Genomic DNA, 57671 nt, shown 5'->3' with positions numbered 1-57671 from the left:
CGTCGCTTCTGGCGGCGACGAGGATCTGCCTGTAGCGCTTCAGCTCTTCCCAATCGACGCGGGCCTTGGCAAGCGGATGGTCCTTGCCGCAAACCAGCTTGAGCGGGACCCATCCGATCGTCTGGAAGCCAAGCTCCGTCGGCAAGACCTCCTGACGCCACATCACCCCGATATCGGCTTTCCCCGCGAGGACCAGCCGGCTCACATCCTCCATCAGCGGAAACAGGATTTCGAGCTCAACATGGGGGAAGTGCCGCGCGAAATCGGCAAAGAGCGCCCCCAGAGCGTGCTCCGGGTAAAGTTCGTCGATCGCGATGACAAGCCGCTTCTCGACATGAGCCTCGAAGCTGCGCGCGACGCCGATGAGGTGTTCGCTGCGATCGAGCACGACCTTGGCCTCGCGCAGCAATCTTTCGCCCGCCGGAGTGAGCACGGGATTGCGCCCAGCCCTGCTGAACAGAGCGACGCCGAGATCCTCCTCGAGATTCGAGACCTGCGTGCTCACGGCTGATTGCGCTTTGCGAAGCGCGCGCGCTGCCCCGGAGAACGAGCCATGCTCCGCTGCCGCGACGAAGGCCCGAAGTTGGTCCAGCGAAACCGTCATCTATCTGATTATCAGATACGATCCAACTTGATGCAATCGAAATGACAGATAGAGAACGCGGCCATCAATCCTAGTGAAGGCCCCTTAGCACATGCGCTCCGTTCGAGACCGAATCCGCCACGCACTCATGTTCGAGGCGATCGGATTAGCCATTGTCATTCCAGCGGGAGCCTATCTGTTCGGCCTGCCGGCGGGCCATATGGGCGTCATCGGCGTCGGCAGCGCAACCGTCGCTACGATCTGGAACTTCCTCTTCAACCTGGGCTTTGACCATGCGATGCAGCGTATGGTCGGCCATACCCATAAGGGTATCGGCACGCGCATCCTCCATGTCGCGTTGTTCGAGGGCGGACTTCTGATGATCCTGCTGCCCCCGATCGCCTGGTATCTCGGCATTACCCTGATGCAGGCCTTTGTGATGGATATCGCGATCGTCGTCTTCTACGTCGTCTACGCCTTCAGCTTCAACCTGGCCTATGATCGGGTCTTCCCGATCCCGGCGAGCCCGGCCTATGCCATGTGACGCTGAGACTGTCGTCGCGGCGTCAGCTCATCATGGCGGCCGCGCGCTGGACCGCGGGCCTCATCTCCAGCCGGAGACGAAGCCCGCCCGATGACGAGTGCGAGGACCCGTATCGCTGATAAATCCGCTGCTGCGGGCGAGCCGGATCGGGGTGCCGTTCAGGCTGCTTCCGGCCCGGCTCGAACAGCCCCTTCACTTGGCTCTGTGCCTGAGGGTTGGCGCTAACCGCCAATCTTGAAGGAATAGGTCGTGCTCAATCCGAACGAGAACTGGTCGCGCGCGCCAATGGTGCGGACGATCGGCGAGCGCGCGGCATCCTGGAGCAGGCGGTCATAGCGGGCATAGGCCGTGGTCTTCCAGACGTCCGACCATGCATATTCGAGTGCCGCCGCGAGGCCCGCCGATTTGACGCCTCCCGACGGGCTGTAGGCGGCGAGGATGCCGTTAGCCTGCGATTCCTCCGGCGTCACACCGAAATTCCTGCGCATGTACGCCTGGTTGCCGAAGGACAGGCGCGGACCACCCGAGAGCGTGAAGCGGCCGATCGGTTGAACCCAGTCGACGAAGATATCGGCGACGATGCCATGATGGCCGTGGAAGCCCTGCCGTACCTCGATACGAGTCCGTAGCCGGTCCTCGATCGGCCAGAACTCGGCGAAGGCGCCAGCCTCGATCGTCCAGGGCACGTCTCGCATGCCGAACAGTTTTCGATCCGAGCCGGAATAGCGACCCGACTTCAGGTCGCCGACGACGCCCATGCTGAAGCGGCTCGTCTCATACAGGGCGAAGTCCAGCCCCTCGTCGGGTGCGCTGAACCCTTCCGGCTCGCCAACCCGCCGCCAGCTCAGCGACGGCGTGCCCGACGGTCCGTAGGCCTTTGCGCCGTCATATTTGGGACCGATCTGACCCGAGCCGCCGAGCGTCACGATCCAGCCGGAGGCCGGAGTGGGGTTCAGCAGCGCCGGAGCCGGATCGGCCGCGACAGCAACCTGGGATCCAGCGACCAGGCACAGACCGGCGACGGCAAGCTTAGGGTAGGCGGGCACAATCGTCGCTCCTGCAGGACACCCAATCGCTTGCCATATCTGAACTCTGTCGCAAACCGGTAAAGATCGAACCCAGCGTCACTCGACGATTTTTCTGCCGAGTTTCACGTCCAGTTTCTTAATGCGGTGCCACAGGCTGCGCTCGGCAATGCCGAGGAGCCGCGCGGCCTGGACCTGGACGCCGTCCGTACGCCGCAGCGCCTCGATGATGAAGCCGCGCTCGAGCCGCTCGAGTTCGGCATCGAGATCGTTCGGGAGGCGATCGCGCTCGGCGCGCCGCGCGCCACCTTCAAACAAGTCGCGAGGCAGATCCGGGACGTCGATGGTCGGGGACTTCGCGACGATCACGGCGCGCTCGACGCAATTATGCAGCTCACGGATATTACCGGGCCAGTCATGGCCGTCCATCGCCGAGAGAGCGGCCGGGGTAAAGCCGGTCACGCGCTTGCCCATCGCCTCGGCCAGCGTCGCGAGGAAATGGGCGGCGAGGATCGGGATGTCCTCGCGCCGCTCACGCAGGGCAGGCAACTGGATCGGGAAGACGTTGAGCCGATAGAACAGGTCCTCCCGGAACTCGCCGGACGCAACCGCCTGGCGCATGTCCCTATGGGTTGCCGCGATCAGCCGGACATCCACCGTCTGGCTGCGGGTGCCGCCGACAGGTTCGAAGCTGCGCTCCTGAACCGCACGCAACAGCTTCGCCTGAACGGCGATCGGCATATCGCCGATCTCGTCGAGGAAGAGCGTTCCGCCATCGGCGGCGGCGAAGCGGCCGACGCGGTTGGCCAGCGCTCCGGTAAAGGCACCTTTCACATGACCGAAGAGCTCGCTTTCGAGCAATGTCTCGGGGATGGCAGCGCAATTGATCGCGACAAAGGGCTTGTTCCGGCGCGGACTGTTGAAATGGATCGCGCGTGCGACGACCTCCTTGCCGGTGCCGCTTTCTCCGTTGAGCATAACCGTGGCGCGCGTCTCACAGACCTCGGTGACCTGCTCGATCACCCTTCTGAAGGGCGGGCTTGTTCCGATCAGATTTTCGAAGCTGTAACGGCCCTCGAGTTCGCCCCGCAGCCGCTCATTGTCGCGCACCACCTCGGCCAGCCGCAAGGCGCGGCGAATGACGGCTGCGACATCCTCCATCTCGAACGGCTTGGCGATGTAGTCGAAGGCGCCCTCCTTCACGAGTTCGACAGCATCGCGAACCGTGGCAAAGGCAGTGATGACCACGACCGGAACATCCGGCCAGCGCTTGCGCACCTCCTGTAGCAGGGCGCGCCCATCCATCCCGGGCAGGCGCAGATCAGTCAACACGAGGTCGAACCGTTCCTGCTCCAGACTGGAAAGCGCCTCGCGGGCGTTTTCGACGGCGGTCGCGCGATAGCCGAGATCATCCAGCGCAGCCGCCAGAACATCGGCCAGTCGGGTTTCGTCATCGACGACCAGGATGCTGTGGGTCATCCGGGTGCTCCACGCTCCAGCAAAGGCAATGTAATTGTGAACGAGGCGCCCTGCCCCGGCGGGCTCGCATAATGGGCGCGGCCACCATGCGCAGCAGCGACGGATTGCACCTTCGCGAGGCCAAGCCCCGTGCCCTTCGTCTTGGTGGTGAAGAAGGGATTGAAGATCTCGCCCCTGATCTCGTCCGCCACGCCATCCCCCTGATCGCTGATTGTCAGCGAAATCTCTCCATCGGCCGATGTGAGCTCCGCCGTGATCATTCCGCCGGCGGGCATCGCATCGATCGCGTTCAGGACGAGATTCAGGCCCGCCTGATGGAGCTGGTCCGGGTCGCCCGAGATCAGCCCACCCCCGCTATGATCCCTGATGTCGAGGACGACGTCATGACGGTCAAGCTCCGGCATGGCGATCGAGGCCACCCGATCGATCACCGCGCGGAATGGAAAGACCGTCTTGCTCGGCGCCTTGGGCTGAGCGAAGTCGAGAAAGTCCCGCACCAGCGTCTCGATGCGGCGTACCTCCTCGATCACATAACCAAGCATGCGGTCCTCGGCGGCCCCGAGCTTGGCGCGATTGCGCACCACCTCGGTCGAGGTCTTGATGATACCGAGCGGGTTGCGGACTTCATGGGCAATCACCATCGCCGCTTGCCCAAGGGCCGAGAGCCTGTCGCGACGCCGGAGCTCGGTCTCCAGAGCATGCAGCTTGCCGAGCTGCTCCGCCATACCGTTGAAGCCTGCGGCGAGCTGCGCAATCTCGCGCCCGCCGGTTTCAGGAACCCGTTGCTTGAAATCGCCGGCTGCAATCGCCCGGACGCCGCGCGTCAACGCACGCAGCGGCTTGACCAGGATACCCGACATCGCAGCGCCGACGATGATCGAGATGAGGCTACCTAGCAGGAAGATGCCGATGAAGAGCTGGGATGGTCCAAGCTGCTCGAAGAAGTCGGCACCGCTCGGCAGCCCGATGAATGCGACAGCCGCCAGCTTGCCATCGATACCGCGGAAGGCGGTGTAGACCGCACGATAGGCGCCGCCATCGGCCTCGCGGTCGAAGATCGTATCCTCGCCCTTCGCCAGGCGCTCACGGATCGCATCGGGTACCGTGCGCGTATCGTCCGGATGGGTCAGCATGACGGATTCGAGGCCCGCGCTGGTCTCGGCGAAGAGCCGGACATCCAGCGAGGTCACCACCTTGATGCTGCCGAGATAAGAATCATCGAGCCAGGTGCCGACAAGAACGTAAGCCGGCTTGTCATTGACCTGGACGCTCTGCACGGCGCCGGCCATGAGGTGCTTTTCATCCCCGGTCGTGATCTTGAAGATGCCCTGGCTCGTTTCGGTGGGCAGGACAGCCGAGGACGTGAAGTCGCGCGAGTTGAACAGCATTTCGCGCCGATCGTCATAGATCGCGATCAGGTCATAGCCGACCGAACTGAGCAGCGCGAACTCCCGCTCGATGGCCTTGGGGCGGCGAAGATCGCCATGGACCGAAGTCTCCAGGCGGTGGCCGATGACGCTGGAGACGCGCTGCGCCTCCTGAGTCGCTTCGGTCACCTCGAGCATGAAGAAGCGCGAGGTCTCGCCGAGCCATTGCTCGACATTCGCCTCAAAGGCGGAGGAGATCAGCCGTGCCGCGACATAGGCAGAGGTCAGCATCGCCGGGACGCTGACGAGCAGGAAGCCGATCACAAGCCTCAACCGCAGCGACGTCTTGCGAATTGGCATCAAGCCGTCTCCAGGACAATGGAAGGCTGCGTTCTGCCCAAGCAGGACGTCCGCTCAGGGTCGCCTCGTCCAGGTGTCGTCATCGCAGATAAAACCACCCAGCACGCACCCCTTTACGACGAGTGTCCTCTGTGACTGCAAGCGGATCGTGGTCTTGTAAGTGCGACCATCCTCCGGATTATACCCCTCCCCTGCAAGCAGCCCCGCCGTACCCTCAGGCCTGAAGCCAGTCAGGACCTGGACACCGAGCAGCGAGCGCCCGCGCAAATTGCTGTCGGGGTTTGATCGATCGACCCGCTCCTGCTTGAGCCAGACGATCTTGCCGCAGAGCGCCTGCCCGCAGCGCGCGATCGCAATCTCGGACTCGCCATCGGAATCGCGCCAGCGCCCGACGACCTCGCTCATCGGGTCCGCAGCGGCGGCATGCAGCGACGGCATCGCCACCAATGCGGCGAGAACAAGCATTCTAGCGCTAAGTCTGGCCATCGCCATCCTCCTCATCCTCCCAACCCAAAGCAATGACGCCGGCGACGATCAGGGCGATGCCACCGGCTTGAACGGCATCGATCCGTTCGCCGAGCGCAAGCCAGGCGAGCAGAGGCACCGTGACATAGGCGAGCCCGGTCATCGGAAAGGCGCGGCTGAGCGGCATGTCACGCAGGATCAGCATCCACACGATGAACGTTGCGGCATAGCCGAGCGCCGCCAGCCAGACGCCCGGCAGCGTCGATGCCCTGATCATCATCTGCAGCCCGAAATCCATGTCGGCGAGCCCGTCCGCCCCCCATTTGAAGGCAAGCTGGGTCGCGGTATCGAGCGTAATGAAGACCGTCCAGATCCAAAGCTGGCGCCATGGCACGGGCTGCCGCGAGGTCTCGATCGTGCTCATGCCGCCTGCTCCCTTGCCGCCTGCTCCCTTGCCGGTGTCCGGGGCAGCGCCCGCAGGTCCGGATCGAACCTGTCGAAGGCGAACCAGGGACTGGCCGATTTCAGGGCCCATTGCAGCGCGGCATTCCGGTGCCTGAAGAAGACCGTTGAAGGCACCAGCCGGCTGCCGAAGCGCAGTTTCGACGCATAGGCTGTCTGGCCGGTCTGCAGCCGGGCGATGCCGCGTTCGAGACAGAAACGAACATTCGTCATCCAGCTCACCACATAGAGGTTGTGCTGACGGGCGAGCGGGTAGCGCATGCCGAGGAACTTATCGATCACCCTGTCATTCTCGATCAGCAGCAGATTGAAGGCGGCGAGCGTCTGGCCCACCCAATAGAGAGCAAAGACGGCGCGCTCGCCGAGCGCCGCCGAGACAGCCTTGAAGTAACCCGGGGGGAGCACCTCCAGATCACCGTAGTCGAGGTCGCTCTCGGCCCGCGTCGACTCGTAGAGCTCGGCGATCTCGCTCTCGATACCCTCGAGCCCATGCCGCATCTCGACCCGGATCTCGCCGGCCTTCGCCAGCTTGCGCCGGATATCCTTGCGCGTGGCAGCCGAGAGCGAGGCGAGATAGTCCGCCTCGCCAGCGAAGGGCAGATCGAGGACCGCGAACGGCAGGCTGCCGACACCAGCAAATCCCCGCGACAGCAGCGCATCACGCAGATCCGACGCACCCTGCGCGGCAACATCCTTCCAGGCCACGACATCGGCCCCCACGCTTCGGGCGTGCTGGTCGAGAATTTCGCCCAGCGCGGCGAATGCGGACGCGGATTGATCCGATTCAAGCCCATTGCGCACGCAGGCATGACAGCGTTCGGCATAGGGCGAGCCGACACAGAGCACCTTGAGGCAGACGAGACGCGGCGCCAGCCTGAACACCGCATCTCCGAAGCGCCGGAGCCCACCCTGAAATGGCGTATCAAGCCGATAGGTGAACAGGAAGAACGGCGCGATGGCACTGACGCCAAGGGCATCCTCGACACAGGCCGCGCCCATGGCGATCCCGCTGCCGCTTCCGGCCAGCGCCTGCTCACAGGCGCTGTAATAGGCATGGTTTTCGGCTTCGCCGGGGCAGCAGCGATCCCACGCCTCGGGCGCAATCTCGGCGATCCGTTCGACGATGCGGGCGCGCGGCGCGTTCATTCCGCCGCAACGGCGCAGAGGCTCGCCGGCTCCCGTCGGACCTTGTCTGGAACGGACAGCCGCGCCGCCAGGGCAAGCGAGCGGTCGATCACGACATCGCGCTGCTGGTCGATGGTCACGAGATGATAGCTGTCATTCAGCACGACGGTATCGACGATTCCGCCAAGGCGCCGCTGGATATAGGCCGCATTGGAGAGACCGGAGATGTCGTCCTCGCGCGCCTGCACGACGAGCGCGGGACAGGTGATCTCGCCCATCCGGCGGCGCGTGTCCTTGATCAGCGCCCACATCTGCTGAAGCGAGCCCGCGGGCGTGCCCAGGAGGCCGGCCTGCGAGCTGTCCCCGCCGCCCATCGCCCCCACGATCATCGCGCGGGTGCGCTCATCCTTGACGCCATAGGGCTCGCGCTCGACAAAGCGATAGCGGCGGCCCATGGGCGTGTTGATCAGCAGCTTCAGCAGAAAGCTGTACCAGGGGATCGACCAACCATCATACCAGAGCGTCGGGGCGTAGAGGGCAAGCCCCTGTACGTCGTCGCGGTGGCGTGCCGCGATATGCATCGCCATTACCGCCCCCATCGACAGTCCCCCGACGATGACCGTGTCGCAAATCAGCTTCATCCGTGCGAGCTCGGCTTCTACGCTGGCTGTCCAGTCGCGCCAGCCCGTCGCCAGGAGATCGCCCTCGCTGCCGCAATGCCCCGCCAACTGGGGGCAATGAACGGTGTGACCGGCCCGCGCCAGCGCGCGCGCGACGAGCCGCAGCTCGACTGGCGTGCCCCCCAGGCCATGGATCAGGAGGAACCCGGTCCGGCCACCGGCGAAGCGAAGGCTGTTGTCTTTTGCTGCCACGGAAACGAATCCCTCAGGCGGTGCGGGCGACGATGACGACGCCAAGAGTGATGAGACAGGCGCCGAGCCATTGCCGACGCACGACGCGCTCCTTGAGGAACACGGCGCTGGCAAGCGTGACGCCAAGGAAATTCAGGCTGGCGATCGGGAACGCGATCGAAAGCGGCACTTCGGCAAGAATCCGCAACCAAACCACGACCTCGACGAGGTAGATCAGGATTCCCCAACAGATCCAGCTGTCCCGCAGCGCGGCCAGGACGAGCGCCCGTCCGTGTACGTCGGGCAAACGATCAGCCCCAAGCTTGAAGCAGAGCTGGCCTGCGACATCGCAGATCACCGACAAGGCGAACCAGAGCACGAGCGTCATGGCAGCACCCGGTCGAAGCAATCCAGCAAGACACCGTTCACGCGCGCATTGACCGCCAGCTCGGCGTCCGTGACCGGGCGTCGCGGCGGATGATCGAAATAGGCGAGCGTCGCCCGGAACGGATCGGCGAAGCGTGGCTCGGAATAGTCGCCGCAGATATCGACGCCGACGATCTCGCACTGCTCCGCCAGCCGTTCGATCGCAAGCAGCAGATTCTCGAGCGGCAGCTCGCCCTGATCCCAGTTGGTCGCGGCATCGCCCGGGCCAAGAACATCCTTGTCAATCGTCAACCAGATCCGACGGGTCGGCAGGTTGCGGATCAGCTCATCGAGGAAGTCGCCCCAGTTCTCATTCGCGAGATTGCGCCAGTGCAGTGCCCCGGCCTTCTGCGTGTGCCCGCGTCCATCACGATAGCGGCGCCAGACGCGAGAGGGCGCATGCCGCCATGGGTAGAGTTCAATCCGCCCGTCGGAGACCGCGTCCAGATTGGCGAATTGCCATTCCGGCCTGACCAGGTCGCTGCTGCACGGGCCGATCGTCACGACCCGTTTGACGTGTTCGAGTTCGAGGGCGCGGTTGACCCAGGCGCCGCAATTCACGGTCGCCGGAAACCGCACCCAGTCGGGGTGATTGTCGAAATGCACGACCGTCAGCGGCCGACCGGTCTGCGCAAGCAGGCCGGCCGTCAGATGATGGAAGTCGCCTGATCCGTAGAATGTCACGGAAGCCTCGCCTTCGCGCATGGGTTTCGCGCGCAGTCGCTCGTGCAGCAGGCTCAGCGCCCGCCTGCTTGCGACGATACGCAATGCGCTTCCAAGATCGGTCGCATCGATGCGGGTGGCGGCTCCCGCATCGATGCGCCGGTGCAGCGGCTCCTGAACCGCCGCACTGCCGTCGAGGTCGATCACACGCAACTGCACGTCCGACCTCGCCGTTTTCAAACCCTGGCGACGCGCGTGAACAACTGATCGAGCAGCGCGAGCGCCAGATCGATCTCCGCGTGGGTCATTGTCAGCGCCGGAGCCAGTGTAATGACGTTCTTGTGGTAGCCGCCAATGTCGAGGACGAGCCCGTAGCGCTGGCCGTCGACCACCAGATCGGCCTTCATGCCTTCGTCGCACATCAGGTCGACCAACCGCTTCGACGGGGTGTAGCTGTCATGCGGCTCGCAGATCTCGATGCGCAGCGCCATGCCGAGACCATCGACGTCGCCAACGATCCGGTGCCGGCGCTTCAGTTCCTGGAGGCCTTCGAGGAAATAGGCCCCCTTCTCCATCACCATGGTCTCGTAGTCGTCCTCCTCCATCATCTTCATCGCCTCGAGCGCGACGGCGGTGCCGAGCGGGTTCGCGTTGAAGGTCGAGTGGGTCGAACCTGGCGGGAAGATGGTGGGGTTGATCAGCTCTTCCTTGGCCCAGATGCCGGAGAGCGGGTTCAGCCCGTTGGTGACCGCCTTGCCGAAGACGATCACATCCGGCTGCACGCCGAAATGCTCGATCGACCACAGCTTTCCGGTCCGGTAGAAGCCCATCTGGATCTCGTCGACGACGAGCAGGATGCCGTGCTGATCGAGGACCTTCTTCAGCTCGATGAAGAAATTCGGAGGCGGAATGACGTAGCCGCCGGTGCCCTGAAGCGGCTCGACATAGAAGGCCGCATATTCCGACTGGCCGGCCTTGGGATCCCAGACGCCGTTATACTCGCTCTCGAACAGGCGCGCGAACTGCTTCACGCAATGCACGCCGTATTCTTCCTTGCTCATGCCCTTGGGCGCGCGGAAATGGTAGGGAAACGGCACGAACTGGGCCCGCTCGCCGAAATGGCCGAAGCGCCGGCGGTAACGGTAGGACGAGGTGATGGCGGAGGCACCGAGCGTGCGGCCGTGATAGCCGCCCTCGAAGGCGAACATCAGGCTCTTGCCGTTGCTCGCATTGCGCACGAGCTTCAGTGAATCCTCGACCGCCTGTGCGCCGCCGACATTGAAATGCACCCGGCCCTTGCTGCCGAATTTCGCCTGCGCATCACGGGCGATCATCGCGGCGAGTTCGATCTTCTCGCGGTGGAGATACTGGCTCGCAACTTGCGGCAGAGTGTCGATCTGGCGCTTCAGCGCCGCGTTCAGGCGCGGATTGGCGTAGCCGAAATTGACCGCCGAATACCACATCTGCAGATCGAGGAAGCGATTGCCCTCGGCATCGAACATGTAGGAGCCGTCGCAGCCCGAGAAGATCTTCGGGAACTGCGTGTAATGGACCGTGTCGCCATGGGAGCAGTATTCCGCTTCGAGGGCGAGCAGGCGCGCCTCCTCCTCGGCATGGAGGCTCGTCGGCCGGGATTGCAGACCAGCCAGTACCGGGGAAGCCGGCTCAAGCAAGGCGTATCCGTCATCCATCGATCATATCCTTGAGTTGGTTCTGGGCTCCGCTCGTCACCGGGCTGGCCAGCAGTTCTTCCAGCAGGCCGACGGCCTCGGAAAAATCGGAGAAGGGGTGATGAGGCAGAGCGTTGTCGTGGCAATGCCCGATGAGGCTTTTCTTGGCGAAGACGAGATCCGCCTGGCCGGCGAGACAGAAATCCGAGCGGCCGTCACCGACGAGCAGGGTCAGCGGTCGTCCGAAGCCGTCGGCCACTCGGCATTTGCAGGTGCCGCTCGCGCAATCGCCGGATAGTGCGGCATGCGGCGACGTCAACTGCCAGCGCTCGCCGCCGACCGCAGCGAGGTGATTGGCGATGACGGGCAGTGCGCCGAGCCCGATCCGGCCCAGCACCGCGCGGATCGTGCGGTCAAGGCCGTCGGAGACGACCGTAACCGGGATATCGTGCCGCCGGCAGAGTGCGACGAAGGCGCTGAAGCCGCTATCGATCGCAATCGTCTCGGTGAAGCCGTCGAGCACGGCCGGCAGCACGCGCAGCAATTCGACCTGCCTGGCCATGCATTCGCGGGAGCCGATCCGGCCGGAAACCCAGTCGTCCTCGATAGCCTCCCAGCCCGGTTCCGCGAAACGGGCCAGGATCTGGTCGGTCGTGTCTTCACACGTTATCGTTCCGTCGAAATCGACGATGGCCTGCCACAGCATGCTCGGCGCTCATTTGTAGCTCTCGGTGAATGCCGGTAGCGCAAGCGCTGTGCCATCTCGCAATCAATTGATATTGCTACAAATTCGGACGAATTGTCTGCGCCGTCCGCCCCCCATTCGCGGAGCTTCCATCAAAAATTGGAGCCAAACCGTGCGTCGGCTCATCGGACAGGTAGGCCGATGGCGGCGACCTCATGCAGCGCCGCAACGACGCGGCGTTGCCCGCTTTCTTCACATGAGAAGCCGAGAGGTCCGTCTGGCGGAGGAGGTCATTGCCCCGTCAGCGCGGGGGAGGCCGACATCTCTGCAAGCCCGGAACCGCCCAGTGGTCAGGCGCACGAGGCCGCGCATCGTTACACGGCAGTGCGCGCCATCTGGAGCCCGCTGGCCATCGCTGCCTGCTGCTCCGCGACCACCAGGAGTGACGCGCCGTGTTCCCCGGCGAAGGCTCGTTCTGCTGCGGACCATGCCGGCATGATCCAGGGCTTTTCCGCTGCAGCGCAGGCTGAAGCGATCCGGCCGATATCGCCCCTGTCGGCATCACTGAAGCGATAGCGACCTCTCCCCCGCGTCAGCGAAAGGTCCGAGGGGCCAACGAAAACGCCATCCACGGTCGGCAGGGCGAGAATGGCTTCGACATCGGCAAGCGCCTCGGCCGTCTCGACCATCGGGTAACAGGCGGTTTCGCGGTTATCGTCCTCGAAATAGCTGGCGGACGGCGCGCCATAGCGGACGCTGCGGGCTCCGGCATAACTCCGGGTTCCCAGCATCGGGTATTTCGCCGAACGGCAGATTGCCGTTGCATGCGCCACCGAACCGACATGCGGGATCACGACGCCATTCGCGCCGAAATCGAGCGCCTGCTGGATCGGCTCGGCCTGCGGCCCGGCAACCTTGACCAGAACTTCGAGCTTCAGGGCGCGAGCAAGTGGAATGAGCTTGTCGAGATCCCCAAGCGACAGCGTCCCGTGCTCGACATCGAGAACGAGCGTATCGAATGCCAGGTCCGCCGCGATTTCGACGAAGACCACGTCGGGCGCTGCAAGCCAGCAGCCGATCTTGGGCTGTTTCCGCGTCATCGGATGCTCACCTGACAGAGGCAAAGGGCAGACGGCGGTGGCGCGCCAGCGGGATGCGCGTGCGGGCGAGATCGATCGCGGCAAGATCCAGCCGAGCTGCAACGATGCCTTCGCCCAGGGCGCGCTTGGCGATGACCGCGCCCCATGGTTCGGCGATGAGCGAGTGCCCGTAATTGTAGAGTATCTGCCCATCTTCCTCGAAGGGCCCCTCCTGCCCGGGCGCGAGAATGAAGCACTGGCTCTCGATGGCACGGGCCCGCAGCAGCGGCTCCCAATGCTCCTTGCCGGTGTGCAGGGTAAAGGCTGCCGGCACCGCGATCATGCGGGCGCCAGCGTCGACAAGCGCGCGAAACAATTCGGGGAAACGCAGATCATAGCAGATCGTGCAGCCGACAGTGACGCCGTCGAGATCGAAGGTCACCAGCTCGGATCCCGCGCCGTAGATCTTGCCTTCGTCATAGACCGTGCCATCCGGCGCGGTGATCGCGAAGAGGTGGATCTTGCGATAGCGGGCGACCTCGCGCCCCATGCGGTCGAAGACGAGACTGGTGTTGAAGATGCGGTCTCCGTCACGCTCGTTCAACGAGCCGCCATGGATGTAGACGGCGTGGCGGGCGGCAGCCTCTCGCAGCATGGCATAGGCTTCGCCGCCCGGGCACGGCTCGGCCGCGGCGCGCTGGGCGTCGGCATCGCCGCCATAGAGCGTGAAGCACTCCGGCAGCATGACGAGATCGGGTTTCTCTTCTCGGCAGGCCTGTTCGATCAGGCGCTGTGCGATGGCGATATTGGCGGCCTTGTCCTGGCCGGCATTCATCTGGATCAACGCGACTTTCATCATGTCTCGCTTGTTGGGGACACCTGGCGGACGACAGCGCAGGCGGCCCGCTGGAGGGCGGTTTGCCTGCGCGCCCATCGGTCACTTCTTGAGGCTGACGGCCCAGAGTCTCGGCTTCGGCATGATGGTCGCGGCATAGCCCTGGACGCTCGAGCGCGCCGCGGCGACTTCGACACCGTTATAGAGCATCAGAAACGGCGCCTGCTCGATGAAGAGAGCATGGAGCTTGTCGAACAGGGCCTGACGTTCGCCATCCTTGGTCGACGCCAGGATATCGCGCAGGAGTTCCTCCGCCTGCGGATCGTCCCAGATCCGGTTCGGCCGCTTGTCTTTCGAGCCCATCACCGCGCCATAGGCCAGGGCGGGGTCATAGCGGGCCGAATAGGAGAAGGACTGCATCTGGTAGTTGCCCTTGCTGTAACGATCGAGCTGCGTCGCCCATTCCAGCACCTCGAGCGTCGCGTTGATTCCGGCCGATTGCAGCATCGCCTGGGCGATGACAGCGCTCTCATAAGTGTCGCGCTCGTTCTTGTTCGCCATCAGCACGATCGGCTGGCCGGCATAACCCGCCTCCTTCAGCAGGCGGGCAGCCTTGGCCGGGTCATAGCTATGGAGGCGGGCCTGCTCCTTCGAGTAGAAGCGCGATTCCGTCGGGACGACCGAAGCGTTTGGTTGCCCCAGCCCCTCCGATACGGCCTTGACGAGTTCGCGCGTGTCGATCGCGGCGGCGATGGCCTGACGCATCTTGACGTTGGCCAGCAGCGGATCGCGGGTCTGCAGCAGGATCGTGTTGAGCATCATGGTCGGCGAGGACGAGACCTTGATCTCCGGCCGCGCCTTCAGCTCTGGAATATCGGCTGCCGCCAGCGAAGGCAGGATGTCGATATTGCCACGCAGCAGCGCGGCCTTGGCCGTGGCGTTGTCGGGGATCACCATGAAATTGACGGTATCGACGAGCGCGCGCTTGCCCCCGACATAACCATCCGGCTCGCCGCCGCGATCGGTATAGCCGTCGAACCTGTCAAGGCGGACATATTCACCGCGCTTCCATTCCCCGAACTTGAATGGCCCGGTCCCGACCGGCGCCTTGAACGAGCCGTCAGGGTTGAAGGACGAGCGGGCGACGATCGCAGTCTGCCCGCACTGGTTCCGCGCGATGCCCGCGAGAAAGACAGAACTCGGCCGGTTCAGGGTGAAGACGACGGTGTCCGCATCGGGAGCGGCGATCTCGACCTTGAGTATGTCCGATCCGTTGTACTCTCCCGTGCAGAGCCAGCCCGTCTTCGGGTCCATGTAGCGCTGCCAGTTCCAGACGACATCCGCGGATGTCAGCGTCGTGCCATCGTGGAACTTCACGCCCTTGCGCAGCCTGAGCGTATAGGTCAGCCCATCCGGAGACACCTCGATGCTGTCTGCGAGCAGCGGCTTCGGGGTGCCGTTGGCGGAGTAGCCGACGAGGCCCTCGACCATGTGAAGCACCACGCCATCCGTCGTGTCGTCCCGGTTCACCCCGGGATTGACGCTCCGGATATCGGCATTGAGACGCACGCGCAGAGTGTCGGCCCTCAGCCGTCGACGCCTGAAAACAGGCAGCACCCATCATCAATGCGAGTGCCGTGAAACGCATTCTCATTCATTCCTCCCGTGGATAGAAATGTCAGGCCGCGAGCATCTTCGGCTCGTCGGCGAGGCTGTATTGGGTGAAGCGGCGATCGAGGGCGGGAAGAGCAGCCACCTCCATCACGCCGCTCGCCGGCTCCATCACCACCATCGCGACGGTCGCCGAGAGGTGAGCGTCGCGCAGGCCGGGCCGCGGTGGCCGGCAGACGCTGTAGGGCGTGGCGAAATCGTCGAAGAGCGCAGCCTTAACCTCGGCGGCGGACAGGGTGCCACCGCTCTGATCCAGCAATCGGCGCACACGCCAGTCGCGGTAGACGCTGTCCGGCACGTTGATGAGACCGGTATCCCTGAGCTTGCCGAGCGCAATGGGACTGACCCAGTGATTGGCGTGCACGATCAGCCCGTCGCTCGGATAGATCGCGAAAGCCTCGTCCGGGGCGCATTCGTAATTGACCGCAAACCCCTCTGCGCTCGACAGGATCATGTTGTTCGAGCAGGTCTTCTGCGTCGTCGCGACGGCCCTGATCGCGAAAGCGAGATGGGATTGCTCGAGCACCTTGCGGCGGATCAAGGCAAGCGGCACCCCCTGCTGGCGATAGTCGCGGTCGCTGTCGAGATAATTGGCGGTGATGGCGAGCCCAGCCGCATTCATGCCGGAACGGGCAAGCCCCCCGGCCTCGACGAAGGTCAGGAAATCCGGGCCGTTATCGGGGCGCACCCGCAGCACGATCGCCGTCTCCGCGCATTCGGCGCGCCAGTCCCAGTTCTGGGCGTGGATCAGCCGCCCCGACAGGCTGCGCTCCGGCATGACCACGAGACCGGTGCAGCCATCATCGGCTTCGTCTTGTTCCCGCTGCGGCCTGCTCCGTTCGATGCGGGCCTTGGCGATGACCTCGGTCCTGGCATTGACTATCACGATGTCTTCGAGCGTGACGCCAGCCCCTTCGGCTATCCCGCGCATCTCCTCGATGTAATGGGCTCCGAAGGCCTCGATCTCGCCCGCGAACGCCGTGATCAGTTCGGACTGGGCCGCGGCCGAGTAGCCGAACTCCGCGAGCTGGTCGCCATAGAGCCCGACGCTCCGGCGCACGCGCTCCCTGGCGGCCTCGCCATATTGCCGGCCGCGCTCGCGCGGGGCACCGGAGATGGAGACGAAGGGAAAGGGCGAGGTCGTCATTGGCTTGCTCCTGCTAACGGGTGATCCACACGCCCCAGGCGCGCATCTTGCCGAAGCCGGTGACGCCGATGCCGTCGACGCGGTCGCTCGAGGCTTCGACGAGGGGGGTGTTGTAGAGGCTGACGATCGGTGCCTGGTCGATCATGCGCAGGTGCAGTTCGTCGAAGATCGCCTGGCGTCGGCCGGGATCGAGCTCCGCCGTCGACGAGGACAGCAGCGCGATCGCATGCGGGTCCTCCCACTGGTTGTCAGGATCGACATCCTTGGAGCCGACGATCGTCTTGTAGTTCAGCGAAGGTTCGAGCCGTGCCGTGAAGCGGAAGGACTGAAGCTGGAAATTGCCCTTGCTGTAGCGGTCGAGCTGGGTTGCCCATTCCAGCACCTCGAGATCGACATTGAAGCCCGCCTGCTTGAGCATCGACTGGAGAATGATGGCGGTATCGTAGAGATGGGCGAGCTTCTGCGACGTCTGCAGCTTGATCGGCCGCCCGTCATATCCGGCCTCCTTCAGCAGCCTGCGGGCGAGATCGGGGTCGTAGGCATAACCCTTGCCGTGGACGGCCGTGTGGGCCGAACTCGAGTCCGGGATGGCCGAGGGATTGGGCTTGCCGAGCCCGTCCGTCCTGGTTTCCACCAGCGTCTTGAGATCGATAGCATGGGCTAGCGCGCGTCTGACGCGAATATCGGCGAAGAGCGGATCGCGTGTCTGGACGAGCAGCACGTTCCAGCTCAGCCCCTGTGCGGTCGAGACCCTGACGCCCTTGGCCGCCCTCAGCTCGACCACATCCGAAACATCGGTGACGATCCAGTCGATCTGGCCTGCCCGCAAGGCCGTCCTGCGCGTGGCATCGTCGGGCACCACCATCCAGCGCACCTGATCGACATGGGCGAGGCGCGCGCCGGCATAGCCGCTCATCGGCTCGGAACGCGGTCGGTAGCCGGCAAATTTCTTGAGGAGGATGAACGAGTTCTTGCGCCACTCGGCGAAGGTGAAGGGGCCCGTGCCGACCGGCTGACGCCACTCGCCGTTCGGCCCGACCGAATCCTTGTGCAGGATGCCGGTCAGGCATTGGACATTGGCGACATAGTGCAGGAAGAGCGCCGACGGCGCGGCGAGCCTGAAGACCACCGTGCGGGCATCGGGCGTCTCGATCGCCTCGATCTTGGCGTCCTGCGAACCGTCATACCAACCCCGGCACTGCCATTTCGTCGCCGGGTCCAGCATTCGGTCCCAGCTCCATTTCACGTCCGCCGAGGACATCGGCGCACCGTTATGGAAGGTGATGCCGTCGCGCAGGGTGAAGCTGTAGCTGCGGCCGCCATCGCCGACCGTGTAGGACTCGGCCAGCAACGGCGCGATGGTCAGGTCTTCGCGATAGGCGACCAGAGCCTCGAGCACATGATGGAGGATGGTGTCGCTGTCGCCGCTGCGCCGAACACCCGGCTCGCTGCTCGTGATATCGGTGGAGAGCGCGATGCGCAGCTCGCCACCCTGCTTCGGGACCTGAGCGAGCGCCTGCATCGGGCAGGCGAGCGCGGCCAGGGCCGCAAGCCATGCAACCTTCATGATCTCTCCCTTTCGTTCACGAGCGGCGCCCGGTTTTCCGGTGTCACCGCCCAAATGGCTGGCAGATCGCCGCGCCCTGCCCCCGCTAGAGGTTTTGCCGTTGGGCAAGCGCGCTGGCGAAGAACTCCTTCACCGGGGGGTGCACGAGATGTCCGATATGCTCGACGCCGGGCACGACATCGAAGCGCACCGGGATATCGAGGCTCAGGAAGGCGCGCTCCAGCGAGCGCAGGCGATCGACCCGCGTCACGCCGGTCTCGTTGATGCCCTCCATCCAGTTCGAGGAACTGGGAGCGACGGTGACGTCCCAGGTCTCGATGTCATCGCCGCCGATGACCATCTGGACCGCGACCTTCCGCATCTCGGACAGATCAAGTTCACGTCCGAAGATGCTCTTCAGATCGCCTGTCCCGAGCCACCACGGCTTGTCCGGGTTCGGCAGCGTCACGACGCCGGGAGCGCCGATCGAAACCCCCAGCAGTCGCTCCGGGTGCAGATAGAAGAAGCGGTGCACGAACTGCCCGCCGCCGGAGAAGCCGTGCATCAGCACCTTCTCGGCGTCGAGGCGATAGAGTTCGCCGATCTCCTCGATCATCGCCAGGACCAGGAGGTCGTAACGGATGCCGCGATAGAGGATGCGCTTGTAGTTATGCGTGTCACCCGGCTCCCCGATCCCGCAGGGAAAGAGCGGCACCAGGACGACGCATTGGTTGGCTTCGGCGAAATCGATGAACTGGTCGCGCAGGCTGTCGACCGTGCGGGTGCTGCCATGGATCAGAACGGCCAGCGGATAGCGCTTCGTGCCGTTCTCCTCATAGCCCTCGGGAATATAGCAGCAATAGGAGAAGCGCTGGTCGGCCTGGCAGGCAAAGATCGCCGTCCGTCCGAGCTGGTAATAGGAGAGCTTCTCGCCATGTCCGTTGCGCGTCATAGGTCGTCTTTCTCCGGTCGTCTCAGGCTTGGCTGATCGTCTTGGTGACAAGATAGGCGTCGAGCCCCTCGGTGCCGCCCTCGCGGCCGTCGCCGCTGTCCTTGACCCCGCCGAATGGGGTTTCCGCCGCAGCGATCTCGAAGCGGTTGATGCCGACCATCCCGGCCTCGATCCGTTCGCCGAGCGCCAGGGCCCGTGAGCAGGAGCCTGTGAATGCGTAGGCGGCGAGCCCGACCGGCAGGCCGTTGGCACGACTGATGACCTCGTCCAGATCGCGGAAGCGGGCGATCGGAGCCACCGGTCCGAAGGGCTCCTCGCTCATGATCGCCGCAGCCTCCGGCACATCGGCGAGAACGGTCGGCGCGTAGAAGAAGCCACGATTGCCGATGCGCTCACCGCCGCAGATAAGCCTGGCGCCATGGCGCTGGGCATCCTCGATCAATCCATGCACCGCTTCCAACCGCCTGGCATTGGCAAGCGGCCCCATGCCGATGCCCTGGTCGAGGCCATTGCCGACCTTGATCCGCTGGGCGGCCAAGGCGAAGGCGGTGACGAAGCGATCATGCACCGCCTCGTGGACATAGAACCGTGTCGGCGCGACGCAGACCTGGCCGGCATTGCGGAATTTTCGCTGGGCGCCGAGCGCAGCCACCGCCTCGACATCGACATCATCGAACACCAGGACGGGGGCGTGGCCGCCGAGTTCCAGTGTCGCGCGCTTGGGCCCCTGGGCGGCCAGGGCTGCAACCGCACGCCCACCCGCCGTGGAACCGGTGAACGAGACCTTTCGGATCACCGCTGAGCCGACGAGATGCCGCGAGACCGTTGGCGGATCTCCCAGGACGAGGTTGATCGCGCCCGCCGGCACGCCCGCCTCGACGCAGGCCTCGACCAGGGCAAGGCAGGTCGCCGGGGTTTCTTCCGACGGCTTGATGATGATCGAACAGCCGGCACCCAGCGCACCGGCGATCTTGCGCGCCGGCGTCAGCGCCGGAAAATTCCAGGGCGCGAAGGCGGCAACGGGGCCGATCGGCTCCCGCACCACGATCATCCGGGCGCCGGCCGTGCGGCTTGGAACGACCCGACCATAGGCGCGTCGCCCTTCCTCCGCATACCAGTCGAAGACCTCGGCAGATGCGGCCACCTCGCCGCGCGCCTCGGCGAGAGGCTTGCCCTGCTCACGCGTCATCACCTCGCCAATGGCGTCCTGACGCGCCCGCAGCAATTCGCCGACGCGACGCAGGATACGGCAGCGTTCGAAGACCGAGACCGCGCGCCAGGCAGAAAAGCCCGCCTCGGCAGCCTTCAGCGCGTCGTCGAGATCGGCTGCCGATGCCAGGCGCGCCGTGGCCAGGATGTCGCCGGACGCAGGATCATGGATCTCGATCTGGGCGCCGGAGCCCGCGCGAGCCGCGCCGCCGATATGCAGGGTAATCTCGGGATAGGCGCTCACGTCGCGCAACCTCTTCAAACGGGGATGGGCCGGATCAGGCGATGGTTGCGAGCGCCTTGCGGATGCTGGCGAAGAGGCGGTCGATCTCGTCGGGTTCGATCGTCAGCGGCGGCGACAGCACCAGCAGGTCGGCGCCGGCGCGGACGAGGACACCGTCCTGGAAACAAGCCTCGGCGCATTCCGAACTGCGCTGCCCCGCTCCGCCAGGCCGCGGTTCAAACTCGATCGCGGCCACGAGACCGATAGTGCGGATATCGATGACGTGCGGCGCGCCCTTCAGGGCATGCGCCGCATCCTCCCAGTGGCGCGCGATCCGCCGCGCGCGTTCGAACAGCCCTTCCTCTTCATAGACCTGCAGGGTGGCCAGGCCCGCGGCGCAGGCGAGCGGGTGCCCCGAATATGTATAGCCGTGGAAGAGCTCGATGCTGCCTTCCGGCCCGGTCATGAAGGCCTCGTAAATATGCGGCCCGACAATGGTCGCCCCCATCGGCACGGCGCCATTGGTCAGCCCCTTGGCGCAGGTGATCATGTCGGGAATGACGCCGAAGGCTTCGGCGGCGCAGGAGGCGCCGAGCCGCCCGAAGCCCGAGATCACTTCGTCGAAGATCAGCAGGATGCCGTGCTTGTCGCAGATCTCGCGCAGGCGCCTGAGATAGCCCTTGGGCGGCGGCAGCACGCCGGTCGAGCCCGCAACCGGTTCGACGATGACAGCCGCGATCGTTGACGCATCATGGATCTGCACGAGCCGCTCGAGATCCTCGGCGAGATCAGCGCCGTGATCGGGCTCGCCTCGCGAGAAGGCATTCCTGGCCAGGTCCAGCGTGTGCGGGAGATGGGCGACACCCGGCAGGAGGGGCCCGAAATCGCGGCGATGCCGGCTGATGCCGGCGACCGAGAGCCCGCCGAAGCCCATGCCGTGATAGCCGCGCGCCCGGCCGATCAGGCGGGTACGCCCTGCCTCGCCGCGCTGGCGGTGATAGGCCAGCGCGATCTTGAGCGCGGTGTCGACCGCTTCCGAGCCCGAATTGGAGAAGAAGACATGGTCGAGCCCCTTCGGCATCATGTTGGCGATGCGACTCGCCAGCGTGAAGGCGTCGGGATGCCCCATCTGGAAACAGGAGACGTAGTCGAGCCTGTCGACCTGGGCCTTGATCGCCTCCTTGATCCGCGGATGGCCATGTCCGGCATTCACGCACCAGAGTCCCGCCATGCCGTCGAGGATCCGGCGCCCGTCAGCCGTCAGGTAATAATTGCCCTCGGCTCCGACGAAGAGGCGCGGATCACTCTTGAAACGCCGATTGGCCGTGAACGGCATCCAATGGGCATCGAGGTCATTCGGGCGGGTGGCGGCAGAAGCGAGCAAGATTGAACCTCGGGAACGCTGGATGTTGTTTTGATCTTTTTGCAAAAATAATACAATGTCAAGCAAGCATGATGGCCGCGCTCGGGCCAACCGAATCTCACGAATGCAAAGGCGTGACGCCTTCGGCTCAGCCGCGGGGAAGGAAAGACCGGCTCAGCGCGGCGCGCGCGTCAGATGCTGGCGCATCAGGGTCGCCGCCCAGTTCGTGTCGCCCTGCTCGAGCGCATCCAAGATCGCCAGGTGTTCCCGGCAGGATCGCAGCAACGCCTCCCGATCGAGGCCGCCGTAATCGGCGTACTCGGTCAGGCGCCGCAGGGAGTTCTGCGCCTCCATCGCCTGGACGACGAAGCGATTGCCGGAGCAGGCGGCGAGCATGCCGTGAAAGCCGGCATTGATCTCGAAGAAGCGCTCTGCGGACGGCGTATGGTCGAGATCGGCGATGAAAGCATCATGCGCTGCCCGGCTTCGGGCAAAGGCCGGCTTGTTGACCCGAAAGCTCGGCTCGCACAGCCCCATGCATTCGATCATCATGCGGAAGCGATAGCTTTCCTCCCGCGCCTCAGGCGAAGCGAGCGACGGTACGAAGCTCCAGCCGTGACCGCGGCGCCGCTTGATCAGCCCATCCTCCGCAAGCCGCAGCAGAACCTTGCCGAGCGCGCTCCGGCCGATCTGATAGGTCTGCAGGAGGTCGGTTTCGATGAGGTTCTCGGGCAGGCGGCCAGCCTCGCGATCCCGCAGGATGGCATGAATGATGTCCTCGTCGCGCGCGCTCGGCAGGGAGCGCTCTGCGGCCTCGAGATCCTTGCCGTCCCGCGCAAGAAAAAAGCCCTGGTTCGCGCGCGCTTCGACTGCGCCCTGCTCCGCCAGCAGGCCGAGCGCGGCCCGCACCGGAGTACGTGAAACCTCGAAAGCTCGGGCAATCTCGGCCTCCCGCAGGTGGAAGCCGGCCGACCACTGCTTCTCGGCGGCGCAGGCCAGAATTCGCTTCGCGAGAGCGGTATGGAGATTGCTGGGCTTCCGCGATGTCTGGCGGGGAAGCGAACGCTCATTCATCAAGACGACTCCGTGCGCCGCAGCCCTAGCCGAATTGCATTATTTTTTCAACGAGAACCGAACCCTATCACGACCTCTCGTGCTGCTATCCAGATTGAGCTTCCCCTCTGTCGACCTTACCGGCCGATCCTTGGCACACTCTCGTCGGGTTCGCGACGTGCAGTCTCTCGCGTGTAGGCCTTCAGCGAAGTTCCCATGAAACGCGGCGGCGCATGCTGGCGTTACGGCGCCCGGCTGGCCTTGCCGTCACGCGCGGCGTCGACAACGTCGCGGATGGCGTCGATCACGAGCTGCGGCCGTTCCTTGTGGATCTCGTGGCCGCTGTCGGTGTTCGTGACATGCCTGGCGCCCGGCACGAGTGCAGCGAGCTTTGCCTGCGCCTCCCTCTGCGCCCTGTCGGTGACGTAGCCGAAATCGGAAGGAATGTCGGCAGGCAGCCGGCCATCGGCGATAAGCCCCGGGACGAGCGGTCCCCAGGGGTGATCCGCGCTCAGCACGGTCAAAGGCATCGGTCGGAGCGGCTCGGCAGCGAGCAGTTGATCGAAGCTGAGATTCGCATCGACTCGCTCGATCGCCGGATAGACTTTGAGGGCTTCAGTCAGGTCGCCATCGAGCAGCACGCGTTGGATCGCCCATTCACGAGGGGCCTGCGCTGCCCGAAGCCCCTCTGACAAGGCATCGACGAGCACCATCCCATTCACCTCGTCGGGATAGGTCATCGCATAGAGCCGGCTAACGAGGCCGCCATAGGAATGCCCGACGACCACGAAAGGCGTCGCGATGCCGGCAGCGGTCACCAGCGCATGCAGATCGGCGACTGCTGCCCGCGCGGTGACCGGCTGCGAGACCGGGTCGGTGCGGCTCGGCGCTTCGCCGACCGGAGTTCCCGGCCGGTCGTAGGCGCAGACCCGCGTGAACCCCGCCACTGCGGAAAAGACGTTCACCTTGCCTGGCTCGGACTGGGTCCAATCAGCGGCGGAGGCTCTCGCGCCTGCCACGATGACGACGGCAGGAGCCCCCATGCCACGACATCCGAGGTACATCTTGCGGCTGCCGTCGACGTTGACCACGCCTGAGACATCGCCGCTCTCCGCAAGCGCTGAGCCTGATGAGGCAACAAGGCCGATCATCAGGAGGAGGACGCACTGAGGTGACATTGAACGGGCTCTCCGGCGCGGCATTCGGCATCCCTGACTGGATCAGCGAGCCCACACGGCAAACGCTCGGCCACGGAGGTTAGGCAGCGACGGCTTGCGACGCAAACGAGGGCCTTCCGAAGCAGAACTTCGGCTTCGCCTCACTGGCTGCATTCCAGGCAGCCTCGCCGAACGTGTCGAGATCGACCTTGGAGAGCCCTTACTCCAGCATGCACGCAGGCCGGCCGATTTGGCCGGTGCACCGAGGACGTTTCAAGAGGCAGATCAGGTCGGCTTCGTGCATTCAGAGCCCATCCCAACTCTCGGCACCTCCACCCGATCAGTCCGGTTCCGATCGCTGCAGGGGTAAGGCCGCTCGGGCGCAGGAACAGGCGGCGATCCCGGACGCGCGGTCATCAAGTTGGGATGTACGGTCATGGTGCCTGGCAACGATATCCCCTTAGTTTCAATCGAAGTTTCCCCTTGTCCCACGCCCGTAGCGACTGCGGCATGCCCCAAAGCTCGCCATCGTCAGCTCCGCGATATCCGTTCGGCGATGATCCTGGCGACGTCCTTCTCGCGACCATTGCCTTCGCAACCCTCAGCTTTTGGGGCGCCAAATGTTCTTTGCGGCTAGGCTCGCTGTCATATTCATGGGCTGCGTCGGCGCATCATGGCCAATCGCGCAGGCGCAGGAACTCGACCTAAGGAGCCTGGAAGAGATCCGCTCAATCGCTTCTGCGCAGTTCGAAAAGCACCACCTGAATTCGCTTCTCTTGCAGGTGCGCATCGACGGCAAGGACGTGACGAGCCTCGCGCTTGGCGAAGCGATGACCGGCGTGCCGGCGAAGATAGATGGGCGTTTCCGCAACGGGGCCGTGGCCCTCACATATATTGCAGCGCTTGCCTTGAGACTCGCGGAGGAAGGCATCGTCGATCTCGACATGCCCATCTCGCGCTGGCTCCCTGATCTGCCCGCCTCAGGCAAGGCGACCATCCGTATGCTGGCGAACATGACGGCGGGGTATCCCGATCATGTCGCCAATGACGAAAAATTCGTGAAGCCATTCATCGAGGATCCCTTCAGGACGTGGAAGCCGCAGGATCTCATCGCGGTAAGCCTGTCCCAGGCGAGGCGCTTTGCCCCCGGAGAAAACTGGGACTATTCCCATAGCGGGTACGTCATTCTCGGGCAGGTTCTCGAGGCGGCCACGGGCAAGCCGATGCATCGCCTGATGGACGAGTACATCCTGACACCACTCAAACTTGGCGGCACCTTCGGATTCGACAACGCGACGATCCCAGAACCCGCCATCCACGCCTTCACGGCAGAGCGCGGCGTGTGGGAGGACGCGACCTACTGGAATCCGTCATGGACGTTGCCTGCCGGTGCGATCCAGGTCACGACGATTGACGACATGGCCCGCAGCTTCGACACGATCGTCGGAAGCGCTGGCTTTCTCTCCGCGCAATCGCTGAAGCAGATGATAGAGCCACGCCTGATCGGCTTCGGTGTGCCGCTCGAAGGCTGCCCAACCTGCCATAGTCTGACAAAGCGCTTCAACTATGGGCTCGGCGCCATGCTGCGCGGCGACTGGGTGTTTCAAACCCCTCTTTTCGGTGGCTACGCCTCTGCCGTCGGAACCTTACCGCAGGAGTGCTCGAGAATCGGGCGTATAACCATTGCCGTGGCGGTCACCTTCACCCGCGCCTCTGTCGAGGATTGGAGTGGACGCGCTCCCAATCTTGCCGATGCGACGGTCGCTCTCATCGCCGCCAAACTGGCTCCCGAACACCCTGTTCCATTTCTCTAGGTTCCGACTGCGCTGAAAGCGTGGGCCGAAGCCACAAGGGGAGTGGATTTCCTGAAGACCGCATCGCCGTTGCCGGCGGGATGACCGTCATCCTCCAAGCCAGATTGGCTCGCCCCCGACCGATCAGTCCGCTCCGATCGTTGTAGACGGCAAGTTCGGGCGGAGCGAGGGCTGTCGGCGGCCTTGGACGGACGGTCATCAAGTTGAGATGCACGGTCATGGTGCTCGCCCGCGATTTCAACTTAGCTTCAATCATAGATCCACCGTTTCCAAGGACCGCGGCGGCCGGCCTCCTGACGGGCAGCGCACAGGCGTCGCCTTCTTGGAGCTTGGTCGCCAGTTTCGGCCTCTCGTCCAGAGCAACCGTTGGGGAGCGCGGTGAAGCAATTCAGACTGGATGGCAGCGCGACACGGCCGGCGGACATGGATAGCCAGCCACCGGTTGTCTCAGCCTCGCGTCACCTCGCCCTGAAGCTGAGGCTGACGTCACTGGCGCTTGGCTGCTCGACCCACAAGGAACTTTGCGCGCGCTTTGCGGCCAGCAATCGGACGACGCTGTTCGTGCCCCAGAACGCCTATAAATGGCTCAGCGGCAAGGCCGTGCCCCGCGCATCCAGCGTTTATGAGGATTGGGCGCGGGTGCTCGGCGGCATGCTGACCGCTCCGTTCCTCGCCTCGTCCTCCTTCGATGAGTTTCAGGACGCGATCAGCACCCAGTTCGCCGTGCCGGAAACCGCGCTCTCGGCGCTGCGGAGCGAGGCAGGCCTACGGTCGGGCTCGCCCCCCGCCCTGACCGTAGTCGAATCGTCGGTAGCCGGGCGAAGTGGGCTGCGCCCCGGCGAGCATTGGCTGGAGGGCGTCTATCTCGCGATCTCACCGGCCTGGTCTCGCGTCGAGGCGGGCCGGTTGATCATCGGGACAGTGGCAATCCACGCCGATGCCATGCAGCGCCTGCAGATCAGCTACAGCGAGAACCTGTTCAACCGTCAGGTCCGCATGAGCGGGCAATTGCTGAGCGATGGCCGTACCGCACAGAGTGCCCTCGCCTGCTCCTACACGCAGCGGCTGTTCCTTCTGGCGCTGAACCTGCCCACCCTGCCGGCCAATCTCATCGGCGGCATTCTCAGCGGCGCGGCAGTGCATGATCCCGACGCTCGGGCCGCCGCCTGCCGCATCCTGCTTCTGAGGGCGCATGGCGGCCAGGCCCAGGATCTGGTCGCGCGCACGGGCTATCTCGATGCGGACGGGGCACTGGTCGAGAGTGAATTGGCCGCGCTCGGCTATCGCGGCGATGCCGCAACGGTCGCACTAGGTTCCGGCATCGTTGATTTCCTGAATGCGCCTTCGTCCTCCGGCCTTTGTGAAGCGAAACTTAAAGATTTGACATCACTTGAGCGGATCATCGATCGAATACCATCTTCTGAATTCTTACAAAAATCAGCATCATGGCATTAGATTCAAACCACCAAATCCCTGCTTCCCAGCCTCCATGGCATTTATGCCAAATATTGGCACCAAATGACGTGTCAATGCACTTTGTCCGAAAGTGGATAACCATGAAACACTGCGGTAGTCTTGTCGCTGCGGCGCTCTTCACGCTCGCTGCCGTTCATCCTTCCAAGGCGGAAATCACAGGCGAAAGGCTTCAGGCGCTCCTGCCCGGCCTCGAGAAACAGGCTGCTGCCGGGATGAAGGAGTTCTCGGTTCCTGGCATGGCCATCGGCATCGTCTTCGACGACCGGCTCATCTACAGCAAGGGCTTCGGCGTCAAGACGATCGACAAGGCCGACCGCGTCACGCCCGACACCATTTTCCAGATCGGCTCGACGACCAAGGCGTTCCTCGCGACGTCGCTCGCCCAGGCGGTGGATGCCGGCCGGCTGAAATGGGCCGATCCCGTCATCGATCATATACCCACCTTCCAGTTGGCCGATCCATGGATCTCGCGCGATTTCCGCATCCTCGACCTCGCCGCGCAGCGCTCCGGCCTCACCCCTTACGTCAATGACGACCTGACCCTTCTCGGCTTTGACAAGCAGACGCTGATCCAGTCTCTGCGCGTCGCGCCGCAGACGGGCATCTTCCGCTCGCAGTTCGGCTATCTCAACATCCCGCACATGGTCGCCGGCGAGGTGCTGGCGAAGGTGAACGGCTCGCCAAGCTGGTACGAGTCGGTGAAGCGGACGCTGCTTGATCCCCTTGGCATGTCATCGACGACGGCCACCCTGGAAGCCATCACGCAAACCGCCGACCATGCCACCGGCCACAGATTTGCCGAGCGCCCGGTCGCAATCCCGTTCCACGCTGCCTTCCCCTATGCGTACGGCCCCGCTGGCGCCTTCAACTCCAATGTCAAGGATATGGCCCAATGGCTGCGCCTGCAGCTCGGGCGCGGGCATTTCGGAGAGAAGGCCCTGGTCTCCGAGGAGAACCTCGATGTCACCTGGACACCGCGCGTCGCGATGAGCGAGCGCGTCAGCTATGCCGTCGGCTGGGTCGTCAACGCCACGCCAAACGGGCGCGTGATCTGGCATAATGGCGGAACCCCGGGCTTCGGCGCCCATGCCGGCTTCCTGCCAGATGGCAGGACCGGCATCGTGATCCTGACCAATCTCGGCAATGCGGCCATGGCGGATGCGCTCGCGCAATGGTTTTACGACCGGGTTCTCGGCAATCCCGAGGTCGACAACATCGCACTCGCCGCCGCCGCCATGCGGACAAACCGTGAGCTGCAGCGCAAACAGGCGGCCGCCTTCATCCCAGGGCCGCTTGCTCCCTCTGCCGGCGTACTTGTCGGGAGCTATGTCTCTCCGGTTCTCGGCACGGCGACGGTCGCCGCCGTCGACGGAAAACTGCAGATGACTCTCGAAAAGACCGACGCGGTCGCTCTGCTCGTATCCAGCAAGGATGATCCGAACCTGTTTTCGGCGCGCCTCATGGCGACAGCTGGCTATGAGCCGATCGTGGCCATCGCCGGCGATGTTCCCTTCACCCAGATCCGGTTCGAGCGCGACGGTTCCGGCAGCATCGCCGAACTCCGCTGGCTGTCTCCGGAACTGCCGCATGTCTTCACACGCCAGCCTGGCCAATAGGCCTGAACCCTTCCGCGCCATTCCAAGGACGAGCCCATGAGCACCCTCTCCCACAAGCTGGCCCGGACTTCGTTGGTCCTTGCCCTGAGCATGGCTGCCGCTGCGGCTTACGCGGCCCCGGTCACTGCTCCCTCTCAGGCCATGAGCGAGCAGCGGCATATCTTGCCAGCCGGCGACATGTTTCGCGGGATCATCGATTTCCTGGGCGATCAGGACAATTACGTTCACGACAATCACTACGACTGGCAGCGTTACCGGGACACGACGTCCCGGAAGGAGCGCATCCGCGATTACTATCAAATGCAGCAGGAAGCGCAGAAGGACTACTGGCGTCACCAGAAGGAGGCGCAAAAGCAGATGATCAAGCAGCAGCGTGGCTGGTAAGACCTGACGACCGCTCCATCATCCGGGGAGCGGCATTGAGCTTACGCCGCCTCGCGTTGGACCGATCCAGCGTGAGGCGGCGACTATGCCCAACCAGGGCCGTGGTTCCAGGGCAGGCCGAACGGCCAATCCCATCGACAGCCGAACCCGCCGCGCCGGAAGCCTTGGTCTTGAAGTGCGAAGACGCGCGGCTTCGTGCCGCGTGCCCCACAGAACCCGACGTCCGGGTTTGCGGAGAGCAAGGTCAGCGATGCCATTCTCGCCCTGACCGATAGTGGGGTAACCAACTCCGCGGCGAGAGACCCCGCTGGCGCACGCCGCAGCCGATCCGCTTCATTCAATCTTGCCGCTGAGCACCGCCCGCAATGGTAACGGCCCCTGTCGTCACCGTGCGCAGCTTCCAGCCCTCGGATCGGGACCCCGCGAGGTTGAGACGCCCGGCCATGAAATGCAGCCGCTTGGTATCCTCGCTCTTCGAGGTGCAGAAACGGTCCTGAAGGTAGAACGGCGGCATCGCCTGGTAGAAGAGCGTCGCCTCGATGGCAGCTGGCTTACCGTCGATCTCCGACAGGGCGATGCGATAGAGCGTCGCGTCGCCGCCACCCTCCCGATAGTCGGGATCGTCACCGACCTGCACAGGTCCGGCCTCGTCAGCCAGTTCCGAGCCGGCGCCGAGGGAGGCCGCGAGCTTCACCCGGTCATCGCGCCCGAGATAGCCCCTCGGCAGCAGGCGATTGTCCTTCACATTCGAGCAGATCGACAGGAAGCTCGTGGTCAACTGCCCCGCGGGCTGGGAGCCGATGCCACACTGGGCCGGCCCGGACAGCGGGGGGCTCGAAACCAGCTCCTGATAGATCTGGACCTGATCCTGCCGGGTGATCACCTCCCGATGCGGCTGATGCGCGAGCGGATCGAGTCTGGCCGAGCAATCCGCATTCCACCAGACTTCGCCGGCGACGGGCGCGCCCATCCCGTCGGTGATGACGCCGAGTGCGTCAGTGCGCCCCGAAGCCCAGATCGCCTTGCCGCCGGTGTCGAGCACCTTGAACGCGATGAATGCGCGCCGGAAGCCGACGCCGCTCGGGAATTTGTGCCCAGTTTTGTTGGTGACACGTACCGACGCCTCCAGCGCCGATTCAGTCATCCTGACGCTTTCGACGGCGATCGCGGCGGTGCGTTCCGCAGCCTGGTGGTCGATCGCCTTCTCGGTGAAGAGCAGCGGATCGACCCCTTTCTTCGTCAGCATCGGATCTTGCGTCCGGATTCCCATCAGCTCCGGGAACTGCTGCGCCATCTTGATCAGGAACGAGTTCAAACCGACCAGCACATGGCTGGCGAAGCCGGAGCGCACGGGCAGGTCGATCTCCTCGGGCGGCAAGGTGTGCTCCGCCTGAGGGAAGTTTGAATATTCCTGGATGCTGGCAATCTTGCTGCGATACGGGTGTCCGTCCGCATCGCGGCTGGGCATGTGACAGCCCTGGCAGGTTTCGGGGCTCTTGCCGGCGCCGAATGGCAGCGCTCCGTCGGGCGACTGGCCGGTACGGAAATCGCTGAACGCCCATTCCGCATAGGTCGTCTGCTCGTAGGTGTGTCCGATGACCTTGCCCTTGTCGAGCACCGGCAGGTGAACCGTGTGGCAGCTGCCACAAACCTCCGAGCTCTTGATGGCGGGGTTTTGCAGCGGCGTCATGCCGAGTGCATTCTCCATCGGCTTCGCCTTGGGGCCCTCGAATGGCCCCTTCATCTCGGTCATCGCGCCCATCAGGAAGCTGCCGGTGAAGGTCCTGGCGAAGCCGGTATTCTCCGGGTTGAGCCGTTCCTGGCGCTCCTCGACGCAACTGTTCTGCGGCTGCGCCTTGACCCGGCTCCGTTCGGCCTCGCTCAGCGCCATGGCGTGACAAGTTGTGCAGGATACGCCGTCGCGGGCGAGCGCACCGTGCCGGGCCTCCAGGCCGGAATGGCCGGCGGGCCAGGGCACGGCAGCGACGGCGGCACGCGGGAACGGCGAGCAGCCCTTGCCCCTTGCTCTCTCGTCGATCTTGAACTGCCGCTGCCCCATCACGCCGTGGCAGCCGAGGCAGGTGTCCTGCACGAGCTCGGCGGCTTCGGGATGGAAGGTCTCCGTCTCGCTTGCGAGCTGGGCGAAGAAGACCGGGTCGCGTCCGGCCAGGCCCATGGGCGACGAACTCCAGGTGCCATAGGGCGAAAGATTGAGGAAGCGGCCGTCCGGCCCCGGCAGCGTCATGTCGAAATGCAACCCGGTCGACCCGGCATCGTGGCAGCCGAGGCACTGGTCCGAGGTCAGGAACTGCTGCTGGGCCTCGCGCCGGTTCGCACTGGCCCAGACCACGTCATAGGTCTGGGATGGCATCCGCATCACCTTGTCTGCGGTCGGATGCGGAAACGGGATGCCGTAGAAAGTGGTGAACTCGGGCGCAGGGCTTTCGCGGGCCGGAGCGCCGAGCAGCGTGATGTCGTCGGATTCCTGCACGATGCGCAGGTGGTTGAGCATCGCGGACAGGTCGTCATGAGCTTGGGCGGAACGGTCGGTGAAGGCGTTCTGGCTCAGGAAGACCAGCGGGCGCCCGGGCTCTCCCTTGATGTTCTTCAGGTCCGCGAAGGTCGAATTGGCCTTGGCGCTGGCATGGCAGTTCACGCAGTACTGACCGAAACCCATGTTCGGGTAGCCGTTGCCGGGCCCCGCCGGCCAATCGGGCTTCCAGTCGCTCCATCCGAACCAGCCCCAGAACCAGCCGTCATGCGAGGCCTTCGCGTCGCGCACCATCACGGCCGCACCGCTCGTCGGCAGCAGCCGCAGCGGATCGACATCGCGGCACAATGCGGCAGGCGCCGGGAACATCTCCTTGATCATCATCGCCCCGTCAGGCACGGGGGGCTCCGCTGTCCCCTCATGGGCCTGCGTCCGGTTGGCCTTCAGCCAGCCGAACATTTCCGGCGAGTACCAGATGACCACCGGTGCATGGGTGCCATGGTAATTGCCGCTGGTCTTGTCGTTGCGCAGCGTCGCGGTGAACGGCCCGGTATCGCGAACCATCTTGTCGACGCGCCAGCCCGCGGCAAGGTTGCGGTGGCAGAAGGCGCCGAGATAGCGGCCGAGCTTTTCCTGGTAGACATCGAGAGGAAAGGCGCCGGGCCTTCGGATATCCCGGTCGAGCGCGGCGCAAAGGGCAGCGTCGGCCGGCACGAGCGGCATCGGGCGTTCAGCGGGACACTGGGACGCGAACGCAAGTCCTGGCACCAGGGCCAGCAAGACAAATAGCGCGATCGTGCGGAGCATGAATCAACCCGGGCGACATTCCGTTTGAGGCTGCGCACAAGATGAGCAGAGCGCAAGCGCATCCCTCCTACTCACCGCGCAGCCTCATTCTGATCGGAGGAGCAGCAGCTCCTGTCCCCGATTTCTCTCGCCACGACCTCGGGCGTCACGCCGTGACCTGCTGCTGCTTCGCGACCTTGACCAGATGGCCAGCCAGTCTGTCGGCCAGCGCCATGATCGTCAGCGTCAAGTGTTTGTCGGGGAGCTCAGGAATGACCCCGCCATCGCAGATATAGAGGTTGTCGATGTCATGGCTCTTCAGGTCGGCATCGACAACGCCGCGTCGCGGATCCTGCGCAATGGCCGTGGTGCCGGCATAATGGATGCCGGTGCCGCTGTTGTCGCGGCTGGCGTAGATCATCGTGGCGGAGGCCCGCCGCAGCACGCGCCTGCCCCAGACCGTCATCGCGTCCATCATCTGATGGCTCGCTGCAGGAATGGTGAAATCGACCTCGACCTGCGGGACGCCATAGGCATCGACGCTCCGGCCCGGACGCACCCGGTTTCCAGGCGTCGCCTCGCCCTGGCAGAACAGGCCCAGCGTGACGTAGCTGTGGAACATCATCCGCGCGAGCCGTTCCTTCAGGAAGGGCGGAAAGCCGCGCATCGCGGTCAGATAATGCGGCACGTCAGGCGCGCTGTGGATGGCATGGCCGATGAAGGGGAAGGGCGCGCCACTCGCAAGCTTGCCTTGCGACAGCAGGATCAGCAGATCGCCATAGCCGAGGTCGTAATCGCGGCGCTTGCCCCAGAGCTTCAGCAGGGAGGTGGAAAGCACGACCTTGGGATTGTCCTGCAGCCCTGCCCCGACGCGCCCATGCCGGTTGCCGAGGCCGGCGGGATCGGCGTCATCGGCCGAATTGAACAGGATGCGCGGCGTCTCGAGCGCTCCCGCGGCCAGCACGACGACGCCGGCACGCAGAAGCCGCCGCTCGCCGGTCGCCAGGTCGAGATACTCGACCCCATCGATCCGCCGGCTGCTGCCATCGCGGAGCAGGCGAACCACCTTTGCCTGGGTCCGCAGCTCGTAGTTCGGCAGGTCAACGATCTGCGGCAGCAGCCGCGTCGAGAATTTATAGACCGCGCCGACCGGGCAGCCCGAGGTACACATCCCCGTCGAGATGCAGGATGTCGGGGTTCCAGCCCGGGTGTTGATCGCCTTGCGGTTCGGGATGGCATGGGAATGCGCGTCGTTCAGCGACTTGACCGCGTTGACGACCAGCCGGTCGGCCGGGCGCAACGGCTTCGGTGGCAGATAGTCGCCGTCCGGCAGGTCCGGCAGGCCCTCCTTCGTGCCGCAGACGGCGATCAGGCGCTCGACGGCGCCGTAATGCGGGGCCAGATCGGCATAGGAGAACGGCCAGGATTTGAAGTCATCCGCCGAAAACCGGACGCTGACGCCGTTCCAGAGATTCTGCAGTCCGTTGACGGCGAGGACCTGGAAATGCCGGAACCCCTCCTTCGGCCGTGCCGTCGAGCCAACAGTACCATCGGCAAAGAGCGGGTGGACGAAGAGGCTGTCATGCGGATCGCTGGGCCAGGTCGTACTCGGATCGATGCCGAAATCCCTGGTCACGCCGGGCGGCAGTGTCGTCTTGAAATGATCCTCCGGCAGCATTGCGCCATGCTCGAGCGAGATGGTGCGCAAGCCGGATTTGGCGAGCTTGTGGGCGAGAATGCCGCCGCCGGCCCCGGTGCCGACGACCACGACATCGCAGAATTCAGCCTCGGTCACGCAGGCCTCCCACGGGCCATTCCCCGACTGAGCGCAAGAAATCCGGCGAGGCGAAGCGGATATATTCGAGGAAGCCGAAGAGCGCGGTCCGGTCAGGACCGAGATCGGCGCGGCGCAACCGCCCTGTATGCGCGAAATCGGCGCGCTGCTCGACCGCTACGAGCGCCGCCCCGATCTGCCGGTTGGCTCGTGCAATCCGCGTGATGTCGGTCAGAAGCGGAAGCAGGACCGCGCGATACGGACTGAGCCCGATCAGTGCGGCCATCAACCGCTCCGCATCTTGGGAGGCAGCCCCTCCGGCTGCATCGACGTGCTCCTGCGGCTGTCTGTCGAGAACCGGCGGCATGAGGCTCATGCCGTCACGACCCGAACCGGGCCCGCATCAAGCGTCCGGAACGGCCGCCCCGATTCCAGATGCCGTTCGATCTCTTCGAGCGAGACACCATTGGTCTCCGGGACCAGCAGATAGGTGAAGACCAGCCCGGCCGCGCAGACCAGCGCATAGACCGCGAAAACCCCGCCAAGACCGAAGCTGCTGACGAGCATGGGGAAGGAGAACACGACCAGGAAGTTGAAGGCCCAGTTGGCGAGCGAAGCCACACTCATGCCGAGACTTCGGACCTTGAGCGGGAAGATCTCGGACATCATCACCCAGGGCAAGGGACCGATGCTGGCTGCGAAGGCCGCGACATAGAGCACGAGGCCAATCGTCGCGAGGATATCCAGCGCCTCCGCGTCGGTCGCCGCTGCGATGGCGATCATGCCGAGGCTGAGGGCCGTTCCGGCAAAGCCGATGAAAAGCAGCCGACGCCGTCCGATCCGGTCGATCAGATACATTCCGACGAAGGTCATCGCGACATTGACGATGCCGATCCCGACCGTCGCCAAGATCTGGGTCGAGGTCGAGTTGAAACCCGATTCCTTGAAGACCGTCGGCGCATAATAGATGACGGCATTGATGCCGCTGAGCTGCTGCAGGAAGAACAACCCCATGCCGACCACCAGCGCTGGGCGAACCGACGGGCTGAGCAAGTCCGCCCAGGTGCCGGGCCTCGTCCGCTGCTGCACCGCCTGCCGGATGCTCGCCAGTTCGGCATCGACCGCGGGATCCTGAGGCGCAAGGTCGCGAATCCGCGCGATCGCCAGACGCGCCTCTTCGGTGCGGCCCTTAAGGGCGAGCCAGCGCGGCGTGTCGCCCATGCGATACATGCCGATCAGCAGAGCGAGCGCCGGCAGGACCCCCATCAGGAACATCAGCCGCCAGGACTCCGCGAACGCGAAGTCGACGACATAGGCACCGAGAATGCCGAGCGTGATCGCCAGCTGATAGATCGAGACGAGCATGCCGCGCTTTTCGGCGGGCGCACTCTCGGAAATGTAGAGCGGCGCCACCATCGCTGCGATGCCGACGGCCAGCCCGAGCAGCAGACGCGACGCCGTCAGCATCCAGACCGCGCCAGCCGCGGCTGAGAACAGCGCCCCCGCAGCAAACAGCACCGCGGCGACCAGCAGCAGGGCACGACGGCCATAGGTTTCGGTGGTGCGCCCGGCCAGCAGCGCCCCGCCCAGCGCGCCGAGCGGGACGGCAGCGGTCATCAGCCCCTCGTCGAACGGGCTGATCGCGAATTCGCCGCGCAGAAGATGCAGCGCGCCGGCGATGACACCCTCGTCGAAGCCGAACAGGAATCCGGCAATGCCTGCGATGGCGGCTATGAAATAGATCATCATCTCGGCCTTGGTTGATCTGGAATGGCGCGCATCAGGGCAGCAGGCCGTTCGCCACCTTGCGGAATGCAGTGACGATGTCGCTTTCGTCGGCTTCGGTCAGCGTCGAGCCGATGGCGAGCAAGGCGCCGCGCGCATGGAAATCGTCGCATCGCGGCAACGCCCCAACGCGGTAATCATAGGCTTCGGCGAAGGCATTGGCGGGGTGTGTCCAGGGGAAGCCGTCCCGGCTGTTGGACCGACGCTGGACCAGACTTGGAATGTTGAAATACCAATGCATGCCCCATTCCTGCATGGTGATGCAGGCGAGGCTGCCGGGCGGCCCGGCGATTCCCTCGGCGCGCAGCGCATCGACGAAGCGTCGCGCCAGGTCGGCATCGGGCAGCAGCATCAGCAGGAACGGACCGGTATCTCCGGCCGGGTCCGGGATATGGCGGAAGCTGATGCCGCGCAGATCCGCAAGCTGCTGGCGAATGCGCCATTTCGAGCCCCGCATCGCGCCGGTGATGCGCGACAATTTGCGCATCTGCGCCAGCGCCATCGCGCCCGCGAGCTCCGACATGCGCGCGCCCATGCCCCAGAGCTGGCAGGCCTCGTCGGAGGCGTCGAGCCGGCCCTTCTCGTTTCGGGGATAGCCGAGGTCGTGCAGTGCCGCGATACGCCGGAACAGCGCATCATCTTCGGCGACGATCATCCCGCCATCGCCAGAGGTCATGTTCTTGTTCAGTTGGAAGCTGAAGATGCCGATATCGCCGAAGCGCCCGACCGCCAGCCCGCCGACATGCGCGCCGGCCGCCTGGGCGCAATCCTCGACCAGCCCCAGGCCATGGGCGCGACAGATCTCCGCGATCTCGGTGATGCGGCCTGGCGCTCCGCTCATATGCACGCACAGCACCGCGCGGCTCTGGGGCCCGATCTTGCGCCGGAGATCTTCGGGATCGATGCAGAAGGTCTCGTCGATATCGACCAGGCGGGGAATGGCGCCGACCCGCACCACGGCCGAGAGGCAGCTCACCCAGAGATAGCCGGGCACGAAGACCTCGTCGCCCGGGCCGACCCCAAGCGCCGACAGCGCAATCGTCAGAGCCGCCGTCCCCGACGACACCCCGAGCGCGTGGCGATGTCCGAAGGCTTCACACCATTCGCGCTCCAGGGTCTCGACCATATGCTGCGGATCGGGGCCGTAGAAGCGGAATGGGCTGCGCGCGCGCACGACGCGATCGACCAGTTCGCGCTCTTCTTCGCCGATCCAGTGGACCCCAGGCAGTTCCCAGGGCAGCGGCTCGCGCCGGACCGGAACACCACCGTCGATGGCGAGCCGATTGGCCCGCTCCTGACCAATCCGCGATCCTGTCTCGGCCAGATCGGTCATGAATATCTCCTGTAGGCAGCTCGTCGGCCTGGGGGCGGCCAGACCATCAAATCCGGGAAGATGTTGATCTCGCCAATGCACCGCTTGTAGCATGAAACAGAAGAACAAATCCGGCATTTAATTCTGGAAATAATTCGAAATGATTAGAAATATTTGGATTTACAGATTACGAGATCCAATATTATTGATCTTGATGCTCATATTCGCCAGCGGAACTGCTTTCGGCTTCGGTATAGCATCTGTCTCCGGCGTTCTGGATCTTATAAAGGCAGAGTTTGGACTTTCGGAACGGGGGGAACAGCTCGTCGTCGGGATCCTGGTACTCGGCTGCTTCGTCGGCGCCGCCATGGCCGGCCCCATCTCGGCCCGATGGGGCAGAAGACAGACGATCATGCTGGCGGCCGCGCTCGGCGGGCTCGGCTATACGCTGATCCTGGCCAGGTTCGGACTTGGCGGATTGCTGGCAGGACGCAGCCTTGCCGGGCTGTGCATCGGCCTGCTTTCAATGGTGGTACCGATGTACGCGGCCGAGACGACGCCGGCGCGCCGGCGCGGCGCGGTGGTCTCGATGTTCCAGCTCGCAATCACCCTTGGCATTCTCGGTGCCTATGGCGTCACGCTCGCCTACGCAGCACGCGTGCCCTGGCCGATCCTGCTCGGCGCCGGCATCCTCCCCATTGGCCTTTGCCTGCTGGCAATCCTGCTGCTGCCCGAAAGCCCGCGCTGGCTGGCGGCGCGGGGTGACCACGCAGCGGTTCTGAAGGCGGCGCAAACGCTCGGCCTCGCCGATGAATGGCGGGAGGCCCGGCCCGTCCTCTCCCATGCCGGCGCCAGCCGCGGCGCTCTGCTCCGGCGCGGCAGCACTGTAGCTGTGCTTCTGCTGTGCAGCGCCCTCTTCGTGCTGCAGAACCTGAGCGGCATCGACGGCATCCTCTACTACGCCCCCCGCATCTTCCAGGAGCTCGGCTTCTCCGCCGGAACCGCCGCACTGGCCGCTACCTTCGGCCTAGGCCTTGTCAATGTCCTCGCCACGATCGCGGCCATCGCCATGGTTGATCGCCTGGGCCGCAGGCCGCTGCTGATCTTCGGCTCGGGAGCGATGGCGATCGGGCTCGCCGCGGTCATCGTCGCCTCCCAGCTCGGCTGGCCCTGGGTCGGCCTGGCGGGCCTCGCAGTCTTCATCGCGGCCTTCGCGCTGAGTCTCGGCCCGCTGCCCTATGTGCTGATGTCGGAGCTTTTTCCGACCGCGATCCGCGAATCCGGCATCGCCATGGCCTCGGCGACGAGCTGGCTCTTCAACGCCTTGATCGCCTTCACCTTCCTGTCGCTTGTGGCAGCGATCGGCCTCTCCGGCGCGATCGCGCTGTTCCTCGTGGTCTGCCTGCTCTCGCTCAGTTTCTGCCTGGCCTTCACCCCGGAGACGCGCGGTATCCGGCTCGAAGAGATCGAGGCGGCCGTGCTGGCTGGACGCCCCTTGCGGCGTATCGGCGGCTGAGGACGCGGCGAACCGATCCGGCACGCCCTGACGCATCGATAAGTCGGGGCGCGATGACGGTGCTCGCCAAGACAAGCGGTTGAGAGGAGACCCGACGCGGCTCCTGGCCGTCTCACCGATTTTCTGGTCGCGGCTCTCGGCGGCGATCCGAGCGCTCAGCGATAAACAAGAACGGGAATCTTGGAATGAGTCAGAACCTTTACGGTCTCGCTGCCGAGCACAATCGCAGCGATGCCGCGGCGGCCGTGCGATGCCATGGCGATCAGGTCACAGCCTCGCGCAACAGCGGTGTCGATAATGGCTTGATAGGGGTGCTCGTTCTCGACCTGAATGGCGTCGCAACGTATGTCCGCGGCCGCAGCCTTCTCTTGGGCGGCGGTGAGATACTGCCTCGCTCGCGCTTCGGTGAGCTCTTGGTAGTCCTCCAGCGTCGCGACCGCCCTGCCGGGTTCAGAGGCGAAGATGTGAAAGGGCTCCGTTACAGCGAGCAATGTCAGTCGGGCCCTGACGGACTTGGCAAGCTGCGTGGCCTGCTCGACGGCTGCGGCGGACAAGGGTGAACCGTCAGTCGGAACCAGAATGTGTTGATACATGGCGTCCTCCCCGCAGCAGCCAGGTGCGCGACCTCCGCGTTCGCAATGTCCAATGCTCCGGGCCGAAGGCCACGCAAAAACAGCGAATTCGAAGCATTAGTGGCCGGTGGAATCCCGGTTCATTTCCTCCAAAATCCCGCGCATTGCATCGAACTGGGTACCGAAACCTTTCCAATCTCCGGACTTCAGTCGCTCCATTGCTTGATTGTAGCGATCAAGCGCCTCCCGTGCTTGACTTGGCGCTGGCCTTGTCCCGGGCATCCCCTCTGTCGCGCGTGAAGCTGCCGGCGCAGCACCGGGCTCTATGAATAGCGCCGACAAGGCCTCGGCGAGTGTTTCCTTCATCACCACGTGTTCACCGTAGGCTGCGATCACACGTTTCAGCTCCGGCAGATGTCCGTGCTCCGCTCGCAAATAGAGTGGCGATACATAAAGGATCGAGTTCTCGATCGGGATTACGAGCAAGTTCGCACCGCGGATCACCCGCGAACCCATCTGGTTCCACAACGTGATTTGTTGGGAGATCTCGGTACTCTGATTGATCCGCGCTTCGATCTGGAACGGCCCGTAGACAAGCTTCTCCTTGGGAAATTCGTAAACGATCAGCTTGCCATAGCCCGGACCATCGCAGCGCGCGGCGAGCCACGCGATCATGTTGTCGCGGCGGCTGGGCACCATCGGGAGCATGAGGAAAAACTCAGCATGCGATTCTCCGGGCAGCCTCATGATGATGTAATAGGGCGTCATCATCGCGGTGCCGCCGCCCCCCGGTTGCAGGGGGAATTGCCAAAGATCTTCGCGGTTATAGAAAACGTCGGCCGCCTCCATGTGGTAGGTTTGATAGAGCCGCGCCTGAACCAGGAACAGGTCCTCCGGATAGCGAATATGCTTCTGCAGGTCTGAAGGCATGGCCGCGAACGGCTTGAACAGGCCCGGAAAGATGCGCTGGTAGGTCGCGGCAATCGGATCACCGGGATCCATCAGGTAGAAATCGACGGCCCCGCTGTAAGCATCGACGACAGCCTTCACCGAATTTCGAATGTAGTTGAGATCGCCATCTTGCGCAGGCTGCGCATAGGGGAAATAGGAGCTCGTCGTATAGGCATCCTGCATCCAGAGCATCCGCCCATTGCTGATGACCAGATAGGGATCATGATCGAGCCGGAGAAACGGAGCGATCGTTCGCACCCGTTCCTGGATGTTGCGGCGGATCATGATCCGGCTATCGGCAGTGATATAGCTTGAGAGGAGCAGGTTCGGGTCGTTGAAGTAATAGGCGAACAGCATTCTGCTCGCCATCACTCCGATCGGAACGCCACCTGTGCCGTCATAGGCCGCATAGACATTGTCTTTGCCCTTCGGATAATCGAACTCCGGTGTGCTTCCCTTGACAATGACGTAGCTGTCGCTCTCTTCGCCGTAGTAGATGCGCGGCTCAAGGATTTTGGGACCTCCGTCTGCGACGGGTGGGATATCCCGCAAATAGAGGACGGGTAGTCCTTCGGTACTCTTTCGGGTGACCGGGCTCATCACCGCGCCATTGCCGTGAGTAAACAGCACGTGGCGGTTGACCCATGTCTGGGCATTCGGCGGCAGCAACGAGGGCCGTAGTTCGCGAGCCGAAAGCATCACGCTTTGGTAGGAACCATCGAGCCAGTAGCGATCAACGTCAGGATCATGGAATTTGTAGTAGGTGCGAATCTCCTGCAGCTGCGCGTAAGTATCCGACAAGGGCAGTTGGTCCCACAGCCTGATATTTTCGATTGTCGCCTTGTTGGCCGCTAGCGTGTCGAGAGATAGCTTCTGTTCCGCGGCAAACGGCTTGGCTTCGATCTGATCGAGATTATAGGCCTGCCGGGTGAAAGCGATGTTGCGTTCGATATACGGCTTCTCCAGCTGCAACTCGCTTGGTCTGACGAAGAACTGCCGGAACAGCGCGGGGGCTGCGCCGGACAGCACGACTGAGCCGATGGCAACGAGCATGAACGCTGCGGCAGGAAGCCAGTAGGTACGCATCCAGATGTTTACCCACGCGGCGAACGCCGCGATGATCGAAAACCCGATCAATAGCCACAGGCCCGGTAGCCCCACATGGACATCGGTGTAACTGGCACCGACGACCACACCGTTATCGCCATAGAGCAGCAGATAGCGGTCGAGACCATAGGACCAAGCCTTCACCGCGAAGAGAAGACCGAGCACTGCCGAGCCGTGAGCGATCACTGTCTGCGATATTGATCGCCGCGGCACGTCGTATTCGATCTCGCCATGCACCCAGTAGATCGTTCCGGCGAAGAGCGCGCTCAAAACAAGCGTGAGCAACATCCAGTTCTTGAGGAGGAAATAGGCAGGCAATGAGAAGAGATAGAAGCCGATGTCCTTGTTGTAGAGCGGGTCGTCTGCGCCATATGGCACCTGATAGAGAAACCGCAGGAAGATGCCCCAATTGCCGGCTTCCGCCGCGGCGACGAGCAGCGCGAGCAAACCAGCACCGCCTGCAACAACCCAGGGCCAGGGCAATCGATCGCGCGCGAGCGCGAGCAGATCGGGCAACAGCACGGTGCCCGGGGGTTGCCACGTGAGGCCGGCGACAGCCTGTATCGGCGGCCGCCGGGCAAAACGCACGGCCAGCCATCCGTTGAGCCAAAGAACGACGGCAGTCGCCGTCCAGACAGCAAAGAAGACGACAGCTTCAGCTTCGATTGTTGTCCAAAAGACCTGCAGATAACCGATCGAGGAAAACCACAGCCAATCGACCAGCCAGTCACTCGCGAGCCCGAGCAGGACAAGGCAAAGCCCGACGACGACGGCCGCAATGACGAGCCTGACCACGGCGTTCTGCCGTGGCGCCTTCCGTCCGGGTCCGGCGATCCCGATCGTCATGGTCCAATTATAGCGGAAATGAGGGACGCCTGCCGCTTCCTTCGTGATCAGGATCGCGCGTCAAGGCGACGCGACGCCGATGCTCAAAACTCTATCGCCGGGACCGTGGAACGAGTGAAGCTGTTTCGAACTCTTGGGGGCAGACCGGATCAGCCGATCGCGTCCTCGCGACGCCGCCTGTCATCTCCAGCGGCTCTCGCATCCGCTATCGGCCGGCGAACTGCGGATTGGCAATCGCGATCATATTGAGGTCGTCGGGGATATCCCCCATATCGCCGTGATTGAGGGAGTCCTTGCTGTGCAGACGGTACAGGCGACCCTTGTCGCGGCAATTGCAGCCGCCGCATTGGCGTTCTCTCCCCTTTCCGCCGCGACGGGGGAGAACAGCAGAGCTGCATTGATCATTTCCGTCGACGGCGCGATCGGACCGGCGACGGCCGGTTACGTGAAAGACGCTCTGGCCAAGGCAAACGAACGACGCGCCGAAGTTGTCATTCTGCGTCTGAATACACCGGGCGGCCTCGCGACCAGCATGCGCGAGATCGTCGCAGACGTGCTGGCCTCATCCATTCCTGTCGTCGGTTACGTCTCTCCTTCCGGCGCCCACGCGGCCAGCGCAGGCACCTATATCCTCTATGCGACGCACATCGCAGCAATGGCGCCGGGCACCAATCTCGGCGCGGCGACGCCGGTACAGATCGGCGGTCCGGTACCCGGTCTGCCGAGCAAATCCACCGACAAGGACGGCAAGGACAAGAAAGATAGCGCCCAGCAAACAGAGCCGACGGATGCGATGACGGCGAAGATGACGAACGATGCCGTCGCCTCAATCCGCAGCCTGGCCGAGTTGCGCGGACGCAACGCCGATTGGGCCGAGAAAGCTGTCCGCGAGGCAGCCAGCCTTTCCGCCAGCGCTGCGTTGCAGGCGAATGTCATCGATCTCATCGCGCGCAACCCGACTGAGCTGCTCAAGCAAATCGATGGTCGCGTCGTGGAAATTGCGGGTGGCGAAACCCGGCATCTGGCGACGAAGGATGCAACGATCGGGGCGCTCGATCCCGGATGGATCTCGCAATTTCTGTCGGTCATCACCGACCCCAACGTCGCCTTCATTCTTCTGCTGGTCGGCGTCTACGGTCTGATTTTCGAATTCGCGTCTCCCGGCGCCATCGCGCCCGGGGTGGTCGGCACGATTTGTCTGCTGCTGGGTCTCTATGCCCTCAACATGCTGCCGATCAACTATGCCGGCCTCGCGCTGATGCTGCTGGGGATCGCACTCTTCACGATCGAGGCCTTCACTCCGACTGCGATCGTCGGCATCGGTGGGATCATCGCTTTCGTGCTCGGAGCGATGATGCTCTTCAAAGTCGAAGCACCGGGATATCGCTTGTCATGGTGGGTCATTGGCATCGCGGCGGCGATGTTCATTGGCCTGATTGTCGTCATATTCAGTTCGCTCAGGCGAGCCCGCAAAGGTCCTGCACGTGTCGGTGCACAAGCCATGCGCGGCCTGTCCGCCGAGGTCCTCGACTGGGCTGACAGAGAAGGCCACGTCTTCACACAGGGTGAGCGCTGGCAAGCACGCAGCGCGGAAGCCTTCAGACCAGGAGAGATGGTCGAGGTGGCTAGCATCATGGATCTGACGCTGATGGTGCGTCGGCGGCCGGGACTGACCGCCGGCGAAGGAGGTGCGCGGTGATGCTCGATTGTTTGATCTATGCACTGCTCGCGATCGCCGTGATCGTATTCTTCTCTTCGGCCATTCGCATCCTGCGGGAATACGAGCGCGGTATCATCTTCACGCTCGGACGCTTCTCCGGCGTGAAAGGCCCGGGCCTCATCATTCTGATTCCGTTCGTCCAGCAGATGGTGAAAGTCGATCTCAGGGTGATGGTTCAGGACGTGCCGCCACAGGACGTGATTTCCCGCGATAACGTCTCCGTCAAGGTAAACGCCGTTCTATACTTCCGCATCATCGATCCCGAGCGCGCAATCATCAAAGTCGGAAATTTTATGATAGCGACCAGCCAGCTGGCACAGACCACACTGCGCTCGGTGCTTGGAAAACATGAACTGGACGAGATGCTCGCGGAGCGGGACAGACTCAACGCCGACATCCAGGAGATTCTCGATCAGCAAACCGACGCCTGGGGCATCAAGGTCACCAACATTGAGATCAAGGATATCGATCTCAATGAAAACATGGTGCGCGCCATCGCCAAGCAGGCCGAGGCGGAACGACTTCGGCGCGCGAAGGTGATCAACGCGCTGGGCGAGCAGCAAGCCGCCGAGAAGCTGGTCGAGGCAGGTCGGATACTTGCCCAGGAACCGCAGGCGATGCAGTTACGCTATTTCGCGGCGCTTCACGACATCGCGGGAGAGCGATCCTCGACCGTGGTCTTTCCTGTACCAATGGATCTGCTCGACCATCTGAAGCCGCAGCGGAGCGGAACAACGTGACCTTGGTCATCGCGTTGGAGAATGGCGCGCCAATCCAGGTGGTTTCTCAATGGCAAGGACATCGCCAACCGCAGCGTAGACTTTGTCGAGGGCTGCCGTCTGGACGAACCGCTGCAGCATCGTGATGTGCGGGCGGTGCGTTGCATCCAATGCGTAGCCCTTTGGGAAAACCTCGCGTAGGCGGGCATTGGCAGCCTACGCGTGTTTGACCATTGTTGCGTCCGGTTCCAGCGCGATGCCGATGGCCGTGACGGGATTTTCCTGCGCCGCCCCTGGGCCGGCCGGCAATCCTAAGCCTGTTACTAACGGGCCATGAAGTTCAGATATTTATGCATTTTACTTCTTCCGCTTCAGACCGATGTGCTCGAGCGCGGCACGACCTAACGGATCACAATCGGCCGTCGATCAATGACGACGGGGCGCGGGCGAACGATCGTGCGAGGAGCGACCACAACGGGCGGGGGAGCAACGACGACCGGGCGAGGAGCGACAACCACGGGGCGCGGCGCAACGACGACGCCCCCCCCAGCCCGAACGCAGCCGCCGAGCGGCCCGCGATAGAAGCCGACAGCGCATCCGCCCGCGACCTTTGTGACGCCGTATGCCTTCGCTTGCGAGAGAGCGGATGACATCGGCATCGCCTGCGCCCCCAACGATGTCAGGACGAGGAAAGTAACGCTGATGGAGGTCAGGACAATTTTTGCGAGCATTTGATTCGGTTCCAATCTATTTCGAAATATGGCCGCGCAGCATCGAGCCGGTGCTTGGGGTCTTATTGCGCAGAGAACGCTGCGGCTTCCGCATCGCAGCCGCTAGCGGGCTTATTGGCTTGACGCATCTTTAAAACCTCTTCGCGCGCAGCCTTCATGTCGGCCACAAACGAGCCATCAGCGTGCAGTCGGGCGAAGGTCGCTGCGGCCATGGTCCGGCCCGCCTCAATATCGCTTTGCCAATGCGCGTTGCAGATGACCCGGCTCCGTCCAAATGCCAGGCCACGGGCCAGGAGTTCGTTCGAACGTTCCGGATTGATTTCCGCCAATGCAAGTGCCCAACCCCACCCGACTGCCGAATGGCCTGACGGATAGGATCCATCGGTCCGCAGAACACTTTCGTCGGCAGGCGTGCACGTGGTTTCGGAATGGGCCACGAAAGGACGAGTGCGGTGAAATTTGTTCTTCATGCCGTAGGTGGAGAGCCCCACATCCAGGAACATCCTCCGCATCAACGTATAGAGTTGGGGCGTGTTTTCCGCGTTGATCGAAAACCCCATGGCGCAAGAAAAATTCTTGGCCGGCTGCGGAAAGTTCAGATCGGCATCACGTTTGGCCAGGTCCCAACGCGCCGTCCCTCGCAAGGGAACCGTTGCCCGCCTGGCGTCCTCATCCCGCGCAAGCGAGGCTGATCCTTCGGCCGGCGGCGGCGGAAGCAGCTTCAGGCTGTCGGGCAAATCGTTTGTCTTCAAATAGGCGGGCAGGAGATCCAGGTGAAGATCGGGTGCCTGCAAGGAAGGGACATCCGGTGTTGTCTGTGCCAGAGCCGCGCCCGCAGCCAAAAGTGCCAGGCACGACGCCGCAGCAAAACGCATCATCCTATTCATTCGAAATTCCGTGAAAGAGACCAATTTTGATGCGCGACCGCTCGCGCGGCTGTTCACGAAGACGGTCCCTGCCCGGGCCGGCCAGGTAGGGACCGCCACGTCATTGGGCGCGGCGCGCTTTTTCAGCCTTCAAAAGTACATCGATGGCATTGATGATCGTCGATCCTTGGTTCGCCTTGCAATAGACGATCAGCTCATGGATCCCTTCTTTGACCCTGGGCAAATTGACGGACGATTTCTTTCCGAGGCCGTTATACCAGCCGCTGTACCAGACCCCGAGAAAGTTCGCATCTTCCTGGAACGTCCCGGCGAGTTGCCCGCAGGTCAGTTTCTGGACATTGACGTACCCATTCTTGTCGGCATAGGCGCTCAATTCCGTCTGGGCCTGGGCCGGGACCAGCGCCGCCGAAAGCGTAACGGCAAGAACAAAGGCGAGTGGTTTCATCATCGAATTTCCCGTTCGTGAGTCAGCAGCGGCTTCGGCCAGAATGTGCCTCCGCCCGGCTCTGAAGAGTGGAGTTTCCGCGTCATCGAAATTTGACGGGAGGCGGCGAAAATCGTGCTCGCCGCCTCCGGCTGGTCGGCGCTCAGTCGAGATAGTCGACCTTCAGATGCCGGATCTTGCCGTTGAAGGCGAAGGGCTTGCGGTCGAAATACGCGAGCGAGACGGGGGAATAGCTGTCCCGGCCGACGTCGAAGGCGTCATTGGCCGTGAAGGTCAACGCTGCCGAGCGTGGAACACGCCCCTTGCTGACCTCCTTGCCGTCCACCCGGATGATGATGTCGAGAGGCGCGGGGCGGACGCCGCTGGCCTTGCGTGTTTCGACTTCGATCTTGACCTTTCCGGTCGGGAGCGGGGCGGACGTTTCCAGCTGCGTCCGCTCGATCTCGAACAGATTGTACTCGTAGTTGAGCTTCCCGTTCTCGACCCACAGGGCGACACCACCCGAGATGGCGCCGAGCGCGTAGAGCACGCCCTTCGAGTCGGGCTGCAGATCCGCATCGATGGTGACGAGGTTGCCGCGTGATCCGAGCCGCGGCGCCGTGAACTCGGGAACGCCGACGACCTCCTGCGTGTAGTTGAAGGTCTTGGCGGGATTGGACGGTGCGTCTTCCGGGTGGAAGATCGCCGACCATAGCCCGCCGCCGACCGGATCGACCTTGTTGTCTTTCGCGCTTACCTCGAAAGCCTTTTTCAGCTCCTCGAGCTTGCCGGGATTGGCGGCGGCGACGTCCTTCGCCTGCGAGAAATCCTTCTTGAGATCGTAGAGCTCCCAGACATCGTCCTTCGGCGACCATGTCATGATCGAAGGATCGACGCCTGTCTGCCAGGGCACTCTGGGTCCGAAGGCCGAAGCGATCCATCCGTCCTTGTAGTAGGAGCGGCTGCCCATGACCTCGAAATACTGCTCCTTCTTGCGGTCCGGCGCCGTCGGGGACGCGAAGGAATAGGTCATGCTGGTGCCGTCGAGCTGGTCCTGGCTGATGCCGTCGACGAGCTTCGGCGGCGTGATCTGCAGGATGTCGTAGATCGTCGGCACGATATCGTTGACGTGATGGAACTGCGGACGCGGCGCCTTGTCCGCCTTGATCCGGCTCGGCCAGGACACCGCGAGCGGCGTGCGCGTTCCGCCAAAATGTGCGGCGATCAGCTTTGTCGACCGGTGCGGCGTGGAGCCGGCCCAGGCCCAGCCGGCATGGTACATGTTGTCGACCTTGGGCGACCCGAGCACATCCAGGCCGCCGAGCTCGTTCATGGTGCGGATATGGTCCTTGATCTCGGAAGGAATGCCATTCTGCGCCAGGAGTTCGCTGATCGTGCCGTTCTGGCCTTCCGCACTAGAACCGTTGTCGCCCCAGATGTAGAAGACCAGCGTGTTGTCGCGGATGCCGAGCTCGTCCAGGGCATCGATCAACCGGCCAGCCTGTGCATCGGCGTGTTCGGTGTATCCGGCGAACACCTCCATCAGCCGACGCTGGAATGGCTTTTCGTCCTCGGGAATATCGGCCCATGCGGCAAGGGTCTTCGGCCGCGGCGTCAGCTCGGTGTCTTTCGGGATCCAGCCGAGTTCTTTCTGGCGGGCGAAGACGCGCTCGCGCATGACGTCCCAGCCTTCGTCGAACTTGCCCTTATATTTGTCCGCCCATTCCTTGAAGATGTGATGCGGACCGTGGGAGGCGCCGGGGGCCCAATACATGAAGAACGGTCGATCCGGCGTCAGCGCGTGGACCTGCTTCATCCATGAGACAGCCTTATCGGTCATGTCTTCGGTGAAGTGATATTCCTTCTTCCCTTCGGATGGATTCACCCGGACCGTGTTTTCGACGACCGCAGGCTCCCATTGCGAGGATTCTCCGGCAAGGAACCCGTAGAAGTAGTCGAAGCCGATCCCCTGCCCCGCCGGCCAGTTCGTATAGGGGCCGACGGCCGTGGTCTCGTTGGCGGGCGTATTGTGCCATTTTCCGAAGGCACTCGTCGCGTAGCCATAATAGCCAAGGACCTTCGCTGCGGTCGCAGATGTGCGCGGGATCCGGCCTGAATAGCCATCCCAGTCATTCGCCAGTTCGGCGATCTGGCCGTAGCCGACGCGATGGTGGTTGCGCCCGGTCAGCAGCGCCGCTCGGGTGGGTGAGCACATCGCGGCATTGTGGAAGCGGTTATAGGTGATCCCGTCTCCGGAAACCCGGCTCAACGTGCGTGTATCGATCACGCCGCCGAAGGTGCTCGGAAGCGCCGGGCCGACGTCGTCGAGCATGATCACGACGATGTTCGGCGCATTGGCAGGGAGATGCGACTTCACCGGTAGGGGGCTGTAGGTCGACTCCGCGATCGTCGGTCCGGCTTTGCTCCCGGAGGGCGTTGGCGGAAACGGCAGCGAGTCCTGGGCTGCCACGGGCGATCCCAACATCAGGAGCGTCGTGCTTACGCCCAACCAGCGCGCTCTGAATTGGTGACTAAGAGGCCGTTTCATTCAATTCTCCGTTCCGAACGACACATCTGAACCCGACATGGCTTGTCGACATATCGATCGCCTCGGCAGCGCAATCTGGCATCGCGCTTGCCCGCGTCGCGTTCACTGCATTCACCTCCGCTTTCGCGGCCTTGCGATCGGCGAGGAAGGCCGGATCGGTCTGCGATCAGCAGGCGAATTCCGTTGCGAGCATTTCGGGCATGGGCAGCCTGCCCGTCTTGCCATTTCGCGCCAGTCGCAACCGGCAATGGTCCGTCATCGCCGATCACGAATCCCCTCGGGATTCGGCCTTGCAAAAAGCAACGATTCGGTGATCGCCGGCGCTTGTTCCGTGGGAAACGGCTCCAAGATCGCTGGAAACGAACTCAGCGCTGAATCAAGCCGGGGCGACCGTCATGCCTCGGAAATCATGCTGATGAATTGCTCCTTATCCAAATTCCGACCACTGACGACTGCAATTGAAGTGCGGCCTTGCAGCAGAATTGGTTCGGCAAGCAAGGCAGCTACCGATAGCGCTCCGCCGGGCTCAGTCACCAAGCCGAACTCCGCATACAATGCGGATACTGCGGCGCGGGCGTGATTGTCTGCGACACGGCCACTTTGGTTCCCGATCGCATATGAATGTCGAAGGGCAACGCGCCTGTCATAGGGGCAAGCAGAGCATCGCATATCGATGTCGCGTGGCTCTCTATGGCCACCCGACGTCCAGCAGAAAGGCTTCGCGCGAGGTCGTCAAAGCCGAATGGTTCGACCGCAAGCATGGTGGAACCGCTACCAGCGATCGCGAGCGCACAGCCCGCCGATAGGCCTCCGCCCGATGCGGTAGCGATAAACAAGTCGGGAACCGCGCCGAGAACAGATGCCTGCTCCATCGCTTCTGTTGCAACGGTCGCGGCTCCAGCGATGATTCACCGCCTGGGGTCCCTTCGGACTCGGCGCAGGCGGAACAAGCAAGACCGCCGCGGCAAGTCATCTGGAGAACGTAATTGGCCTGGCCAAGTCTGTAATGGCCGTGCACCGCGCCGAACGCCAGCGCGACCTGGAGCCCATCAAGGAAGTCGATCCCCTCGACATGCCGCCGCTGCGCTTCGGCTCTGGGACTTGGACCGCTGCGTCGCGCTCCTACGCCGTCATTCTATCGACGATCGGGCCGGCACGCACCTGCGCTGAATTCGCGCGCCGCGATCCGCTGGAAGGAATCGGCTTCGCGTGGCAGCGATCCGATGCGCTTTCCGCCCCAGCCGGCGATCGGTGGTTCGGGGATGCAGAGGACGGTCACGCCATTTTTTCCAGAATGTCGCGAAGACCGTTTATTCTCTGCCTTGGCAAACCCTGCGGGTTAGGACTGCTCATTGAATGCATAAATTGGGTGGCTCGAACCTCTGACGGGCTCATCCCGAACTCCTTTTTGAACGCTCGGGTGAAACCTGAGGGGTCTGCAAACCCCATTTCCTCGCCAATAGCTGCGATCGGGCGGAGATTGGTGCCCCTTGATAGCTCGGAATAACATTTCTTGAGACGCCGCCGCTGGATATAGTTCTTTACCCCGCCTTCGGCTTCCAACAGGCGATAAAGCTGAGAACGCGACATACCTGCTTCTCGGCACAGGAAGTCAGGACCAAAAGCGAGCCTATGTAGATTTTGATCGATTATTTTTCGAACGCCATCCTTACGCACAACTGCGATCGGGGTGGCCGCCTGGGCAGCACTGTCTTTTGACGGAGCAATACAGGCAAGCACCATCCCCCGGGCTGCGGATTGTAGAGCCGGCGCTTTCGCTCCGGAACAAGCCGGTGCATTCCTCGCCAACAACACCAGGAAGTCCCCTAGTAGTTGGCCCATCGCTCCTGGAATCGCTCTTCCATCCATCCCGTCCAGGACGGCCGCGAGCTCCGGAAAGCTATCTCGTGGGAGATAAAGCTGAACCCGCTCATCATCGTCTCTGGCGCTCGTGAGCGTCCGCCCCAGCGAGGAAACGTAAGGTACTCCGGCAGGAACATCGATAGCACGATGACCGCCCACCTCTCCCGCTGTTCGCTTTCTGCCGACCGCGATGTTCCAATGGTCGATCGGATTTTGGCGAATAAGGCCGGCGCTTCTAATGGCTTGCAACCTGGGAGCTTGAACCCGGCTTAAGCCAAACCCGCCGAAGTTCCAGGTTTCACAGGTAGCCACAAATCCTGCTTCGGGCTCGTCAATGACCGCATTGAAAACAGTTCCGAACCATCCGCGCCAAGCGTCGAACTGCTTATTCGGAGAAAGTTCTTCCGTAGAGAATGATGCATGGACAACATTCATCCAATTTCCGTCCATCATTAACAAATTATTCTAGGAAATAACTATCAGACCTTCCTGTACCCTTACGTTAATAACGCCAGTAAAGCAACGCTCTGATCGAATTTATAGGATACTAACGCCTTGGGATAGAAGAGATTTTCAGCAGACAGCTCTCCGAGGAAGGATGCCGAATTGCGCACCACCGTAAAGTGAGTTCCCGGTCACCCGCAAACGCGACCGCGTGATCGTCGAGCGCGGCGGGTGGAAGATGATCGTCCGTGACAACGGCAGCAAGATCACCAGCGATGCCAAACGATGCTGATCGTCACGCTGCATCAGGCTTCACGCGCACGCGCCGCGCTACGAATCTTACTTGGGAACGATCCAGAAACGAGATCCGTTGCGGCTGCGTAGTTCAGCGAAGATGATCTCACCACTGTCCAGGCGCGCAATGTCGACGTCACAGATGGGTACAGCGCTCAGCGTTCTTAGTCCACGAATGTCCGGTGAAAACCCACAGTCGCACCCCACGGATTGCGCAAGGCCATCTCCGCACGGCTGGCAGAAAGCCGGGCCACTGCCCACAAACTCATGTCCATTACGGGGCATCGGACGCTTGAGGAGGCGGAGCGATACACCCGCGAAGCACGCAAGCCGCAGATGGCGGATTCAGCGATGAAGAAGCTTCTGGCTGACTCGACAATCGTCCCACCGAGACCGGAAGTGGGACAAATGAAGGAAATAAGCCCTATAAAACAGGCTCATTTGGCCGCAATGGCGCTCCCTAGGGGACTCGAACCCCTGTTTTCGCCGTGAGAGTGAAACAAGAGAGCAAATCACCTGTCCATCGGCGTCCGCAGAACTTTCCTAAGTCTTTGACTTAATTGAATCGTATCCATAACGTACCATCGACGTCCATCGGCGTATATTTGACGGATATTAGACGAGATTCTGAACGCCATGGGCCGGGTTGTAGTTGAAGTTCCAATGTCGACACGCAATGCGAGAGCAAAGCTAAGCCCGGGAATATATTGGCGCTCTATCGATGCCGACACCCAGCTTGGATACCGAAAATCGCTTCGAACTGGAAAGTGGTTGGTCCGCTGGCGCGTCGGCAAAGGCTATAAGCAGGGGCCACTAGCGACAGCCGACGACGCTATCGACGCAAACGGCGACACCACCCTCACCTTCGCACAAGCTGAATCCGCCGCACGTCGCCATGTCACGGAACGCCGCGCCGACGAAGCCCTAAGAGCGACAGGCCCCCTCCTTACCGTCCAGATGGCTATCGACGAGTATGTCGCGGAACGGGAGGTCCGAGAGACCCCCTCGCCCGGTCGCGAGACCGGGAAGAAGCGTGATGCACGGTCCCGCCTTCACCGATACGTGTTGAGTGACCAGCGGCTTGCGGAACAGGCCGTAGGCAGGCTCACGACTGAACGGCTAGCAGAATGGCGAAGCGGTCTCCCCAAAAAGCTTGCATCCGCGACCCGCGTTCGGCTTGCAGGGGATTTCAAGGCCGCATTGAATCGGGCAGCCCGCGTTCACCGCAATAGGCTGCCGGCGGATATTGAGGTGACGATCAAGCATGGTTTCGCGACAGATCAGGCGGAAGCGCCGCAGGCTCGCGAGGCTCAGGTACTCGCCGATACGGATGTTCGTCGCATCGTGGCGGCAGCAGTTAACGTCGATAATGACGGCGAGTGGGAGGGCGACCTCGCGCGGATGGTCATATTGTTGGCTGCCACAGGCGCCCGCTTTAGTCAGTTGAAGCGGATGACGGTTGCCGACGTGCAGGTAGCGCAGAAACGCGTCATGGTCCCTGCCTCAAAAAAGGGGCGCGGCACGAAACGCATAAGCAAGATCGCTGTACGAGTTGGTGAGGACGTCTTGTTGGCTCTGCGACCGCTCATGGCGGGCCGGAAAGGCACCGATACGCTCTTGATTAGACCGCGCCGGAAGCAACTCAAACCAACCGTGTGGACTACGGTAAGTCGCGAGGCGTGGTCCTCTGCATCCGAGCTAACGCGGCCATGGCGGGCGATCATCGCAATAGCCGAACTGCCGACCGATATCGTGCCGTATGCGCTCCGTCATTCCTCGATTGTTCGGGGATTGGGCGCCGGCTTACCTGTGCGCCTAGTTGCGGCGCTTCATGACACATCGTCAGCCATGATCGAGCGGCATTATTCGGCATATATCGTTGACGCAATGGATGAGTTGGCAGCCAAGGCAATCGTTCCACTGACCGGCGCCGACATCGTCGAAATCTCCAAAGTGAAGAAATCCGCCAAATAGAGCCTTATCCCGTCCACGCTCCCATAATTTTTGCCCGCTGAATCAAGCCAACACCAAGAGTCTTGAGGAGTCCTCAGCTCCACCAAGGCTTTTCGCTAAGTTACTGATTTTATTCAGTTTTAGCGAAACATTGGCGGATATACCCCAAAAATTACCCCAACAAAAGCCGTGCTTTGATCTGGACCGATCTGGATTCGGTCGTCATGTGTCGAGGCGTCAAGCGCGCTAGAAGACGGCTGAGAACACTGCCACCGAGGCGGAGACGGCGGTTCGGTGCTTGGTCGAGTTGCATGGGGACATGCCGATCCAGGACATCGGCAAGGCCCACGGGTGGCAGTTTCGGATGCCATGGCGCAGATGCCGAAGGGGCTTCCCGCCAAGCTCCAGAAGCTGCCGATCAAGCAGCTCATAGCTCGTGACCTCAGCGCCTATGAGCGCCGCTCGGCGACGACGATCAACAAGACGCTGACGCTCCTGGGCGCTGTGCTGGCCCGCGCCGAGCAGGACGGGCACTACGAAATATTGCATTATTACGAGTTATGTAAGCGTGGTCTGCGGACCGCGCTGCGTCAGGCGGCGATCTGCTTGGTTTCCGCCGTCCATTGCCACGGCATGAGCTCGCCGATGCGGCTATTGGGCCAGCCTTCAGCGATCTTGCGGGTGACGTCTGCGATGTAGGCGAAGGGCTCGACGCCGTTCATCTTGCAGGTCTCGATGATCGAGTAGATGGCGGCGGCCCGCTCGCCCCCGGCTTTTGATCCGGCGAAGAGCCAGTTGCGGCGCCCGATTGCGACGCCTCGCAGCGCGCGTTCGGCGATCAGGTTGTCGATCTCCAGATGGCCATGGTCGAGATAGCGGGTGAGCGCCGGCCATCGTCTGAGAGCGTAGGTGATCGCCACGGCAAGCGCGCTTTTCGCCGAGAGCTTGGCGCGGATCGCTTCCATGCGCGCCTTCAGCTCCTCGAGTTGAGGCCGCGACTGCCCCTGGCGCGCTGCATGTCGGATATCGGGCGGCTGGCCGCGTACAGTCTTTTCGACCATGAAGAGGCCGCCGATCCGCTCCAGGAGTTCGGTTGTGGCGGGCGTCGCCTGGGTCTGGTGCAGATCGAAGATCTTGCGGCGGGCATGCCCCCAGCATGCGACCTCGACGGCGCGGCCGCTGCGATAGAGCTCGTCGTAGCCGGCATAGGCGTCCGCCTGGAGATGGCCCCGGAAGTCCTTCAACAGGGTCTGTGGATGTTCGGCGCGCCGATCCGTCGTGAACGCGAACCAGACGGCGGGCATGGTCGGCCCGCCATGCGGACGATCGTCGATCGCATGAACCCAGAGCCGTGCCGTCTTCGTCTTGCCGCTGCCGGGATCGAGCATCGGCACCGGCGTGTCGTCGGTGTGGAGTTTTGTCGCGGCCAGAACCGTTTCCCTGATGCGCGCCACGATCGGATCGAGCAGGGCTGCGCCTTGGCCCGTCCAGCCGGCCAAGGTCGAGCGATCGATGTCGATGCCCTGCGCCGCCATGATCTCGGCCTGGCGATACAAGGGAAGATGGTGGTCGAACTTCGAGACGAGAACGTGCGCGATCATGCGGAAGCTTGCCTTGCCGCGTGCGATGGCCTTCTCCGGAGCCGGCGCCTGCACGATCGCCTCGCAGGCGCGGCAGGAGAACTTCGGCCGGACATGGCGCACCACCCTGAAGGCGACCGGCTCAATGTCGAGCACCTCGTCGGCATCCTGGCCGAGACGGCGCAGCGCCCCGCCGCAGGCCGGGCAGACGCAGTCACCGCTGCCGGGCAGGTGCACGATCTCCTCGCGCGGCAGATGCGACGGCAAGGCTCGATCCGGCGCCTTTCGCGCGGGCGCGATGGACGGGCTGCGCCGCGGCAGTTCCGCCTCCGCCGTCTCCAGTTCCTCCAGCGCCAGTTCGAGCTGGGCGATCTCGGTTGCCAGCTTTTCCGAGGACCGGCCAAAATGCATCCGCTTGAGCCGGGCGATCGGAACCTTGAGCTTCTCGATCAGCAGATCGCGGCCGAGCAGCGCGCTTTCCACGACGGCTCGGGCGACCCGCTCGCGGTCGAGTTCCTCACGCTGCGCGACGACGAGGCGGCGCAGGGATTCGACGTCATCAGGAAGCGATGCGGTGCTGCTCGACACCAGGGATGGATAGCACAAAACGCCTCTGAACGACAGTAAAAACGTTCTGATTCAATGCGTTACCTATCCAGCCAATCCTGGCCGCCAGCTCCTGATCGGAGCGCGCCAGTCAATGCCCTCCATTAGCATCGCCAACTGCGCCGCTGTCAGCGACACCGTCCCCGTCGCCGCAGCCGGCCACACGAAGCGTCCCTTCTCAAGCCGCTTTGCGAACAGGCAAAGGCCCTGACCATCCCACCACAAAAGCTTGACCAGGTCGCCGCGCTTTCCCCTGAAGGCGAACAGCGCGCCCGAATGAGGATCCTGCGCCAGCACCTCCTGGATCATCACCGCCAGGCCGTCGAAGCCGCGACGCATGTCCGTCGCGCCGCAGGCGAGATAGACCCGGCCGTTGACGGAGAGCGGGATCATCGCGCGCCGAGCGCGGCGAGCACTCGCTTCAACGCCTTCCCGTCGACGCCGCCATCAACCCGAACCCTGACGCCGGAGGGAAGCTCGATCTCGATCAGTGTCGGCGTTGGCTTCGACGCCGGCAACGACATCTCGCATCGTCCAGGCTCCCGACGCGCCACCGCCGATCCCTGTGGCGGAGCGTCGGTAATCTCGACCCGAGCAAACGTCGGCGCGGCTGGCCTTGGCGCGCCCAGGGAACCGTCCAGAGCCAAGCGGCGCCACGTGTAAATCTGGCCCGTGCCGATCGCGTGATGATCAGCCGTCCGCGACACCGATCCGCCCGCGCCGAACGCCTCCTCGAGGATCGCCAGCTTCTCGTCCGTCGACCACGACCGCCGGCTCGACATCCGCGCGATCACCTGCACGCGGCCGCTGTGACCACTCCTACGATCGGTCGTAGGACCCCTCGCATCTCCGTCGATCTCGTCGGCCATGCCCGTCTCCGTTCAGGAGACATCGAAACAGCGCGATCAGGACTCTTCGCGCAAGGCGGCCGTCAGACCGCGCTTACCGAGTTATTCGAATTCGATAGTTTTCAAATACATTTGGAAGGAGGCGTTTGTGATTTACGGTTACGACGTAATCGGTGACACTCACGGACACGCTGACGCTCTCAAGCGATTGCTCGCTCAACTTGGATATAACGAACGGACGGGTGTCTATCGGCACGCCTCCCGCATGGCCATTAGGTGGATCGAATGAATTGTTGAGTTGAGGTATACTCCAGATACTGCCTTCCGATCCGCACAATGAATCACGGGCCGGAACCGAGCGGCGCACAATGGGCGCTTCAACGACCGATCCCGGAGTCTCTAGCCCGCCAGCAGCACTGCTGGCTGCGCTGGCGGCGGACCAGCGCGTTGCGCTGAGAAGCCGAGTCCTGCTCCGCAGGCCGGAAATAAATCGCCCTTCAGGTCAATGTTTCAATCCCCGCAGGCGTCGCTGCATCGTAGCCCTTCGGCGTGGGCCGCCTTGCGGTGGCGCGTGCTGAGTGAAGAAATAGGCGTATGGATAGTCATACGCCTATGCCGAAGCTCTCTCGGCTTGAAGTGATCACGACGGGATCGCGGCGGCGGTGGACGCCGGAAGAGAAGCTC

At 63.3% G+C, this 57671-nt stretch carries 47 protein-coding genes (1 of these 47 running past the window's edge); 10 read left to right on the top strand and 37 right to left on the bottom strand.

The annotated features are described in order from the left end of the window. A protein-coding gene (locus AC1DGP_RS09965; protein WP_441488109.1) for a LysR family transcriptional regulator crosses the window boundary here: on the bottom strand, window positions 1-604 show its 5' portion. Its footprint begins 323 nt before the window's first position; only the first 604 of its 927 coding nucleotides appear in the window; its start codon is at window positions 602-604; its stop codon lies off the left edge, out of view. A 91-nt stretch (window positions 605-695) separates the two neighbouring features. On the opposite strand from AC1DGP_RS09965, the gene AC1DGP_RS09960 reads away from it, so the two are divergent. Continuing rightward, window positions 696-1127, top strand: coding sequence for a PACE efflux transporter (locus tag AC1DGP_RS09960; protein WP_441488108.1), 432 nt, complete (start codon window positions 696-698; stop codon window positions 1125-1127). A 221-nt stretch (window positions 1128-1348) separates the two neighbouring features. On the opposite strand, the gene AC1DGP_RS09955 is transcribed toward AC1DGP_RS09960, so the two are convergent. From AC1DGP_RS09955 to AC1DGP_RS09855, 21 genes are all read right to left on the bottom strand, one after another. Continuing rightward, window positions 1349-2173 (bottom strand): MipA/OmpV family protein, encoded by an 825-nt coding sequence (locus AC1DGP_RS09955; RefSeq protein ID WP_441504487.1) that lies wholly within the window; start codon window positions 2171-2173, stop codon window positions 1349-1351. A gap of 78 nt (window positions 2174-2251) precedes the next feature. After that, entirely contained in the window at window positions 2252-3631 is a 1380-nt protein-coding gene (locus AC1DGP_RS09950; RefSeq protein WP_441488106.1) for a sigma-54-dependent transcriptional regulator, read from the bottom strand. Further along, a complete protein-coding gene (locus AC1DGP_RS09945; protein WP_441504486.1) occupies window positions 3628-5358 on the bottom strand; it encodes an ATP-binding protein in 1731 nt (576 codons plus the stop codon). Before AC1DGP_RS09945 ends, AC1DGP_RS09950 begins: the two co-directional genes overlap by 4 nt. Window positions 5359-5412: 54 nt before the next feature. Beyond that, window positions 5413-5844 (bottom strand): DUF2147 domain-containing protein, encoded by a 432-nt coding sequence (locus tag AC1DGP_RS09940; protein ID WP_441504485.1) that lies wholly within the window; start codon window positions 5842-5844, stop codon window positions 5413-5415. Further along, complete coding sequence (locus tag AC1DGP_RS09935) at window positions 5831-6247, bottom strand: EamA family transporter (RefSeq protein ID WP_476832064.1); 417 nt, start codon at window positions 6245-6247, stop codon at window positions 5831-5833. The genes AC1DGP_RS09940 and AC1DGP_RS09935 overlap by 14 nt, the downstream gene beginning before the upstream one ends. After that, entirely contained in the window at window positions 6244-7431 is a 1188-nt protein-coding gene (locus AC1DGP_RS09930) for a GNAT family N-acetyltransferase (RefSeq protein WP_441504483.1), read from the bottom strand. The genes AC1DGP_RS09935 and AC1DGP_RS09930 overlap by 4 nt, the downstream gene beginning before the upstream one ends. Beyond that, on the bottom strand, window positions 7428-8282 hold the full coding sequence (locus tag AC1DGP_RS09925; RefSeq protein WP_441488101.1) for an alpha/beta hydrolase: 855 nt from the start codon (window positions 8280-8282) through the stop codon (window positions 7428-7430). The genes AC1DGP_RS09930 and AC1DGP_RS09925 overlap by 4 nt, the downstream gene beginning before the upstream one ends. Window positions 8283-8295: 13 nt before the next feature. Continuing rightward, window positions 8296-8649 (bottom strand): EamA family transporter, encoded by a 354-nt coding sequence (locus AC1DGP_RS09920; RefSeq protein ID WP_441488100.1) that lies wholly within the window; start codon window positions 8647-8649, stop codon window positions 8296-8298. Continuing rightward, the gene (locus AC1DGP_RS09915) at window positions 8646-9569 is read right to left on the bottom strand and encodes an arginase family protein (RefSeq protein ID WP_476768470.1); all 924 of its coding nucleotides are present in this window, start codon (window positions 9567-9569) and stop codon (window positions 8646-8648) included. The genes AC1DGP_RS09920 and AC1DGP_RS09915 overlap by 4 nt, the downstream gene beginning before the upstream one ends. Window positions 9570-9586: 17 nt before the next feature. Next, window positions 9587-11041 (bottom strand): aspartate aminotransferase family protein, encoded by a 1455-nt coding sequence (locus AC1DGP_RS09910; protein ID WP_441488098.1) that lies wholly within the window; start codon window positions 11039-11041, stop codon window positions 9587-9589. Continuing rightward, window positions 11034-11726: an MtnX-like HAD-IB family phosphatase gene (locus AC1DGP_RS09905; RefSeq protein WP_441488097.1), complete on the bottom strand. Its 693-nt coding sequence runs from the start codon at window positions 11724-11726 to the stop codon at window positions 11034-11036. The genes AC1DGP_RS09910 and AC1DGP_RS09905 overlap by 8 nt, the downstream gene beginning before the upstream one ends. A gap of 353 nt (window positions 11727-12079) precedes the next feature. Further along, window positions 12080-12805, bottom strand: a complete 726-nt coding sequence (locus tag AC1DGP_RS09900; protein WP_441504482.1) for an HpcH/HpaI aldolase family protein — start codon at window positions 12803-12805, stop codon at window positions 12080-12082. A gap of 7 nt (window positions 12806-12812) precedes the next feature. After that, window positions 12813-13643: a carbon-nitrogen hydrolase family protein gene (locus AC1DGP_RS09895; RefSeq protein ID WP_441488095.1), complete on the bottom strand. Its 831-nt coding sequence runs from the start codon at window positions 13641-13643 to the stop codon at window positions 12813-12815. Between the two features lie 78 nt (window positions 13644-13721). Next, window positions 13722-15188 carry an ABC transporter substrate-binding protein gene (locus tag AC1DGP_RS09890; RefSeq protein ID WP_476832063.1) on the bottom strand — a complete coding sequence of 489 codons (1467 nt, stop codon included), beginning with the start codon at window positions 15186-15188 and terminating at the stop codon, window positions 13722-13724. A gap of 109 nt (window positions 15189-15297) precedes the next feature. After that, window positions 15298-16437 carry a C45 family autoproteolytic acyltransferase/hydolase gene (locus tag AC1DGP_RS09885; RefSeq protein ID WP_441504480.1) on the bottom strand — a complete coding sequence of 380 codons (1140 nt, stop codon included), beginning with the start codon at window positions 16435-16437 and terminating at the stop codon, window positions 15298-15300. A gap of 13 nt (window positions 16438-16450) precedes the next feature. Continuing rightward, window positions 16451-18004 carry an ABC transporter substrate-binding protein gene (locus AC1DGP_RS09880; RefSeq protein ID WP_476768474.1) on the bottom strand — a complete coding sequence of 518 codons (1554 nt, stop codon included), beginning with the start codon at window positions 18002-18004 and terminating at the stop codon, window positions 16451-16453. 85 nt (window positions 18005-18089) lie between these two features. Continuing rightward, window positions 18090-18935 (bottom strand): alpha/beta hydrolase family protein, encoded by an 846-nt coding sequence (locus AC1DGP_RS09875; protein ID WP_441504478.1) that lies wholly within the window; start codon window positions 18933-18935, stop codon window positions 18090-18092. 22 nt (window positions 18936-18957) lie between these two features. Next, window positions 18958-20388, bottom strand: a complete 1431-nt coding sequence (locus AC1DGP_RS09870; RefSeq protein ID WP_476832062.1) for an NAD-dependent succinate-semialdehyde dehydrogenase — start codon at window positions 20386-20388, stop codon at window positions 18958-18960. Between the two features lie 34 nt (window positions 20389-20422). Beyond that, complete coding sequence (aptA, locus tag AC1DGP_RS09865) at window positions 20423-21754, bottom strand: omega-aminotransferase AptA (protein ID WP_476832144.1); 1332 nt, start codon at window positions 21752-21754, stop codon at window positions 20423-20425. Window positions 21755-21904: 150 nt separating this feature from the next. Next, on the bottom strand, window positions 21905-22804 hold the full coding sequence (locus AC1DGP_RS09860; RefSeq protein ID WP_441504476.1) for a GntR family transcriptional regulator: 900 nt from the start codon (window positions 22802-22804) through the stop codon (window positions 21905-21907). 221 nt (window positions 22805-23025) lie between these two features. After that, window positions 23026-23961, bottom strand: coding sequence for an alpha/beta fold hydrolase (locus AC1DGP_RS09855; protein ID WP_441504475.1), 936 nt, complete (start codon window positions 23959-23961; stop codon window positions 23026-23028). A gap of 599 nt (window positions 23962-24560) precedes the next feature. Here AC1DGP_RS09855 and AC1DGP_RS09850 point away from each other — a divergent pair. The 4 genes from AC1DGP_RS09850 (at window position 24561) to AC1DGP_RS09835 (ending at window position 29230) form a co-directional block, all read left to right on the top strand. Beyond that, window positions 24561-25754, top strand: a complete 1194-nt coding sequence (locus AC1DGP_RS09850; protein WP_441504474.1) for a serine hydrolase domain-containing protein — start codon at window positions 24561-24563, stop codon at window positions 25752-25754. A 378-nt stretch (window positions 25755-26132) separates the two neighbouring features. Next, window positions 26133-27209 carry a hypothetical protein gene (locus AC1DGP_RS09845; protein ID WP_441504473.1) on the top strand — a complete coding sequence of 359 codons (1077 nt, stop codon included), beginning with the start codon at window positions 26133-26135 and terminating at the stop codon, window positions 27207-27209. 101 nt (window positions 27210-27310) lie between these two features. After that, window positions 27311-28846, top strand: coding sequence for a serine hydrolase (locus AC1DGP_RS09840; RefSeq protein WP_441504472.1), 1536 nt, complete (start codon window positions 27311-27313; stop codon window positions 28844-28846). Window positions 28847-28882: 36 nt separating this feature from the next. Then, complete coding sequence (locus tag AC1DGP_RS09835; RefSeq protein ID WP_441504471.1) at window positions 28883-29230, top strand: hypothetical protein; 348 nt, start codon at window positions 28883-28885, stop codon at window positions 29228-29230. A gap of 337 nt (window positions 29231-29567) precedes the next feature. Here the strand turns inward: AC1DGP_RS09835 and AC1DGP_RS09830 are convergent, their stop codons facing one another. The 5 genes from AC1DGP_RS09830 to AC1DGP_RS09810 form a co-directional block, all read right to left on the bottom strand. After that, window positions 29568-32444, bottom strand: a complete 2877-nt coding sequence (locus tag AC1DGP_RS09830; protein ID WP_441504470.1) for a hypothetical protein — start codon at window positions 32442-32444, stop codon at window positions 29568-29570. A gap of 229 nt (window positions 32445-32673) precedes the next feature. Beyond that, window positions 32674-34302, bottom strand: a complete 1629-nt coding sequence (locus AC1DGP_RS09825) for a GMC oxidoreductase (RefSeq protein ID WP_441504469.1) — start codon at window positions 34300-34302, stop codon at window positions 32674-32676. Next, entirely contained in the window at window positions 34289-34567 is a 279-nt protein-coding gene (locus AC1DGP_RS09820) for a hypothetical protein (RefSeq protein ID WP_441504468.1), read from the bottom strand. Before AC1DGP_RS09820 ends, AC1DGP_RS09825 begins: the two co-directional genes overlap by 14 nt. A gap of 86 nt (window positions 34568-34653) precedes the next feature. Beyond that, entirely contained in the window at window positions 34654-36030 is a 1377-nt protein-coding gene (locus AC1DGP_RS09815) for a sugar porter family MFS transporter (protein WP_441504467.1), read from the bottom strand. 31 nt (window positions 36031-36061) lie between these two features. Further along, entirely contained in the window at window positions 36062-37399 is a 1338-nt protein-coding gene (locus AC1DGP_RS09810; RefSeq protein ID WP_441504466.1) for a DegT/DnrJ/EryC1/StrS family aminotransferase, read from the bottom strand. A gap of 139 nt (window positions 37400-37538) precedes the next feature. Between AC1DGP_RS09810 and AC1DGP_RS09805 the strand changes: the two genes are divergently transcribed. Then, the gene (locus tag AC1DGP_RS09805; protein WP_441504465.1) at window positions 37539-38894 is read left to right on the top strand and encodes a sugar porter family MFS transporter; all 1356 of its coding nucleotides are present in this window, start codon (window positions 37539-37541) and stop codon (window positions 38892-38894) included. A 155-nt stretch (window positions 38895-39049) separates the two neighbouring features. Here AC1DGP_RS09805 and AC1DGP_RS09800 read toward each other — a convergent pair whose 3' ends face one another. Both AC1DGP_RS09800 and AC1DGP_RS09795 read right to left on the bottom strand, forming a co-directional pair. Beyond that, window positions 39050-39448 carry a universal stress protein gene (locus AC1DGP_RS09800; protein WP_441504464.1) on the bottom strand — a complete coding sequence of 133 codons (399 nt, stop codon included), beginning with the start codon at window positions 39446-39448 and terminating at the stop codon, window positions 39050-39052. Window positions 39449-39583: 135 nt separating this feature from the next. Further along, window positions 39584-42370, bottom strand: coding sequence for a UPF0182 family membrane protein (locus tag AC1DGP_RS09795; protein WP_441504463.1), 2787 nt, complete (start codon window positions 42368-42370; stop codon window positions 39584-39586). A 298-nt stretch (window positions 42371-42668) separates the two neighbouring features. Here AC1DGP_RS09795 and AC1DGP_RS09790 point away from each other — a divergent pair, with 298 nt between their 5' ends. Both AC1DGP_RS09790 and AC1DGP_RS09785 read left to right on the top strand, forming a co-directional pair. After that, window positions 42669-44069 carry an NfeD family protein gene (locus AC1DGP_RS09790; RefSeq protein WP_441504462.1) on the top strand — a complete coding sequence of 467 codons (1401 nt, stop codon included), beginning with the start codon at window positions 42669-42671 and terminating at the stop codon, window positions 44067-44069. Further along, window positions 44066-44830, top strand: a complete 765-nt coding sequence (locus AC1DGP_RS09785; RefSeq protein ID WP_441504461.1) for a slipin family protein — start codon at window positions 44066-44068, stop codon at window positions 44828-44830. Before AC1DGP_RS09790 ends, AC1DGP_RS09785 begins: the two co-directional genes overlap by 4 nt. 772 nt (window positions 44831-45602) lie before the next feature. Here the strand turns inward: AC1DGP_RS09785 and AC1DGP_RS09780 are convergent. The 5 genes from AC1DGP_RS09780 to AC1DGP_RS09760 all read right to left on the bottom strand — a co-directional run bounded on the left by AC1DGP_RS09780 (window position 45603) and on the right by AC1DGP_RS09760 (window position 51697). Next, window positions 45603-46418, bottom strand: a complete 816-nt coding sequence (locus tag AC1DGP_RS09780) for an acid phosphatase (RefSeq protein ID WP_476832061.1) — start codon at window positions 46416-46418, stop codon at window positions 45603-45605. A 109-nt stretch (window positions 46419-46527) separates the two neighbouring features. After that, entirely contained in the window at window positions 46528-46875 is a 348-nt protein-coding gene (locus tag AC1DGP_RS09775; RefSeq protein ID WP_441504459.1) for an HdeA/HdeB family chaperone, read from the bottom strand. Window positions 46876-47014: 139 nt separating this feature from the next. After that, window positions 47015-49399 carry an arylsulfatase gene (locus tag AC1DGP_RS09770; RefSeq protein WP_441504458.1) on the bottom strand — a complete coding sequence of 795 codons (2385 nt, stop codon included), beginning with the start codon at window positions 49397-49399 and terminating at the stop codon, window positions 47015-47017. 530 nt (window positions 49400-49929) lie between these two features. Then, a complete protein-coding gene (locus AC1DGP_RS09765; protein ID WP_441504513.1) occupies window positions 49930-50304 on the bottom strand; it encodes a pyridoxal-phosphate dependent enzyme in 375 nt (124 codons plus the stop codon). 370 nt (window positions 50305-50674) lie between these two features. Beyond that, a complete protein-coding gene (locus AC1DGP_RS09760; RefSeq protein WP_476832060.1) occupies window positions 50675-51697 on the bottom strand; it encodes a helix-turn-helix domain-containing protein in 1023 nt (340 codons plus the stop codon). A gap of 513 nt (window positions 51698-52210) precedes the next feature. On the opposite strand from AC1DGP_RS09760, the gene AC1DGP_RS09755 reads away from it, so the two are divergent. Both AC1DGP_RS09755 and AC1DGP_RS09750 read left to right on the top strand, forming a co-directional pair. After that, a complete protein-coding gene (locus AC1DGP_RS09755) occupies window positions 52211-52492 on the top strand; it encodes a hypothetical protein (protein ID WP_441504512.1) in 282 nt (93 codons plus the stop codon). Between the two features lie 171 nt (window positions 52493-52663). After that, window positions 52664-53974 (top strand): tyrosine-type recombinase/integrase, encoded by a 1311-nt coding sequence (locus tag AC1DGP_RS09750; protein WP_476832059.1) that lies wholly within the window; start codon window positions 52664-52666, stop codon window positions 53972-53974. 569 nt (window positions 53975-54543) lie between these two features. On the opposite strand, the gene tnpC is transcribed toward AC1DGP_RS09750, so the two are convergent. From tnpC to tnpA, 3 genes are all read right to left on the bottom strand, one after another. Continuing rightward, complete coding sequence (tnpC, locus tag AC1DGP_RS09745; RefSeq protein ID WP_476832058.1) at window positions 54544-56121, bottom strand: IS66 family transposase; 1578 nt, start codon at window positions 56119-56121, stop codon at window positions 54544-54546. 63 nt (window positions 56122-56184) lie between these two features. Next, window positions 56185-56532, bottom strand: a complete 348-nt coding sequence (gene tnpB / locus AC1DGP_RS09740) for an IS66 family insertion sequence element accessory protein TnpB (RefSeq protein ID WP_441509182.1) — start codon at window positions 56530-56532, stop codon at window positions 56185-56187. Next, window positions 56529-57008: an IS66-like element accessory protein TnpA gene (tnpA, locus tag AC1DGP_RS09735; protein ID WP_441509181.1), complete on the bottom strand. Its 480-nt coding sequence runs from the start codon at window positions 57006-57008 to the stop codon at window positions 56529-56531. Before tnpA ends, tnpB begins: the two co-directional genes overlap by 4 nt. Between the last annotated feature and the right edge of the window lie 663 nt (window positions 57009-57671).

Source organism: Allobosea sp. 05T433, from assembly GCF_056396065.1.
The sequence above is the reverse complement of the archived record's forward strand: the minus strand, read 5'-3'. Positions and strand labels throughout refer to the sequence as shown.

Coding starts and splice junctions, on each gene's coding strand:
- AC1DGP_RS09960 (WP_441488108.1), top strand. CDS start 696: ATGCGCTCCGTTCGAGACCGAATCCGCCACGCACTCATGTTCGAGGCG.
- AC1DGP_RS09950 (WP_441488106.1), bottom strand. CDS start 3,631: ATGACCCACAGCATCCTGGTCGTCGATGACGAAACCCGACTGGCCGAT.
- AC1DGP_RS09945 (WP_441504486.1), bottom strand. CDS start 5,358: ATGCCAATTCGCAAGACGTCGCTGCGGTTGAGGCTTGTGATCGGCTTC.
- AC1DGP_RS09940 (WP_441504485.1), bottom strand. CDS start 5,844: ATGGCCAGACTTAGCGCTAGAATGCTTGTTCTCGCCGCATTGGTGGCG.
- AC1DGP_RS09935 (WP_476832064.1), bottom strand. CDS start 6,247: ATGAGCACGATCGAGACCTCGCGGCAGCCCGTGCCATGGCGCCAGCTT.
- AC1DGP_RS09930 (WP_441504483.1), bottom strand. CDS start 7,431: ATGAACGCGCCGCGCGCCCGCATCGTCGAACGGATCGCCGAGATTGCG.
- AC1DGP_RS09920 (WP_441488100.1), bottom strand. CDS start 8,649: ATGACGCTCGTGCTCTGGTTCGCCTTGTCGGTGATCTGCGATGTCGCA.
- AC1DGP_RS09910 (WP_441488098.1), bottom strand. CDS start 11,041: ATGGATGACGGATACGCCTTGCTTGAGCCGGCTTCCCCGGTACTGGCT.
- AC1DGP_RS09905 (WP_441488097.1), bottom strand. CDS start 11,726: ATGCTGTGGCAGGCCATCGTCGATTTCGACGGAACGATAACGTGTGAA.
- AC1DGP_RS09900 (WP_441504482.1), bottom strand. CDS start 12,805: ATGACGCGGAAACAGCCCAAGATCGGCTGCTGGCTTGCAGCGCCCGAC.
- AC1DGP_RS09895 (WP_441488095.1), bottom strand. CDS start 13,643: ATGATGAAAGTCGCGTTGATCCAGATGAATGCCGGCCAGGACAAGGCC.
- AC1DGP_RS09885 (WP_441504480.1), bottom strand. CDS start 16,437: ATGACGACCTCGCCCTTTCCCTTCGTCTCCATCTCCGGTGCCCCGCGC.
- AC1DGP_RS09880 (WP_476768474.1), bottom strand. CDS start 18,004: ATGAAGGTTGCATGGCTTGCGGCCCTGGCCGCGCTCGCCTGCCCGATG.
- AC1DGP_RS09875 (WP_441504478.1), bottom strand. CDS start 18,935: ATGACGCGCAACGGACATGGCGAGAAGCTCTCCTATTACCAGCTCGGA.
- AC1DGP_RS09860 (WP_441504476.1), bottom strand. CDS start 22,804: ATGAATGAGCGTTCGCTTCCCCGCCAGACATCGCGGAAGCCCAGCAAT.
- AC1DGP_RS09855 (WP_441504475.1), bottom strand. CDS start 23,961: ATGTCACCTCAGTGCGTCCTCCTCCTGATGATCGGCCTTGTTGCCTCA.
- AC1DGP_RS09850 (WP_441504474.1), top strand. CDS start 24,561: ATGTTCTTTGCGGCTAGGCTCGCTGTCATATTCATGGGCTGCGTCGGC.
- AC1DGP_RS09840 (WP_441504472.1), top strand. CDS start 27,311: ATGAAACACTGCGGTAGTCTTGTCGCTGCGGCGCTCTTCACGCTCGCT.
- AC1DGP_RS09835 (WP_441504471.1), top strand. CDS start 28,883: ATGAGCACCCTCTCCCACAAGCTGGCCCGGACTTCGTTGGTCCTTGCC.
- AC1DGP_RS09830 (WP_441504470.1), bottom strand. CDS start 32,444: ATGCCGCTCGTGCCGGCCGACGCTGCCCTTTGCGCCGCGCTCGACCGG.
- AC1DGP_RS09820 (WP_441504468.1), bottom strand. CDS start 34,567: ATGGCCGCACTGATCGGGCTCAGTCCGTATCGCGCGGTCCTGCTTCCG.
- AC1DGP_RS09815 (WP_441504467.1), bottom strand. CDS start 36,030: ATGATGATCTATTTCATAGCCGCCATCGCAGGCATTGCCGGATTCCTG.
- AC1DGP_RS09810 (WP_441504466.1), bottom strand. CDS start 37,399: ATGACCGATCTGGCCGAGACAGGATCGCGGATTGGTCAGGAGCGGGCC.
- AC1DGP_RS09805 (WP_441504465.1), top strand. CDS start 37,539: ATGATTAGAAATATTTGGATTTACAGATTACGAGATCCAATATTATTG.
- AC1DGP_RS09795 (WP_441504463.1), bottom strand. CDS start 42,370: ATGACGATCGGGATCGCCGGACCCGGACGGAAGGCGCCACGGCAGAAC.
- AC1DGP_RS09780 (WP_476832061.1), bottom strand. CDS start 46,418: ATGATGCGTTTTGCTGCGGCGTCGTGCCTGGCACTTTTGGCTGCGGGC.
- AC1DGP_RS09775 (WP_441504459.1), bottom strand. CDS start 46,875: ATGATGAAACCACTCGCCTTTGTTCTTGCCGTTACGCTTTCGGCGGCG.
- AC1DGP_RS09770 (WP_441504458.1), bottom strand. CDS start 49,399: ATGAAACGGCCTCTTAGTCACCAATTCAGAGCGCGCTGGTTGGGCGTA.
- AC1DGP_RS09760 (WP_476832060.1), bottom strand. CDS start 51,697: ATGAATGTTGTCCATGCATCATTCTCTACGGAAGAACTTTCTCCGAAT.
- AC1DGP_RS09750 (WP_476832059.1), top strand. CDS start 52,664: ATGTCGACACGCAATGCGAGAGCAAAGCTAAGCCCGGGAATATATTGG.
- tnpB (WP_441509182.1), bottom strand. CDS start 56,532: ATGATCCCGCTCTCCGTCAACGGCCGGGTCTATCTCGCCTGCGGCGCG.
- tnpA (WP_441509181.1), bottom strand. CDS start 57,008: ATGGCCGACGAGATCGACGGAGATGCGAGGGGTCCTACGACCGATCGT.